This is a genomic window from Aliiroseovarius sp. S1123 (assembly GCF_023015885.1).
GTDB lineage: Bacteria > Pseudomonadota > Alphaproteobacteria > Rhodobacterales > Rhodobacteraceae > Aliiroseovarius.
In genome coordinates, this window is record NZ_JALKBE010000001.1 from 114,395 (window position 1) to 172,065 (window position 57,671).

Annotated in this window: 48 protein-coding genes and 2 tRNA genes (2 of these 50 running past the window's edge); 32 read left to right on the forward strand and 18 right to left on the reverse strand. The window is 57.9% G+C overall.

Annotated elements, in window-relative coordinates:
• The 5 genes from ppdK to glmM all read left to right on the forward strand — a co-directional run.
• A protein-coding gene (gene ppdK, locus MWU53_RS00515; RefSeq protein WP_247090490.1) for a pyruvate, phosphate dikinase crosses the window boundary here: on the forward strand, positions 1–1,074 show its 3' end. The gene continues 1,467 nt to the left of window position 1, outside the view; 1,074 of the gene's 2,541 nt are visible here — the last part of the coding sequence; its start codon lies off the left edge, out of view; its stop codon occupies positions 1,072–1,074.
• 73 nt (positions 1,075–1,147) lie between these two features.
• On the forward strand, positions 1,148–1,798 hold the full coding sequence (locus MWU53_RS00520) for a cell wall hydrolase (protein ID WP_247089228.1): 651 nt from the start codon (positions 1,148–1,150) through the stop codon (positions 1,796–1,798).
• A 91-nt stretch (positions 1,799–1,889) separates the two neighbouring features.
• Positions 1,890–2,789, forward strand: a complete 900-nt coding sequence (locus MWU53_RS00525) for a dihydroneopterin aldolase (RefSeq protein WP_247089230.1) — start codon at positions 1,890–1,892, stop codon at positions 2,787–2,789.
• On the forward strand, positions 2,786–3,790 hold the full coding sequence (gene folP / locus MWU53_RS00530) for a dihydropteroate synthase (RefSeq protein ID WP_247089232.1): 1,005 nt from the start codon (positions 2,786–2,788) through the stop codon (positions 3,788–3,790). The genes MWU53_RS00525 and folP overlap by 4 nt, the downstream gene beginning before the upstream one ends.
• 15 nt (positions 3,791–3,805) lie before the next feature.
• The gene (gene glmM, locus MWU53_RS00535; RefSeq protein ID WP_247089234.1) at positions 3,806–5,149 is read left to right on the forward strand and encodes a phosphoglucosamine mutase; all 1,344 of its coding nucleotides are present in this window, start codon (positions 3,806–3,808) and stop codon (positions 5,147–5,149) included.
• A gap of 9 nt (positions 5,150–5,158) precedes the next feature.
• Here the strand turns inward: glmM and MWU53_RS00540 are convergent, their stop codons facing one another.
• Both MWU53_RS00540 and MWU53_RS00545 read right to left on the reverse strand, forming a co-directional pair.
• The gene (locus MWU53_RS00540) at positions 5,159–5,701 is read right to left on the reverse strand and encodes a hypothetical protein (protein ID WP_247089236.1); all 543 of its coding nucleotides are present in this window, start codon (positions 5,699–5,701) and stop codon (positions 5,159–5,161) included.
• Between the two features lie 62 nt (positions 5,702–5,763).
• Positions 5,764–6,666, reverse strand: coding sequence for a DMT family transporter (locus MWU53_RS00545; protein ID WP_247089238.1), 903 nt, complete (start codon positions 6,664–6,666; stop codon positions 5,764–5,766).
• Positions 6,667–6,744: 78 nt separating this feature from the next.
• On the opposite strand from MWU53_RS00545, the gene MWU53_RS00550 reads away from it, so the two are divergent.
• Both MWU53_RS00550 and MWU53_RS00555 read left to right on the forward strand, forming a co-directional pair.
• Complete coding sequence (locus tag MWU53_RS00550) at positions 6,745–7,059, forward strand: metalloregulator ArsR/SmtB family transcription factor (RefSeq protein WP_247089240.1); 315 nt, start codon at positions 6,745–6,747, stop codon at positions 7,057–7,059.
• Positions 7,052–7,507: an SRPBCC family protein gene (locus MWU53_RS00555; RefSeq protein WP_247089242.1), complete on the forward strand. Its 456-nt coding sequence runs from the start codon at positions 7,052–7,054 to the stop codon at positions 7,505–7,507. Before MWU53_RS00550 ends, MWU53_RS00555 begins: the two co-directional genes overlap by 8 nt.
• Positions 7,508–7,560: 53 nt before the next feature.
• On the opposite strand, the gene ilvC is transcribed toward MWU53_RS00555, so the two are convergent.
• The gene (ilvC, locus tag MWU53_RS00560) at positions 7,561–8,583 is read right to left on the reverse strand and encodes a ketol-acid reductoisomerase (protein WP_247089244.1); all 1,023 of its coding nucleotides are present in this window, start codon (positions 8,581–8,583) and stop codon (positions 7,561–7,563) included.
• A 139-nt stretch (positions 8,584–8,722) separates the two neighbouring features.
• Here ilvC and MWU53_RS00565 point away from each other — a divergent pair, with 139 nt between their 5' ends.
• From MWU53_RS00565 to MWU53_RS00575, 3 genes are read left to right on the forward strand one after another with little or no spacing between them, the layout of a single operon-like run.
• Positions 8,723–9,178, forward strand: a complete 456-nt coding sequence (locus tag MWU53_RS00565) for an Lrp/AsnC family transcriptional regulator (RefSeq protein WP_247089246.1) — start codon at positions 8,723–8,725, stop codon at positions 9,176–9,178.
• The gene (locus MWU53_RS00570) at positions 9,175–9,630 is read left to right on the forward strand and encodes an Lrp/AsnC family transcriptional regulator (protein ID WP_247089254.1); all 456 of its coding nucleotides are present in this window, start codon (positions 9,175–9,177) and stop codon (positions 9,628–9,630) included. Before MWU53_RS00565 ends, MWU53_RS00570 begins: the two co-directional genes overlap by 4 nt.
• 59 nt (positions 9,631–9,689) lie before the next feature.
• On the forward strand, positions 9,690–10,817 hold the full coding sequence (locus MWU53_RS00575) for an aminotransferase class V-fold PLP-dependent enzyme (RefSeq protein ID WP_247089257.1): 1,128 nt from the start codon (positions 9,690–9,692) through the stop codon (positions 10,815–10,817).
• A 57-nt stretch (positions 10,818–10,874) separates the two neighbouring features.
• Here MWU53_RS00575 and MWU53_RS00580 read toward each other — a convergent pair whose 3' ends face one another.
• From MWU53_RS00580 to MWU53_RS00590, 3 genes are all read right to left on the reverse strand, one after another.
• Positions 10,875–11,075: a hypothetical protein gene (locus tag MWU53_RS00580; RefSeq protein WP_247089259.1), complete on the reverse strand. Its 201-nt coding sequence runs from the start codon at positions 11,073–11,075 to the stop codon at positions 10,875–10,877.
• Between the two features lie 97 nt (positions 11,076–11,172).
• Complete coding sequence (locus MWU53_RS00585) at positions 11,173–12,372, reverse strand: FAD-dependent monooxygenase (RefSeq protein ID WP_247089261.1); 1,200 nt, start codon at positions 12,370–12,372, stop codon at positions 11,173–11,175.
• Positions 12,373–12,386: 14 nt separating this feature from the next.
• On the reverse strand, positions 12,387–13,034 hold the full coding sequence (locus tag MWU53_RS00590) for a pyrimidine 5'-nucleotidase (RefSeq protein WP_247089263.1): 648 nt from the start codon (positions 13,032–13,034) through the stop codon (positions 12,387–12,389).
• Between the two features lie 149 nt (positions 13,035–13,183).
• Here MWU53_RS00590 and MWU53_RS00595 point away from each other — a divergent pair, with 149 nt between their 5' ends.
• Positions 13,184–13,828: a GntR family transcriptional regulator gene (locus MWU53_RS00595; RefSeq protein ID WP_247089265.1), complete on the forward strand. Its 645-nt coding sequence runs from the start codon at positions 13,184–13,186 to the stop codon at positions 13,826–13,828.
• Here MWU53_RS00595 and MWU53_RS00600 read toward each other — a convergent pair.
• The gene (locus MWU53_RS00600) at positions 13,800–15,797 is read right to left on the reverse strand and encodes a glycosyltransferase family 2 protein (protein ID WP_247089267.1); all 1,998 of its coding nucleotides are present in this window, start codon (positions 15,795–15,797) and stop codon (positions 13,800–13,802) included. The two genes, MWU53_RS00595 and MWU53_RS00600, sit on opposite strands and share 29 nt — an antisense overlap.
• 126 nt (positions 15,798–15,923) lie before the next feature.
• Complete coding sequence (carA, locus tag MWU53_RS00605; RefSeq protein ID WP_247089269.1) at positions 15,924–17,096, reverse strand: glutamine-hydrolyzing carbamoyl-phosphate synthase small subunit; 1,173 nt, start codon at positions 17,094–17,096, stop codon at positions 15,924–15,926.
• Between the two features lie 188 nt (positions 17,097–17,284).
• On the opposite strand from carA, the gene MWU53_RS00610 reads away from it, so the two are divergent.
• A complete protein-coding gene (locus MWU53_RS00610) occupies positions 17,285–17,743 on the forward strand; it encodes a GatB/YqeY domain-containing protein (protein WP_247089271.1) in 459 nt (152 codons plus the stop codon).
• Between the two features lie 50 nt (positions 17,744–17,793).
• On the opposite strand, the gene MWU53_RS00615 is transcribed toward MWU53_RS00610, so the two are convergent.
• Positions 17,794–18,297, reverse strand: coding sequence for a DUF2244 domain-containing protein (locus MWU53_RS00615; protein ID WP_247089273.1), 504 nt, complete (start codon positions 18,295–18,297; stop codon positions 17,794–17,796).
• A gap of 141 nt (positions 18,298–18,438) precedes the next feature.
• On the opposite strand from MWU53_RS00615, the gene MWU53_RS00620 reads away from it, so the two are divergent.
• Positions 18,439–18,789: a hypothetical protein gene (locus tag MWU53_RS00620; protein ID WP_247089275.1), complete on the forward strand. Its 351-nt coding sequence runs from the start codon at positions 18,439–18,441 to the stop codon at positions 18,787–18,789.
• 60 nt (positions 18,790–18,849) lie between these two features.
• Here MWU53_RS00620 and MWU53_RS00625 read toward each other — a convergent pair whose 3' ends face one another.
• From MWU53_RS00625 to lipB, 3 genes are all read right to left on the reverse strand, one after another.
• Entirely contained in the window at positions 18,850–20,523 is a 1,674-nt protein-coding gene (locus tag MWU53_RS00625; protein WP_247089277.1) for a cytochrome c oxidase subunit 1, read from the reverse strand.
• Between the two features lie 196 nt (positions 20,524–20,719).
• Positions 20,720–21,205, reverse strand: a complete 486-nt coding sequence (locus MWU53_RS00630) for a cytochrome C (protein ID WP_247089279.1) — start codon at positions 21,203–21,205, stop codon at positions 20,720–20,722.
• Positions 21,206–21,319: 114 nt separating this feature from the next.
• Positions 21,320–22,003: a lipoyl(octanoyl) transferase LipB gene (gene lipB / locus MWU53_RS00635; RefSeq protein WP_247089281.1), complete on the reverse strand. Its 684-nt coding sequence runs from the start codon at positions 22,001–22,003 to the stop codon at positions 21,320–21,322.
• A gap of 124 nt (positions 22,004–22,127) precedes the next feature.
• On the opposite strand from lipB, the gene MWU53_RS00640 reads away from it, so the two are divergent.
• From MWU53_RS00640 to MWU53_RS00655, 4 genes are all read left to right on the forward strand, one after another.
• Positions 22,128–22,214, forward strand: a tRNA-Leu gene (locus tag MWU53_RS00640).
• Between the two features lie 170 nt (positions 22,215–22,384).
• Positions 22,385–23,113: an ABC transporter ATP-binding protein gene (locus tag MWU53_RS00645; RefSeq protein WP_247089283.1), complete on the forward strand. Its 729-nt coding sequence runs from the start codon at positions 22,385–22,387 to the stop codon at positions 23,111–23,113.
• The gene (locus tag MWU53_RS00650; protein ID WP_247089285.1) at positions 23,110–25,473 is read left to right on the forward strand and encodes an ABC transporter permease; all 2,364 of its coding nucleotides are present in this window, start codon (positions 23,110–23,112) and stop codon (positions 25,471–25,473) included. The genes MWU53_RS00645 and MWU53_RS00650 overlap by 4 nt, the downstream gene beginning before the upstream one ends.
• A 5-nt stretch (positions 25,474–25,478) precedes the next feature.
• Entirely contained in the window at positions 25,479–26,702 is a 1,224-nt protein-coding gene (locus MWU53_RS00655) for an HlyD family efflux transporter periplasmic adaptor subunit (RefSeq protein WP_247089287.1), read from the forward strand.
• Positions 26,703–26,704: 2 nt separating this feature from the next.
• On the opposite strand, the gene MWU53_RS00660 is transcribed toward MWU53_RS00655, so the two are convergent.
• The gene (locus tag MWU53_RS00660) at positions 26,705–28,708 is read right to left on the reverse strand and encodes a hydantoinase/oxoprolinase family protein (RefSeq protein WP_247089289.1); all 2,004 of its coding nucleotides are present in this window, start codon (positions 28,706–28,708) and stop codon (positions 26,705–26,707) included.
• 317 nt (positions 28,709–29,025) lie between these two features.
• Here MWU53_RS00660 and MWU53_RS00665 point away from each other — a divergent pair, with 317 nt between their 5' ends.
• Positions 29,026–30,996 (forward strand): AAA family ATPase, encoded by a 1,971-nt coding sequence (locus MWU53_RS00665; RefSeq protein ID WP_247089291.1) that lies wholly within the window; start codon positions 29,026–29,028, stop codon positions 30,994–30,996.
• A 63-nt stretch (positions 30,997–31,059) separates the two neighbouring features.
• Complete coding sequence (locus tag MWU53_RS00670; protein WP_247089293.1) at positions 31,060–32,034, forward strand: hexose kinase; 975 nt, start codon at positions 31,060–31,062, stop codon at positions 32,032–32,034.
• Between the two features lie 25 nt (positions 32,035–32,059).
• Here the strand turns inward: MWU53_RS00670 and MWU53_RS00675 are convergent, their stop codons facing one another.
• Positions 32,060–34,027, reverse strand: a complete 1,968-nt coding sequence (locus MWU53_RS00675) for a DEAD/DEAH box helicase (RefSeq protein ID WP_247089295.1) — start codon at positions 34,025–34,027, stop codon at positions 32,060–32,062.
• A gap of 204 nt (positions 34,028–34,231) precedes the next feature.
• Positions 34,232–36,121 (reverse strand): cation:proton antiporter, encoded by a 1,890-nt coding sequence (locus MWU53_RS00680; protein WP_247089297.1) that lies wholly within the window; start codon positions 36,119–36,121, stop codon positions 34,232–34,234.
• 191 nt (positions 36,122–36,312) lie between these two features.
• Here MWU53_RS00680 and MWU53_RS00685 point away from each other — a divergent pair.
• The 13 genes from MWU53_RS00685 to MWU53_RS00745 all read left to right on the forward strand — a co-directional run bounded on the left by MWU53_RS00685 (position 36,313) and on the right by MWU53_RS00745 (position 49,900).
• A tRNA-Ser gene (locus MWU53_RS00685) sits at positions 36,313–36,402 on the forward strand.
• 151 nt (positions 36,403–36,553) lie between these two features.
• Positions 36,554–37,738 carry a site-specific integrase gene (locus MWU53_RS00690; RefSeq protein WP_247089299.1) on the forward strand — a complete coding sequence of 395 codons (1,185 nt, stop codon included), beginning with the start codon at positions 36,554–36,556 and terminating at the stop codon, positions 37,736–37,738.
• Entirely contained in the window at positions 37,722–38,594 is an 873-nt protein-coding gene (locus MWU53_RS00695; RefSeq protein WP_247089300.1) for a hypothetical protein, read from the forward strand. Before MWU53_RS00690 ends, MWU53_RS00695 begins: the two co-directional genes overlap by 17 nt.
• Before the next feature lie 116 nt (positions 38,595–38,710).
• Complete coding sequence (locus MWU53_RS00700; protein ID WP_247089301.1) at positions 38,711–38,920, forward strand: helix-turn-helix domain-containing protein; 210 nt, start codon at positions 38,711–38,713, stop codon at positions 38,918–38,920.
• Positions 38,920–39,339: a hypothetical protein gene (locus tag MWU53_RS00705; protein ID WP_247089302.1), complete on the forward strand. Its 420-nt coding sequence runs from the start codon at positions 38,920–38,922 to the stop codon at positions 39,337–39,339. The genes MWU53_RS00700 and MWU53_RS00705 overlap by 1 nt, the downstream gene beginning before the upstream one ends.
• 169 nt (positions 39,340–39,508) lie before the next feature.
• Positions 39,509–40,417, forward strand: a complete 909-nt coding sequence (locus MWU53_RS00710) for a site-specific integrase (RefSeq protein ID WP_247089303.1) — start codon at positions 39,509–39,511, stop codon at positions 40,415–40,417.
• Positions 40,418–40,626: 209 nt separating this feature from the next.
• Positions 40,627–42,183: a type I restriction-modification system subunit M gene (locus MWU53_RS00715; protein ID WP_247089305.1), complete on the forward strand. Its 1,557-nt coding sequence runs from the start codon at positions 40,627–40,629 to the stop codon at positions 42,181–42,183.
• Positions 42,180–43,349, forward strand: coding sequence for a restriction endonuclease subunit S (locus tag MWU53_RS00720; RefSeq protein ID WP_247089307.1), 1,170 nt, complete (start codon positions 42,180–42,182; stop codon positions 43,347–43,349). The genes MWU53_RS00715 and MWU53_RS00720 overlap by 4 nt, the downstream gene beginning before the upstream one ends.
• 6 nt (positions 43,350–43,355) lie before the next feature.
• Positions 43,356–44,042: an abortive infection family protein gene (locus MWU53_RS00725; RefSeq protein WP_247089309.1), complete on the forward strand. Its 687-nt coding sequence runs from the start codon at positions 43,356–43,358 to the stop codon at positions 44,040–44,042.
• Positions 44,039–46,909 carry a type I restriction endonuclease subunit R gene (locus tag MWU53_RS00730; RefSeq protein WP_247089311.1) on the forward strand — a complete coding sequence of 957 codons (2,871 nt, stop codon included), beginning with the start codon at positions 44,039–44,041 and terminating at the stop codon, positions 46,907–46,909. Before MWU53_RS00725 ends, MWU53_RS00730 begins: the two co-directional genes overlap by 4 nt.
• Before the next feature lie 534 nt (positions 46,910–47,443).
• Positions 47,444–47,680, forward strand: a complete 237-nt coding sequence (locus MWU53_RS00735; protein ID WP_247089312.1) for an AlpA family phage regulatory protein — start codon at positions 47,444–47,446, stop codon at positions 47,678–47,680.
• A gap of 117 nt (positions 47,681–47,797) precedes the next feature.
• Complete coding sequence (locus MWU53_RS00740) at positions 47,798–49,594, forward strand: DUF927 domain-containing protein (RefSeq protein ID WP_247089314.1); 1,797 nt, start codon at positions 47,798–47,800, stop codon at positions 49,592–49,594.
• A gap of 87 nt (positions 49,595–49,681) precedes the next feature.
• Positions 49,682–49,900 (forward strand): hypothetical protein, encoded by a 219-nt coding sequence (locus tag MWU53_RS00745; RefSeq protein WP_247089316.1) that lies wholly within the window; start codon positions 49,682–49,684, stop codon positions 49,898–49,900.
• Here the strand turns inward: MWU53_RS00745 and MWU53_RS00750 are convergent.
• From MWU53_RS00750 to MWU53_RS00765, 3 genes are all read right to left on the reverse strand, one after another.
• A complete protein-coding gene (locus MWU53_RS00750; protein ID WP_247089318.1) occupies positions 49,840–54,516 on the reverse strand; it encodes a DUF3320 domain-containing protein in 4,677 nt (1,558 codons plus the stop codon). The two genes, MWU53_RS00745 and MWU53_RS00750, sit on opposite strands and share 61 nt — an antisense overlap.
• 500 nt (positions 54,517–55,016) lie before the next feature.
• Entirely contained in the window at positions 55,017–56,195 is a 1,179-nt protein-coding gene (locus MWU53_RS00755) for a site-specific integrase (RefSeq protein ID WP_281501238.1), read from the reverse strand.
• A 314-nt stretch (positions 56,196–56,509) separates the two neighbouring features.
• On the reverse strand, positions 56,510–57,671 hold the final stretch of the coding sequence (locus MWU53_RS00765) for an aminotransferase class III-fold pyridoxal phosphate-dependent enzyme (protein WP_247089320.1). The gene runs 1,838 nt beyond the window's last position; only the last 1,162 of its 3,000 coding nucleotides appear in the window; its start codon lies off the right edge, out of view; the stop codon is at positions 56,510–56,512.

The window sequence follows — 57,671 nt, forward strand, 5'->3', positions numbered from 1 at the left end:
CAAACCCTGATGACATGGGCGGACGAACTGCGCGACATCGGGGTGCGCGCCAATGCCGATACGCCCCCAGATGCCCGTAACGCGCGGATGTTTGCCGCCGAAGGGATCGGGTTGTGCCGGACCGAACATATGTTCATCGACGATGACCGCCTTCTGGCCATGCGCGAGATGATCTTCGCCGATCACGCGGATGATCGTCGGGCGGCACTTGATCGCCTACTGCCGATGCAGCGCGCGGATTTCACCGAGCTGTTCGAGATCATGCAAGGCCAGCCGGTTTGCATCCGTCTGTTCGACCCGCCTCTGCACGAGTTCCTTCCGCATGGCCGCGAAGGCCTTCGTGAGCTGGCCGAGGCCTTGGACCTACCGCTGAAGGATGTCGAGCGCCGCGTTGCTGGACTGCGCGAATTCAACCCGATGCTGGGCATGCGCGGGGTGCGTCTTGGTGTCACGGTGCCCGAAATCTATGACATGCAGGCGCGTGCGATTTTTGAAGCGACCGTCGAGGCCTCGAAATCTGGGGCGCCCGTGGTGCCCGAGGTGATGATCCCGCTGGTCTCGGCCAAGCGCGAGGTCGAGATTGTGAAGGCGCGGGTCGACGCTGTCGCGGCCGCCGTGCGGATCGAACAGGGGGCTGACTTCACCTTTCGTCTGGGCGTGATGGTTGAAACGCCACGTGCCGCCCTGCGTGCAGGCGAAATTGCGCAGCACGCCGCGTTTATGTCCTTTGGTACCAATGACTTGACCCAGATGACCTATGGTCTGTCGCGCGATGATGCAGGGCGTTTTATGGGGCAATACGTGGCTCAGGGTGTGTACGAAGAAGACCCGTTCCACATGCTGGATGCTGATGGTGTCGGAGAGCTGTTGAAGATCGGTGCCGAGAGGGGACGGGCGGAAAACAGCGACCTGACCCTGTCGATCTGTGGCGAACATGGCGGTAACCCGGAAAGCATTCGCTTCTGTCGCGATGTGGGGTTTGACTATGTCTCGTGCTCGCCCTTTCGGGTGCCAGTGGCCCGTCTGGCGGCGGCCCATCTGGCGATCACATCTCCGAAACCTAATGTAACGTAGATCGCGCGGGACTAGACGTAAGGGCGACAAACACCTAGGTGTCCCGGCGAAATTGTCAGGGACGTGTTGTTTTATGCGTATCACTTGGAAATCGCAGCTTTTGGCTGTTATCGCCGTGGCGGCGGGTGCGCTGGCGCCCGCCTTGGCCTCGGATTCTGAACCGGTGTCGTCCCCCTTTGGGGCCGCCCTGATGCAAGAGCATTCGGGGCTTGGCGCAATGGGAAGCGCGAAGCTGAGCGCGATTTCGGTGCTGCCGATGATGCGAAAGTCCGGGTCAGATAGCTTTGAACGCTCGGTCGCGTGGTTGTCTGCGCAGCCTGTTCCGAAACAGGATGCCGAATGGACCTGCCTGACCGAAGCGCTGTATTTCGAGGCTCGTGGTGAAAGCATGTATGGCCAATTCGCTGTGGCCGAAGTGATCTTGAACCGCGTTGACCATCCGAGCTTCCCGAACACGATCTGTGGTGTCGTCAACCAAGGTACCGGCAGGAAATTCGCCTGCCAGTTCACCTATACTTGTGATGGCCGGGCCGAGCATATCACCGAGATTGCCATCCATGACCGTTTGGGCCGTATTGCGCGCGCGATGATCGACGGTGCGCCGCGTGACCTGACGCTGGGGGCGACGCACTACCACACCAAAGCTGTCGCTCCACGCTGGGCACGTGCCTTCCAGAAAACCGCGTCTATCGGTGTGCATCGATTCTATAAGATGCCCGGGTAAAGGCGCCTGATCGCGCTGATCCGTCGCTTTGGGCTGGCGTTTCGGGGCGGGTTCGGGGCATGGTCCTGCCAAGTTAAATTGGGGACATGCAATGACCGACGCCAGTCTGGCCTTTTCTGATTTGGAAGCACGCGCGCGCACCATGGCAGGCGATGCGCCGGCTGATCGTATCTCGGTGCGTGACCATGTGGTCGACGTGGAAATCGGCGCCTTTCAAGCCGAGCGTGGTGTAACCCAGCGGCTGAGTTTCAGTGTGGTGGTCGAGGTGGCCGATCACGGCGGTGCGGACACGGACGATGTGGATGACATCCTGTCCTATGATACGATCACCGAAGCGATCATGGCCGAGTTGGATGCCGAGCGTCTGAACCTGCTGGAAACTTTGGCCGAACGAATTGCGCAGCGTTTGCTGCTGGTGCCGCAGCCTCAGCGTGTTTTCGTACGGATCGAAAAGCTGGACCGTGGCCCCGGCAAGCTGGGAGTCGAGATCGTGCGCGATCGCACCAGCGGGGGCGCCGAGGTTGAAGCACAGGACGCGCCCGCACCGATCCTGGCCTTCCTGTCGTCGGAGGCTTTGAAGGCAGAGGCCCTGCCGACATTCCTTGATCAGTTCGAAGAAGATGGCGCGCCGACCATCCTGATCGTCGATGCCGACCTGCCGCAGGTGCAGGACAGCTGGGCCGCCCGCAACATCGTGCTGCTTCAAGCGGATCAAGCGGCGTGGCAGCTCGCATCTATTGATCCCCGAACGGTTCCGGTCGGCACACGGACCGAGCTGGATTGGGGTCTGAAAAACGGACAACTTAGCGTCTGGGCGCCGTCTAAAATGGTGCTGGACGCGGTGGATGCGCCGGTTGCCATTAGCCTTCCCGATCTGACCCTGTGGTTTGCCGAGCAGGTACAGGCCTGCCAGATCCTCTGGGTCGGTTGCGAGGCCCCTGACACGGCGGGCATTGCATCGCATTCTGTCATGTTAGAGGATCTGTCATGAGCCAGCGCATTCAGCCCATCGCCCGTACCGGACGTCCATTCTCGGGTCAATCTTTGTGCGGCAGCGATAGCCTGTGGTTCGATCAGGTCTTGGAACGCGAGCGCGGCGGCAAGGTGCGGACGGTCGATCTAGCCGACTTGGATAACGTAACGATTCAACGCCTCAGCGCCTCGCGCCCGACGCTCTGTGGTCTGACGCTGGATCAGCCGCGCCTGATGGGTATTCTGAATGTGACGCCTGACAGTTTCTCGGACGGGGGCGAGCTGGATACGATCGAGGCAGCCGTCACGCGCGCCCGCCAGATGGCCGGGGATACCGACATTCTGGACATCGGCGGGGAAAGCACCCGCCCCGGTGCGGAAGAGGTGGCCATTCAGGAAGAAATCCAGCGCACCGTGCCGGTGATCGAAGCGATCCGCGCGGCCGGTGTGACCACGCCGATCTCGATCGACACGCGCAAAGCCCGTGTGGCCGAGGCCGCGCTGGATGCTGGTGCGAATATCGTGAACGACGTGTCTGCCTTCACCTTCGATCCAGAGCTGGCAGACCTTGTGTCCGAACGCGACGTGCCCGTCTGCCTGATGCATTCGCAAGGCCGCCCCGAAGACATGCAGAACGATCCGCGCTATGACGACGTGCTGTTCGGCGTGATGGACTATCTGGAGGAGCGTATCAGCTTTGCCGAAGCCAAAGGCATCAAGCGTGAGCGGATTATCACCGATCCGGGCATCGGTTTCGGTAAGACTCTGGAACACAATGTGACTTTGCTGCGTAACCTGTCGCTGCTACATGATCTGGGTCTTCCAGTGCTGCTGGGTGTGTCGCGCAAGCGCTTCATCGGCACCATCGGACAGGCCGAGGTGGCCCGCGACAGGGTTGCCGGATCCGTGGCCGTTGCGATGCATGGCATCGCGCAGGGCATGCAGATTTTGCGGGTCCACGATACATTTGAAACACGGCAGGCGTTGCGCCTTCACGCAACCATGACCGAGAAAAAGTAAGAACAAGGCAGCAGTATGGTCGAAAAACTCTTCGGAACTGATGGGGTGCGTGGGCTGGCAAATTCCTGGCCCATGACAGCAGAGATGGCGTTGAAGCTTGGGGCGGCTGCGGGCCGTCACTTCCGCCGTGATCACTCCAACGGGCACCGGGTAGTCATCGGCAAGGACACGCGCCTGTCGGGATATATGCTGGAAAACGCGCTGACGGCGGGGCTGACCTCGACCGGGATGAATGTGCTTCTGCTGGGGCCGGTTCCGACACCTGCTGTGGGGCGGGCGACCCATTCGATGCGGGCGGATCTGGGCATCATGATCTCGGCCTCGCACAACCCGTTCCACGACAATGGCATCAAGTTTTTCGGCCCCGACGGTTTCAAGCTGTCAGACGAGGCCGAGGCCGAGATTGAGCGACTGGTGCACGACGGCGTCGACCCGGTTCAGCCGCAGAATATCGGCCGCGCCAAGCGGATCGAGGAAGCCCGCCAGCGCTATACCGAGTATCTGAAAACCACCTTTCCAAAGCATAAACGTCTAAACGGAATGAAGATCGTGATTGACTGCGCCAATGGCGCGGCCTATCGCGCCGCGCCCGATGCGTTGTGGGAACTTGGGGCTGACATTATTCCCGTGGGCGTCTCGCCCGACGGGACCAACATCAACAAGGGTTGCGGCTCGACCGACACCGCGCTGGCTGCGCGTACCGTCGTAGAGCATGGCGCGGATTTGGGCATCTGTCTGGATGGCGACGCGGATCGCATCATGATCATCGACGAGAAGGGCCAAGTGGCTGACGGTGACCAGCTTATGGCGCTGTTCGCGACGCACTGGGCGTCGGAAGGCCGCTTGAGCGGCGGCAAGCTGGTGGCGACGGTGATGTCGAACCTTGGGCTGGAACGCCACATGGCCGCGCAAGGGCTGGAGCTTCTACGCACCAAGGTGGGCGACCGCCACGTGGTCGAGGCGATGCGTGCTGGCGGCTACAATCTGGGTGGCGAACAGTCCGGCCATATCGTGATGACGGATTACGCGACCACCGGCGATGGTCTTCTGGCGGGCCTTCAGTTCTTGGCCTGCATGGTCGAAACCGGCAAGCCCGCGTCCGAACTGTGTCAGGTCTTCGAGACGGTGCCGCAGATGCTGAAAAACGTGCGCTACACCTTGGGGCAAACCCCGCTTGAGGTCGGCAGCGTGAAGGCAGCAATTGCCGATGCCGAAGGTAAACTGAACGGCAAGGGGCGGCTTCTGATCCGCAAATCTGGCACAGAACCCCTGATCCGCGTGATGGCGGAGTGTGAGGATGACGGCCTATTGGCTCAGGTCGTAGACGGCATTGTCGCCGAAGTCGAAGCCGTTATCTAAGACCGTTCCCTACGGCTCTTTGACCAGCGTCGGACGCAGGAAGACGATCAGCTCGGCCTGCGTGGTATAGGCGCGGCCAACCCGCGTTTTGAACAATGCACCAAGGCTTGGAACGTTCCTGAGTGCCAACTTTCTGGCGCGCTGTTTGATCTGCCACTCCAGATCATCATGTGTGACTGTGCATTTTTTCGGAAGCGGCGTGCTCGAGATTGGTCGCATCGCCAGCAGGTTCTGGTACAGAAAGACATCCCCCCACGGCACAGCTCCGGCCAAACGGTCGGGCAGCATTGTCCGCAGAGCGTTTAGCCCCAGCGCTCCGAGCAGAGCGGATGCGACGGGAAACTGGGGGTAACTTTTCCTCAGATTCCAGCCAAGTGGGCCCGCTGCCGTCATAGCAAGAAGCATGATGGGCAGTATCCGGCTACCGTTGCGAATAAGGTGAATGCGTGCTGCTTGAACACGGCGTTCACGGTCGCGTTGGCTGGCAAGTAGCAGGTTGGGCGTGCAAATAGCAGCTGCGCTTGCATGTGTAATAAGCGTTCTTCGTTCCATGATAATCCTCCCCTTTAGGCAGGGTATCACGATTGCCGAAATTCACGAAATCCACGGCGCGCTCAGCGACCCGTCAGCATCTTCCGCAGGCTGTACCATTGGCTGATCGCCAGCCCGGTCATGATCAGGGCAAGCGCCGCGAAGAAGCGCAGCGGAAGCGCCTCGGACAGGATCCACGCGCCGAAAACCATCGACCACGCCGGCACCTGATAGTTCACCAGCGTCATGAAGACCGAGCCCGCACTGAGGATGATCGCGACCCGCAGAAGCGTTGCCAGCGCGGTGGGCAAAAGCCCCAAGGCAACGATAGCCAGGCCAGAGCGCGTGCTCTCCCATTCGGGCCAGCCTTCAGTGGCCAGCATGATGGGAAACAGGATGACGGATCCGACCACGAGGGTCATGGCCGCCAGCACCACCGGATCAATCGGTGGGCAGCGGCGTGTCAGGATCGACGCCACGGAATAGCACAGCGCGGCCCCGATACAGGCCAATTGGGCCAGCGGTTCTGTGCCTTGTCCAAGCTGTGCCAGCCCCGGTCCGATCAGAACCAGCGCGCCGCAGAACCCCAACGTTACCCCGATGAACTTGCGAAAATTCAGCGGTTCATCCGAGAAAAAATGCGCCAGCGGCAACACCATCAAGGGGATCGCGGCCATCGATAGCCCGGCGAAAGCTGATGGTACATATTGCTGCCCCCAGCTGAGGAGCATGAAAGGCAGCGCGGTAGACAGAATGCCGATGATCGTGATCGACCACCACAACGCCGCGTCCCATTTCGGCAGGCTACGGCCCGTTGCGATGACCAGCCCCATCAGAGCGACCGCACCTAAAGTGGTGCGCGCAGTGGCGACGGTCACCGGGCCATAGCCCTCAAGCGCGATGGCGACGACCATGAAGGTGCCGCCCCAAATCAGGCCAAGGGCAATGACGCCTGCCCAGTCTCGGGTTGTTGGGTTGTCAGTCATAGCTTTGACATATCCCGCGGGGTTTACCGTGTCATCCGCAGAATTTGCCAAAAGGTAAGTAATAGCTTACGGTAAGTTATGACTTACCAAGAATCACTCTTCGCTCTTGCCGACCCAACACGTAGACAGGTGTTCGAGGCCGTGGCGCGCGCCCCCCGACCTGTCGGGGCACTGGCAAAAGTCCTACCGGTCAGCCGCCCGGCTGTTTCTCAGCATTTGAAGGTGCTGTCTGATGCGGGGTTGGTGGTGTGCCGGGTCGAAGGGACGCGAAGAATTTACGCGGTACGCCCCGAGGGGGTGGCGGACTTGCGCAACTGGCTTGACCAGTATTGGGACGTTGTTCTTGGGAATTTTGCCAACGAGATTGCAGAGGGGAGCGCCCAAGATGACTGATCCAATCGTGAAAACCATTTCCGTCGATTGCACGCCAGACCACGCTTTCGACGTGTTTGTGAACCGCATTTCTCGGTGGTGGCCGCTGGATACCCATGCCGTATCCGTGGCGCAGGGCAAACCCGCGCTGTCGGTGGTGGTCGAACCCAAGCTTGGGGGTGCGATATATGAGGTGATGCATGACGGTACACGCTCGGACTGGGGCGAGGTGCTGGTGTTCGAGCCGGGCGCGCGCTTGGCCATAACGTGGCATCCGGGCGGCGGTGCAGACAAAGCAACGCGCGTTGACGTAGAATTCACGGCCGTGAGGAATGGCCAGACACAAGTCACGCTGACCCATTCGCAGTGGGAGGTCTGGGGCGCCGACGCGCAGGAAAAACGAGATAGCTACAACAGCGGATGGGACGTGGTGTTGGGCATGCGTTTTGCGTCGGTCGCACAAACCTGATCAACGAAAAAGGGCGGCCACTTGGGCCGCCCTTGTGCTGACATATGTCAGACTTAGTTCTTTTCTTGGTCAACCAGCTTGCCAGCCGAGATCCAAGGCATCATGTCGCGCAGTTTCTTACCGACAACCTCGATCTGGTGCTCGTCGTTGTGGCGACGCGACGCTTTGATGGTCGGCTGACCAACGGCGTTTTCCAGCATGAAGTCACGCACGAATTTACCGGTCTGGATGTCTTCCAGCGATTCTTTCATGGCTTTCTTGGTGGCTTCGTAGGGCAGGATGCGCGGGCCGGTGACGTACTGGCCGTATTCTGCGGTGTTCGAGATCGAGTAGTCCATGTTGGCGATACCGCCTTCATAGATCAGGTCAACGATCAGCTTGGTCTCGTGCAGACACTCGAAGTAAGCCATTTCCGGCGCGTAGCCAGCTTCAACCAGGGTCTCAAAACCGCAACGGATCAGCTCGACGATACCGCCGCACAGAACAGCCTGCTCGCCGAACAGATCGGTTTCGCACTCTTCACGGAAGTTGGTTTCGATGATGCCCGAGCGGCCGCCACCGATGGCCGAGCAGTAGGACAGACCGATTTCCAGCGCTTTGCCGGTTGCGTCGGTGTCAACAGCGACCAGACAGGGAACGCCGCCGCCTTTGACGTATTCGCCGCGCACGGTGTGACCCGGGCCTTTCGGGGCCATCATGATCACGTCAACGCCTTCTTTCGGCTCGATCAGGCCGAAGTGAACGTTCAGGCCGTGGGCGAATGCGATGGCTGCGCCCGGCTTGATGTTGTCGTGAACATATTTCTTGTAGGTTTCAGCCTGCAGTTCGTCGGGCATGGTGAACATGATGACGTCACACCAAGCAGCTGCTTCGGCGATGCCCATGACTTCCAGACCTTCAGCCTGTGCTTTCTTGGCCGATGCCGAGCCTTCACGCAGGGCAACAACAAGGTTCTTGGCGCCCGAGTCGCGCAGGTTTAGCGCGTGAGCGTGGCCTTGCGAGCCGTAGCCCAGGATGGCAACTTTTTTGTCTTTGATCAGGTTAATGTCGCAATCGCGATCGTAGTAAACGCGCATATCGGGTGCTCCGTTGCATGGGTTGTTCTTTCAGGCCGCATCATAGGCATGGATGTGCGGCATTCGAGATGAATAACCGGTATTTTGCGGATGAAATTGGCGCTAACCATTCGCCAAATGATATGATAATAGAAAAATCATGTTAGACGATCTCGATAGACGCATTCTGCGACAAATGCAGGCGGACCCGACTCTCGGCGGGTCCGAGTTGGCAGACCGGGTGGGTTTGTCCGCGGCACGGCTGTCGCGTCGGATTGAACGCCTGCGCGATCAGAAGATCCTGCGAGGTCCGCGTGCGGTGATCAATTGGCGTGCCTTAGGGTACGAGGTCGAGGTCAGCCTGCGCGTGACGCTCGACAAGACACAGCCCCGCGCATTTGATGATTTTATCGACGCTGCGCGTGACATCCGGGAAGTGATCGAGATCCAGACCTTTGTGGGACGCGTCGATGTGCGTCTGTCCGTCATCGCCCGCGACATGCCGCATTATCAAGGCATCTATCGTGACCAGATCCTGTCATTGCCCCATATCGCGGATATCGAAGCGTTGATGCATGTGGCGCGGATCAAATCGGATGAAAGCCTGCCGCTATGACCGAGTTTGACGAGATTGATCTGGCCCTGCTGCGCCTTCTGGCAGAGGACGCCACCCAATCCGCCGGTGCCTTAGGGCGCGAAGTCGGGTTAAGCCAGCCCGCTGCATGGCGTCGTATCAAGAGGCTGACGGATCTTGGCGTGATCGCGGGACGGCGTCTGGATCTGGATCGCGAGGCGTTAGGCTTCGGTGTGACCGTGTTTCTGGGCGTGAAGCTCGCCACAAAGGGCCGCATCAGCTTGGATGATTTCGAGCGCGCGGTGTCTGCCATTCCCGAAGTGCAAACGGTCGAACATGTGCTGGGACTGTATGACTACCGCCTGCGCGTTGTGGCGCGCGACATTTCTGACTTCGAACGCGTGTTGCGCCGCCGGATCATGACCATGCCGGGTGTGGGCGACGTCGAGGCCAACGTGCTGTTGTCCGAAGAACGGCGCCCTGGGCCGATTTGACCTCTTCCCTGTTGGTGCAATCTGGGTCACGCTGATCCGGCACAGAGAAGGAGATCCCAATGTCCGCACTTCTGCCCGACATCGACCCCGATGGAATGCTTGAATTCTCGGTCGTGTTCACCGACCGGTCCCTAAACCATATGTCCAAAGCCTTTCAGGGCGTGATGACGGACATCTCAGCCACGTTGAAAGAAGTCTACAACGCTGACGCCGTGGCCCTTGTTCCCGGTGGTGGCACCTATGGGATGGAGGCGGTCGCGCGTCAGTTTGCGACCGGCAAGCGGGTGATGGTCATTCGCAACGGGTTTTTTTCGTTCCGTTGGAGCCAGATTTTCGAGATGGGTGGGATACCGTCCGCGGAAACCGTGATGAAAGCGCGCCGCGTGGGCAATGCACCGGATGCGCCCTTCGCGCCCGCCCCGATTGATGAAGTTGTGGCGAAGATCCGGGAAGAGAAGCCGGATGTCGTGTTCGCCCCGCATGTCGAAACCGCGTCAGGGATGATCTTGCCCGATGATTACATCACAGCCGTAGCCAATGCCGTGCATGGCGTGGGCGGGATCTTCGTCTTGGACTGCATCGCCTCGGGCTGTGCTTGGGTCGATATGAAAGCCACCGGTGTGGATGTGTTGATCTCGGCCCCGCAAAAGGGGTGGTCGGCGCAACCGTCTGCCGGGATCGTCATGATGAACGACACCGCGCGGGATATGGCGAAAGCTGCGACTTCGACCTCGTTCGCGGTGGATCTGGGTAAGTGGCTGTCGATCATGGAGGCCTATGAAGGCGGCGGGCATGCCTATCACGCGACCATGCCCACCGATGCGCTGCGCGCATTCCGTGACACCATGTTGGAAACCAAGGACTACGGGTTCGAAAAGCTGCGCGATGCCCAGTGGGAACAAGGCCGCCGTGTGCGCGCTTTGCTGGCTGAGAACGGCATCAAATCCGTGGCCGCCGAAGGGTTCGAAGCGCCTGGAGTGGTCGTGTCTTATACCGCAAATCCCGACATCAAGGCCGGCAAGGCCTTCGCAGCCGAGGGTGTGCAGATCGCGGCGGGTGTGCCGTTGATGGTCGATGAGGGCGACGACTATTCGTCTTTCCGCTTGGGTCTTTTCGGGCTCGACAAGCTTTATGATGTCGATGCCAGCGTGGCCCGGCTTGAGGATGTGCTGAAGAAAGTTCTTTAAAGTCAGAACGGCGCGCATGATTTGCGCGCCGTTTTTTGTGCGCCAAGACTGACGTGACTACCCTTTTCCGCCTGCCATGGTAAGCAGCAAAAGATAGATCACGGGGACGGTCGACAGGGCGACAAGCCCCACGCCCATGATGCCTTTCAGAAGAAAGCCAGCGGCAAGGGCTGCAATAACTGCGCCGATGATCATGAAGGCGATTTTCTCGGCGCGGGCGTCTTTGGCTTGCTGTTCCGGGGTCAGTTCGGTTGCCATGGTAAGTCTCCTGTTCACGTTGCGGGACGGGTATCCTGCATGTGTTCAGGAAGCGGAATGCGACAATCCTGTCATGTGACGGCCTGCCGCAGTTGGGTCAGTTCGGACCAAGCCCCGCACGCATGACACGCTTGCGCATGGGGGCCACGTCATGCACCGCTTTCAGGCCCAGAAGCCTCACGGTTTGCATCACGCCATCCCCTGACCGTGTGACGCGGTTGAACAGGTCGATGGCACGGGCGCGGCGCGCAATGTCAGGCGCGCGGGCCGCGTCATAGGCTTTCATCATCGCAGGATCCCCAAGGGCGCTTGGGTTGGCTTCGGCCAGTTCAAGCAATGCGATCACGTCATTGAGCGACGTGTTCAGCCCTTGAGCGCCGATCGGGGGCAGGGCGTGGGCGGCCTCGGCCACGACGGCGACGCGGCCCGAGACCAGCTGATCCGCCGTCTGCGTGATGATCGGCCAGACCGAGCGATTGCCCTGAAGATGCATCCGCCCCAGCAACCCGGTCGAGCGCTGGAACATCACGTCTTCGAATTCGGGCACGTCCATGTTCATCAACTCGACCGCGCGCGGGCCTTGGTTCATCCACACGATGGCCGAGGCGTGTTTCCCGTCGATGTCGGGCAGCGGCACGATGGTGAACGGTCCGCCCTCGTTATAGATCTCGGTCGAGACATTGCCGTGCGGCAGGTCGTGCGTGACCGTGAAGGCCAGCGATTTCTGCCCATAGCGTGTGGTCGAAACGGTGATCCCCGCGGCCTCGCGCAGGGGCGAGAACTTGCCATCCGCCGCGATCCCCATCCGTGCGCGGACGCGGTCTCCGTTGGTCAGGGTGACGATGATTTCGCCGGTGCGTTGGACTATCGAGCGAAAGCCCGTGCCGTAAAGCGGCGTGATCAGCGGTTGGTCTTGAAGGTAGGTCCAGATTTCACGCCGGACCACCCAGTTCATCAGGTTCCAGCCAAAGGGCTCGTCCCCCATGTCGTCCGAGCGAAACACGCGCCGATCCCGCACTTCGGGTGGCCAGCCGGTCGTATCGATCACGGCCAGTTGGTCCAGAGGCTTGGCGTGGTCTTCCAGGTGCGGCCAAAGGCCTACGCGATCAAACAGCTGCCGTGCGGGGCGCAGAAATGCGGTCGACCGCAGGTCGGATTTTTCCTCGTTCGCCGTGGTGACGGGCACGAAGGGGTCGGCCATGACCACGCTGAACCCGGCAGCGGCGAAGGCGGCTGCGGACACCTGACCGGCGATCCCGCCGCCTGAGATGAAAATGTCAGCATGATGTTCGGTCATGACGTGTCCTTTGGTTATTTCACCAGCCGCTCCAGAAACGCGGTCAGGTCGTCGGTATGATGGTGAATGTGTTCAGCAGGCTCGGGTTCGGGCGCGACATGGACGGTTTTCATGCCCAACTCGTGCGGCACGGCCAGATTGCGGGGGTCGTCTTCGAACATGGCGGCGACTTCGGGCTTTACGCCGTCACGCGCAAAGACGGCATCAAAAGCGGCGCGGTCAGGCTTGGGATGGAAATCGGCATGCTCAACCCCATAAATCGCATCAAACAGCCCAGACAGCCCCCGCGCGGCCAGAACCTGTTCGGCATAGGGGGCCGAGCCGTTGGTGTAGACGATCTTGCGCCCCGGCAGGTTGGTGATGTGGCTGGCAAGGTCATGGTCAGGCTCAAGCGCATCAAAAGAGATGTCATGCACGTCGTGCAGATAGGGGCCGGGATCCACCCCATGTTCGCGCATCAATCCGGCAAGCGTGGTGCCGTGCTCGCGCCAGTATTTCTGGCGCAAGCGATCTGCCTCGGCCCGGTCAACACCAAGCTCTTCCATCACCCAGTTGGTCATGCGCACTTCGATCTGATCAAACAGCCGTACCCGCGGCGGGTACAGCGTGTTGTCCAAGTCAAAAACCCAGTGACTGACGTGAGAGAACAGATCGGCGACCATGGAGGGAAAATAGACCGCCGCTGGGGCAGGTTAAAGGTCTTATTCGACGAAAACGGACTCTGCGACGTCGCGACGCGTGCTTGGTGTTTGCCTTGTTCATGGCAGCATGTTTATCTGTGCGGATCAATAAAGGCCGGAAGGACAGAATGGTGGCTGAGGGTAAACAGGGACAACGCGACGCATATGAGATGATCCTCGATGCGATTGATACAGGCACCTACAAGCCCGGCGACCGGCTGGTTGAAAACGAGTTGGCCGAACGTTTTGGCGTATCCCGCACTCCTATCCGCGAGGCGCTTCAGCGGCTGGAAACGCAGTCTCTTTTGACCCGCGATGGGCGCAGCCTGATCGTGGCGTCACTGGATCATAGCCAATTGGCCGAACTCTATGTGGTGCGTGCAGAACTGGAAGGGCTGGCCGCGTCGCTGGCGGCCCAACACGCGGCCCCCGAAGAAATCCGCGTGCTGCGCGAGATGGTCGAGGAAGACCGACAGTTGCTGGACAACCCGTCTGCTTTGGCCCGCGCCAATCGTCGTTTCCACAAGCAGCTTCATCTGGCTTCGCACAACCGCTATTTGGTGCAGCAGCTGGATCTGGTCCACCGCTCGATGGCGCTTTTGGCCACCACGTCGTTGGCGGCCGAAGGGCGTAGCGAGGATGCGATTTCCGAGCATGACGCGATTGTCTCGGCCATTGAGGCCCGTAATCAGGATGCTGCCCGCGCGGCGCTGAGAAATCACATCTCGCGGGCGTTTGAAACGCGGATCAAGTTGGATTCGGCGCTGGGGGATTAAGAGGCTCCTGGTCCATCGCTAGCGGCTGATCAAACTTCCCGTGCTGGGTTTTGTCCCAGTAGAACGGTTTTGTCATGATCTCGAAAAACCCTTTCATCGCGGCGAGTGAGGCTAGCGGATAATAGAAATGTAGCGTGGGCACCCAATATCTGAGCCAGCGATGTTTAGGATTGCTGACCGCCTGCACGCCCACGGTGATCGTCAGAAGCTCGGCTGCCATAAACACTGTGCCCAGCACGACCAACAGGTTATGCGGCGCTACGCCTCGCAGGGGGTGGGGCAGACCCAGCGGGAAGGCCCAGAAGGTCCACAGGATCGGGGCCAGCAGGAACTGTGACAGCGCCCCCAGAAACAGGATCTGGAAGCCTGTAAACTTCCACCAGCCCAACTCGCGGCGCAACTGGCGCGGGTTGCGCATGTGGACGCCATAGGTCATCGCATAGCCCTTGATCCAGCGTGAACGCTGCTTGATCCACGGCCAGACACGGCAATTGGCTTCTTCCTCGGTCACCGTATCGATCAGCTCGGTCCGGTATCCACGACGGGCCAGACGGATGCCAAGATCCGCGTCTTCGGTCACGTTGTGGGCGTCCCAGCCGCCAAGCTTTTCCAGCGCGCTGCGCCGGAAGAACAGGGTAGTGCCGCCCAACGGAATGGCAAAGCCCATGCGTTCGACACCCGGCAGGACAAGCCCCCACCACGTTGCGTATTCCACGGTGAAGCAGCGGCTCAGCCAATTGGTGCGGGCATTGTAGAAATCCAGTTTACCCTGCAGGCAGGCGACCTCGGGTCCGCGTTCCGAGAACCGGCGCACAACCTTGTGGATCTGATCTGGTGCGGGGGCGTCCTCGGCATCGTAGACGCCGATGATCGAGCCCTTGCAGAAATCCAGCGCGAAGTTCATCGCGCGGGGTTTGGTTTTTACCACGCCGCGCGGCACCACGATTTGGCGCATCCAGCGGGGCAGATCTGAGCGGGCGAGCGTTTGCTGGGTCAGAGTGTCGTCTTCTTCGACCACCAGACAGATATCCAGCAGCTCGCGCGGATAGGATAGGCGTTCCAGCCGCTTCACCAATCGCCCCGCGATCTCGCGTTCTTTGTAGAGCGGGACAAGAATGGACACCGTGGGCAGTTTCAGAAAACCTTGCGAAGAGTGCGTGAAGACAGGAGCCTTGTCGTCGCGTTTCGCGCGCCAGAACTGCCATGCGGCGATGGCTTTCAGGGACGAATTCAGGATCAGCGTCAGCACGGCCCAACCGACCAGCACGGCGAAACCCGCAAAGCTTGAGACCACGAAGACCGCGCTGATGGCCAGCACCAAGGACAACCCGAAGCGCATCACGGCGGTTTGGCTCCAAGTCCGGCAGCTGTCTTCTGCGGCGACGCGGCTTTCCGCGCGCTGGGCAAGGTTGCGGTGGCGCAGGTCGACAAGGGCCGCGTGGATGTCTTCCTCGGGCGCGATGGCCAGATAGCATTTGCCCCACGAAGTTGGGAAGCTCTTGGAGAGGTGTTCGAACTGGTCGGGGCGCGCGCAGATAACAATGGTGGCTCCACCTGCGCGTTTCCACGGGACGATGCCGTTCCGGATGCAGAACTCGGCCCCGATCCGGTCGATCAGGCGCACGTCGGGGCGGTGTGCCTTCAGGTCCGCAATCTCGCATTTATATTGAAGCGCCAAGGCGGAATAGAGGTCTGATCGGCTGATCCAGCCATTGGCCAAAAGGATGTCACCAAAACGCGCATCCTCGCGCGCCATCAGGGCCACGGCTAGGGACAGATTTTCGGGGGACAGCGCGCCCATTTCGACCAGCACCTGCCCCAAGGGCTTGCGGCGCGCGGGCGCGGGGATAGGCTGCGCGGGGGCGACCCGTCGGGGCGCGTGCGATCCGAATGCGCGGTGTTCTTCGATCCCTGCCTGAACCGAAGCCGCATCATTCGTGTGGATGATACGTAGATCTGGAGATGGCATTTTTTGCTCGTTGTTCTGTCAGACCAGACGAGCTTGGGTGCAGAATGGTTAATGGCGGGTTAACCAACCCGCCATCACCTATGATAAGTGCAATTTAACCACGCCACAGAGGCGTGCCGCCGTGGATCAGGCGCGCGCGTCCATCGCGTCCGAGAACCGCTCGAACAGATAGTAGCTGTCCATCGGACCCGGGCTTGCTTCGGGGTGGTACTGCACCGAGAAGACCGGGCGGGTTTCCATGCGGATCCCGCAGTTCGAGCCGTCAAACAGCGATACGTGGGTTTCCAGAACACCTTCGGGCAGGCTGGCCGCGTCCACGGCGAACCCGTGGTTCATCGAGGTGATCTCGACCTTGCCGGTGTCGTTGTCTTTGACCGGGTGGTTTGCACCGTGGTGGCCGTGGTTCATCTTGATCGTGCGGGCGCCAAGGGCCAGCGCCAGCATCTGGTGACCAAGGCAGATCCCGAAGACGGGCAGATCCGTGGTGTCCAGAATGGTCTTGATCATCGGCACAGCGTATTCGCCGGTGGCCGCCGGGTCGCCGGGGCCGTTCGACAGGAACACACCGTCGGGATTGTGGGCCAGAACCTCTTCTGCGGTCGCGGTGGCGGGCAGCACGGTGACGTCACAGCCAGCCGAGGCGAGGCAGCGCAGGATGTTGCGCTTGGCACCGAAGTCCAGCGCGACGACCTTGTGGCGCGGCTTGTCCTGCTTGGGATAGCCATCCGGCCAAGCCCAACGCATCTCGTCCCATTTGTAGCTTTCGGCGCAGGTGACGTCCTTTGCCAGATCCAGCCCTTCAAGGCCCGAGAACCCGCGGGCTTCGGCGATCAGAGTTTCGATGTCGAAGTTGCCATCCGGGTCATGGGCAATCGCCACATGTGGCGCGCCCTGATGACGGATCGCGCGTGTCAGGCGGCGCGTGTCTACACCCCCGATGCCGATGCGGCCGGTCTTGGCAAGCCAATCCACCAGACGTTCGGTCGACCGCCAGTTCGATGGCTCGGTCGGATCCCACTTAACGACCATCCCGGCAGCAACCGGGTTCGTGGTCTCGTCATCTTCTGGGTTCACACCCACATTGCCCACATGGGGGAAGGTGAATGTCACGACCTGTCCGGCATAGGACGGGTCGGTCATGATCTCTTGATATCCGGTCATTGCGGTGTTGAAGCACAGCTCGGCGGTGGTGATACCGGTGGCTCCGAACCCCTGACCGTAGAAGATTGTGCCGTCAGCAAGGACAAGACAGGCGGTGGGTTTGGCATTTTCCTGAGAAAGGGCGGTGGCAGCGGACATTGGGCGACTCCCGATCGACAAATTGGCGCGAACCTAGTGTCGCGGTCGGGGCGGGTCAAGGCCGCATTGTGCCGAAAAGGCACGGCTGTTAATTTTTGCGCTGTTAGCGCCTGACAGATTGGTTGATTGCCCTGCGGCTTTTGGGTAAAACCCCATCTTTGTGAATGCCACAGAATATGGATGGACCCATGGACATGCGCAGCCGGGTGAATGACGCCCTGAAGACGGCTATGAAAAACAAGGATGCAGCGCGGTTGACGACGCTGCGGCTGATCAATGCCGCGATCAAGGATCAGGATATCGCCCTGCGGGGAAAAAGCGAGGACACTCAGGTCTCAGATGCTGATGTATTGGCGATTCTGGGCAAGATGGTCAAACAGCGACAGGAAAGCGCGCGCGCCTATGAAGAGGGCGGACGTCTGGAGCTGGCCGAGAAGGAACTTGAAGAGATCACGGTGATCGAAGATTTCCTACCCAGGCAGCTGTCGGAAGACGAGGCCGAGGCCGCTGTTGCCGCTGCCATTGCCGAAGTCGGCGCAGACAGCATTCGCGATATGGGCAAGGTCATGGGCGCTTTGAAAGCCAAGTTCACTGGTCAGATGGACTTTGGCAAGGTTGGCCCGATGGTGAAGGCCAAGCTGGGCTGACCCCTTCAAAAACGAAATATATAGAATGCGGGGCCATGGCCTCGCATTTTTTATTGGTGCGATTTTAACTGCATCAGCTTTTGCGACAGCTCTTCATGCAGAAGGGGGCGTTCGTCTTCAGACAGGAACGCGCCCAGCTCAACCTCGCGGCCGTTGCCTTTCAGGGTCACATAGTCCGGGATCGGGCCGCCCGATTTGTGTAGTTGGATCGACACCCAATACGGGTTCGCCTCCCATTCCTGCAGATCGCCGCGCGGGCCGTGGCGGGTCAGGGTCATGTGGTCAGGCCAGATGCAGAGCTCTTCCAGAATTTCACCGTCCTTATAGCTTTTCTCGATGAAGAACCACAGCGCGCCCAAGGCGGCCAGCCCAAAGGGTAAGAGCCCCCATAGGGCCAGTGTTCCCACCACCCCCAGCAGGGGCAGCAGCATCAGGCCAAACCCCATCCCCATGATCCAGACAAAGCCGCGCCGGGACAGGGACCGGTAAGGCCACAGGTGCAGCTCGGCTTTGGGGGCGTTTGGCCCATCTGGTTGGACCCACTCATAGGGCATTGGAAATCCTTGTCTCTCGGCAGGATGAATTTTCGCAAATCATGGGCGGGCTTGGCAAGAGGGCCTGGGCGTGCTCGCTGCCATGTGATTGGTGTTTTCGACGCGATAGGCGCAGTCTTGAGGCAATGACAGGAGGGTGCGATGCGCGCATATATCTTGGGGCTGATTCTGATGGCGGGGCCCGTGTGGGCCCATGACGCTGTGATTGATGGGGCAACGGCGCAAAGCGGCACTTCGGGCTGGTCCTTTAGTGTGACCCTGACCCATGCCGAGACGGGCTGGGATGACTATGCCGATGGCTGGCGGGTCGAGTCTGATGCGGGCGAGGTGCTGGGCACCCGCGTGCTGGCGCATCCACACGTGAACGAACAGCCCTTTACCCGCAGCCTGTCCGGTGTTGTCGTACCCGATGGCGTGCCCACTGTTTGGATCCGTGCCCGCACGAGTGTCGATGGGTGGGGGCAGGAACGGTTCCAGTTGGATCTGCCCTGAACCTCATCCACAACAAAAAAGGCCCGGAAGATCCGGGCCTTTTCTTTATTCGATGTCACCTTAGTGCGAGTGGCCTTTATCCCACTCTTCCTGCTTGGGCAGGATTTCAAAGGTGTGCTCCGGCGGCGGGCTGGGCAGGGTCCATTCCAGCGTATCCGCGTATTCGTTCCAGTAGTTGTTCTCGGTCACGCGCTTACCGCGGGTCAGCGTGTAAAACACGATGCCGATGAAGAACACGAACGAAGCAAACGCGATGAATGCGCCATACGAGCTGATCTTGTTCCAGTACGCGAAGGCTTCCGGGTAGTCGATGTATCGACGGGGCATGCCTTGGCGGCCCAGGAAGTGCTGCGGGAAGAAGGTCAAGTTCACGCCGACGAAGAAGGTCCAGAAGTGGATCTTACCTGCAAGCTCAGGGTACTGGCGACCGGACATTTTGCCGATCCAGAAGTAGATACCTGCAAAGATACACATCACCGCACCAATCGACATAACGTAGTGGAAGTGAGCAACCACATAGTAGGTGTCGTGATACAGACGGTCGACGCCAGCCTGCGACAGAACCACGCCGGTAACACCACCGACGGTGAACAGGAACAGGAAGCCGAAGGCGAACAGCATCGGAGTTGTGAACTCGATCGAGCCACCCCAGAGCGTCGCGATCCACGAGAAGATCTTAACGCCTGTTGGCACCGCGATAACCATGGTTGCCAGCATGAAGTAGCTTTGCTGCTGCAGCGACATACCAACCGTGTACATGTGGTGTGCCCATACGACGAAGCCAATGACGCCAATGGCGATGATCGCCCAAACCATCGGCAGATAGCCGAAGATCGGTTTGCGGGCGAAAGTGCCAATAACGTGGCTGATCAGACCGAAGCCTGGCAGGATCACGATGTACACTTCCGGGTGTCCGAAGAACCACAGGATGTGCTGATACAGAACCGGGTCGCCGCCGCCCGACGGGTCAAAGAATGTCCCACCGAAGTTACGGTCGATCAGCAGCATGGTGATGGCGCCTGCCAGAACTGGCAGCGACAGAAGGATCAGCCATGCGGTCACGAAGATCGACCAAGCGAACAGAGGTACTTTGAACAGGGTCATGCCAGGGGCACGCATGTTCAGGAACGTGGTGATGATGTTGATCGCACCCAGGATCGACGACGCACCCGAAACGTGAACGGCGAAGATCGCCAGATCCATCGAGTATCCGCCTTCGGTCGTGGACAGCGGCGGGTACAGAACCCAACCAACGCCCGAGCCAAGCTGGTCGTTACCACCCGGGGCCAAGAGCGAGGCAACGCCAAGTGCAACACCCGTGGCATACAGCCAGAACGACAGGTTGTTCATGCGTGGGAAGGCCATGTCCGGTGCACCGATGTGCAGCGGCATGAAGTAGTTGCCGAACCCACCAAACAGCGCCGGAATGACCACGAAGAACATCATCAGGACGCCGTGATACGTGATCATCACGTTCCACAGGTGGCCATTTGGTGTACATTCTGCAGTTGCGTCTGCGATGAAACGAGCACCCTCAAGGCACATGTATTGAACACCGGGTTCCATCAGCTCCATGCGCATGAAAACGGTGAATGCGACCGAGATGAAACCCGTCAGACCGGCAAGGAACAGGTACAGAATACCGATGTCCTTGTGGTTGGTCGACATGAACCACCGGGTAAAGAAACCACGATCGTCGTGGTGGTCGTGGTCGTGGATGGCTGCGTCCGCCATGTATCCCTCCCTTTGGGGTTAAACGAGGACAGGGCTGGGAAAATCCCTGCCCGGCTTTTTAACGTGTTTAATATGCTGGGAGGGTCAGGGGCAACGCTGCATTACAGCGAATTGCCAAAAAAAATGCGTCCTGAACCGGGATTTTTGGTTCAGGACGCACCGTTAGCGCAATAACGCGACCAGTTGGTCGGGTTTCTTAGTTGGTAGCGGTCGATTCGGCTTCGGCAGCTTCACCTTCAGCGGCTTCGCCTTCGGCAGCTTCGGCCGGCATCTCGGCCGAGAAGGTGGCCAGGAAGGCGATGATGTTTTCAGGCTTGCCCCATTTGAAGGTCATCTTCGATTTGGCTGCGCTGTCACCGGTGGCTTCCTTCAGGAAGCCTTTGGGGTCTTTGATATATGCGGCCAGGTTGTCAGCGTCCCAAACCAGACCGGCGGTGCCTGCGTCCATGATCGAGTTGCCGTATTTGAAGCCTTCAACGGCACCAGCAGCACGGCCAACGACGCCGTAAAGGTTTGGACCGGTCTTGCCGCCTTTGAAGATCACTTCGCCGGCGTCATCAACAATGGCGTGGCAGGATTTGCACTTTTTGAAGTCTTTTTCGCCTGCTGCAGCATCGCCTTCGGCAAACGCGGTGCCGGACAGAGCGATGATCATTGCTGCGGATGAGAGAATCGTTTTCATAGTAGTCCTCTTGCTTGATCACATGCGCCAGATGACGCGAATTCCGGGGGAACCTGCGTTAATTTGGTGCCAAATGGAAGTGGTACCTATGTCGCAGGCGCCAAAAGACGCAAATTAGCGCTGATTGGTGCCAAACACGTCGTCAAAGATACGGCGCAGGGCCACATCCAGATCATCCATGGTGACGGGAAGCCCCAGATCGACAAGGCTGGTCACGCCATGTTCCGAGATCCCACACGGCACAATGCCCGAGAAATGCTCGAGATCCGGTTCCACGTTGATCGATATGCCGTGGAAACTGATCCATTTGCGCAGGCGCACGCCAATCGCGGCAATCTTGTCTTCAGGCGGCTGCCCCAAGGCGGTTAGCGGTTTGTCATCGCGTGCGACCCAAACGCCGACGCGGCCCTCGCGCCGTTCGCCTGTCACGTTGAATTCGGCAAGGGTTTTGATGACCCACTCTTCCAGTGCGGCCACAAAGGCCCGCACATCACGCCCGCGCTTGCCTACGTCGAGCATCACATAGGCCACACGCTGGCCGGGGCCATGATAGGTATACTGCCCCCCACGCTTGCTCTCAAAGACGGGGAAACGGTCCGGTGCGACCAGATCCTTCGGATTGGCCGAGGTGCCTGCCGTGTAAAGAGGCGGGTGCTCCAACAGCCAGATCAGCTCTCCCGCTTCGCCGCGGGCCATCGCATCGGCATGGGCTTCCATACGGGCGACGGCGGTCTCGTAATCCACCAGATCGGTGGCGACTTCCCACGTGACGGGGGGCATATCCAAAGCGTTGTCCATGACCGTCATTTGGCACCTGAAAGGCCACTTGTCAAAAAGCATACGGAAATTCTTTTCCCCCGTCGGTTTTGGTCTTCACAATAACCCACCCCTTCGCTATGAAGCGCGTCACCTAGCCTGACATGCGGTCGTGGCGGAATTGGTAGACGCGCAGCGTTGAGGTCGCTGTGAGGTAACACTCGTGCGGGTTCGAGTCCCGCCGACCGCACCATCCCCCAAAAAATCCAAGTGATAGATGCCTGATCGGCGTGCCGATCTATCGGGTGGTTTCAACTTGCGCGCTTGAGGCCCCGAAGCAAGAGGGCTCGCGTGTTCATCCAGCGTGCAAAATTGTTGACCTCGATCAATATTCGGCGGCTTCGGCTCATGCTATCGTAGGTCATGGCACGCGCGCATGAAACAGAAGCAAATCACGCTTTCAAGGTTCAGAACCTGACCAAGACCTATGGTGAAGGTCATTCTGCAGTTCACGCGCTAAGAGGTGCTGATCTCGAGATCGGAGACGGCGAGATTGTTGTCCTGCTTGGCCCATCCGGAAGCGGGAAGTCCACGCTTTTGAATATCCTCGGAGGATTGGATCGCGCGTCGTCCGGGACGGTCCAGTTTCGCGATCAAAATCTTACGAATATGGATGACCGTGCGCTGACCAATTATCGGCGGCGCCATGTGGGATTTGTCTTTCAGTTCTATAACTTGATGCCCAGCCTGACCGCGCGCGAGAATGTCGAGCTTGTGACGGAAATCTCCGAGAACCCAATCACTGCGGAACGGGCGCTAGAGCTTGTTGGGCTAACCAAGCGCATAGACCATTTCCCGGCACAACTGTCCGGAGGCGAGCAACAGCGGGTTGCCATCGCCCGCGCGGTGGCCAAGCAGCCGGATGTGCTGTTTTGTGACGAGCCCACAGGGGCGCTGGACAGCGCAACGGGTCGCGCCGTTCTGAGGGTGATTCAGGATGTAAACGAGGTGCTGGGCACGACCGTATTGCTGATCACCCACGCTGCCGCGATGGCTGCGATGGCGGACCGGGTCATTCACTTTGCGGACGGGCAAATCAAAAAGGTCGAGCTGAACAAGAATCGTGTCTCTGCCGAGGAGATCCACTGGTGACCCCGCTGCATGCCAAGCTTATGCGCGATCTGTGGCGGATCAAGGCGCAGGCCGCTGCGATCATGGTGGTGATTGCGATTGGCGTTGCGTTGCAGATCATGATGTCGGGGTTCGTGTCTTCGCTAACCCTGACCCGAGACGCCTATTACGAACGCCACCAACTTGCCGACGTGTTCGCGTCAGTTGTGCGGGCACCTAATTATGTTGAAAGCCGCTTGGCAGACATTCCCGGCATCCGAACGGTCGAGACGCGGCTGAACAGCAGGGCATCCGCCAAAGTGGATACCCGCGAGTTTTCGATTTCCATGCAGGTCCTGTCGTTGCCGTTGCACGGGCGGCGACATCTGAACGAAGTGCGCCTGACACAGGGGCGTTTGCCCTATGCCCAACGGCCCGATGAAATCCTGCTGCTGGAAAGCTTTGCGACCGCTCACAGCATCGTGCCCGGAACACGTCTTGAAGTAACGCTGAACGGGGTGCGTCGCTGGTATAACGTAGTTGGCACGGCGCAATCGCCCGAGTTCATCTATTTCGCAGCCCCCGGAGAGTTCATTCCTGATGACGCGCGGTTTGGCGTGATCTGGATGGGCAGACCCGCGCTTGCAGCCGCGCTGGACCTTGAAGGCGCCTTTAACGAAGCTTTGGTGTCGCTTTTGCGCGGGGCGAATAAAGACGCAGTGCTGGATCAGATTGATCAGGTGCTAGATCCGTTTGGGGCGCCCGGATCCTATGGTCTTGAAGACTTCCCGTCGGACCGATTCCTAAGCGAAGAGATCTCGGGGCTCGAGGTCACGTCCAGCACCGTGCCACCGGTTTTCATGCTGGTGGCCGCCTTCCTTCTGTACATCGTTACCAGCCGAATGATCACCGCAGAGCGGGAAGAGATCGGTCTGGTTCGGGCCTTTGGTTACTCGAAGCGGGAAGTTGCAAGCCACTATTTGGAGCTGGCGCTGTTCATCGCAGTGACCGGCGCGGCGCTGGGCTGTCTGCTAGGGGTATTGCTGGGGCGAGCAATGGTCCCGGTCTACACGACCTATTACAAACTGCCCTTCCTGTTGTTCCGGCTTGAGTTTGCGTCCTTCGCGTCAGGCATGCTGCTCAGTATCGCCGTCGCCACTTTGGGCGGGGTGTGGGCCCTGCGCGGGATCTTCCGACTGACCCCGTCCGAGGCCATGCGCCCGCCAACGCCCCCCGACTTCTCGCATTCGATTTCCTTCAAGAAAGGGGTGTTTGCGCGGCTGGATCAACCCACCCGCATGGTTTTGCGTCGGCTGATGCGCCAGCCTTGGCGGATGCTGGGCGCGGTGATCGGGATCGCTTCGGGGATGGCGCTTAGCCTGGCGATGCTGATCATCTATGACGGGTTTGACGTCGCTATTGATCGAACTTTCAACGTGGTGGATCGATCTGACGCGACGGTCAGCTTCGTTCGAAATGTGCCCTTGCGGACGATCTATGATTTGAAACGGATGGAGGGGATCTCGCGTGCCGAGCCCGTCCGCTTTGTGCCTGTGGTGTTCCGAAATGGTCTACGGACCTACAAGGGCAGCATTACGGGACTGTCCCCGGCCCCCGTACTGCACCGGGCCTTGGATAAAGACCTGCGGCCGATTGCTCTGCCTGAGCGGGGCATAGTTCTGTCCACACCGCTTGCGGATGAGTTGGACGTCCAAGTCGGCGACACTCTGATGCTGGAAATCCGAGAGGGGCGACAGCAGACCGTCATGACCCAAGTGGCTGGGATCGCTGAAAGCCTGCTGGGCGCACCCGCCTATATGGATCTGGCAGCGCTGGGCCAACAAATCGGCGAACCGGATCGGTTCTCGGCGGCGTATATCTCGATGCGGGATGGGTGGCAGTCGAAGGTCTATGCTGACCTCAAGGACATGCCCGCCGTCGCAGGGATCAGCCTGCGCAGCGAGGCCGAGGAAGCCTTTCAACGGGTCATGGACGAAGGGGCGGGGTCTGCGCGCTTCGTTATGGGCGTCATGGCCTTCGCCATTACCTTCGGGATTGTCTACAACGTGGCCCGCGTGGCGCAGGACGAAAGCGCACGCGATCTGGCCAGCCTGAGGGTCTTGGGGTTCAGACACTCGGAAGCGGCGTTTGTGTTGCTGGGCGAGTTGGCGGTCGTGGTGCTTTTGGCCTTACCGCTTGGTCTTTGGATGGGAACAGGACTTTCGCATCTGATTGCGCAGGGCTTCTCGACCGATCTTTACCAAGTGCCGGTTGTTTTTGCGCCGAAAGCCTATGGCAGCTCGATCTCGGTTGTTGTCTTTGCTGCCGGATTTTCCGGATGGCTTGTGCAGCGCAAAATACGGTCTTCAGACATCACTCTAGCCCTTAAAACAAGGGAGTAATGGGCATGCAAAAAAAAGCGAAACTCTCTCGAAATGTACTGATCTTTGCGGTCGTCGCTTTTGTCGGCGCTGCAATCATTGCACTTCTCATGCCAAAACCAATCCCTGTGGACTTCGGCACCGTGCTGCGGGGCCCGATGGAGGTCACGATTGTAGAAGAGGGGCGCACAAGCGTTCGAGAAACCTATATTGTCTCGACGCCCGTTGCCGGCAGGTTGCTGCGCGTACAGGTTCATACCGGTGATGCGGTCGTAAGCGGAGAAACTGTGGTCGCGCGGATGCTTCCCATCAACCCGGCTGTCTTGGACAGTCGCACACGCGAACAAGCCGTGGCTGCGGTCGGGGCGGCAACCGCCGCTGTGCAACTGGCCCGCGCAAATCTGGACGCGGCCCTTGCCAATGAGGAATTGGCGAACTCGGAAGTCGAGCGATCCCGCGCGCTCTATAACAGCGGCATCGCAAGCAAAGCCACGCTGGACCGCGCAGAAAGCGCGTGGCGGGCCAGCCGGGCCAGCCGCGCCACGGCAGAGGCCTCGATCGCGATGCGCGAAGCAGAGCTGGCAAATGCGCAGGCCATTCTTGTGGGACAAGATGACCTTGGCTTTACAGGCACCGACAGCAGCGCGCTGGAAATCCCGCTTCTGTCACCGATTGACGGTCGTATCCTGCAGGTCTTCCAAGAAAGCGAAACGGTGCTGCCTGCTGGTGCACCCATTATGGAAATCGGCGATATCACTGCGGATCTGGAAGTCATCGTCAACCTGATCTCGTCAGATGCGGTTCGGGTCTCGGTCGGGGATATGGTGATCCTGCGCGATTGGGGGCAGGACAATGAACTGAGCGGCGTTGTCACACGGGTTGATCCGTTCGGGGTCACCAAAGCGTCGGCGCTGGGGATCGAGGAACAGCGTGTGCGGGTCGAGATCGAAATCCAAAGCCCGCCGAAAGATCGCGCGGGGCTGGGGCATGGCTATCGGCTAGAGGCTGCCATTGTCGTGTGGCAGGCCGAGGATGTTTTGTCGGTGCCGACCAGCGCGCTGTTCCGCACCAATGGGGATTGGTCGGTGTTCAAAGTGACTGACGGCGTGGCCGCGCTGACCCGTGTCGACATCGCCAACAGCAACGGGGTGTTCACCGAAGTAAGTAACGGGCTGGCCGAAGGCGACACCGTGATCCTGTACCCTTCCGCGTTGGTCGAGGACGGCAGCAAGGTCGAAAGCAGGCAATAGGTCTATCCCACCGCAACCCGCGGTCGACCGCTTGCCTCGACCATAATGGTGCCTTCGACAAACACGTTCTGCCCCTCGATCTGGGCGGAGCGGACGTCGCGTTCGGTGACAAAGTGGATATCCGTTGCACCCGCGGTTCTTGCCGCATCCCGCGAAACTTCGCGTAGGTGCTTTTCCAATGCCGTCATGGCCAGTTCGGCGTCCTGATAATCCTCGGGTCCAGTTTCCAGATGCACGCGGAATTTCCCCTCGGCGGGCGAGGTCACGGTACCCGAGCGGCGGAAGGTCACACGGCCGACAACGGCCCCCACGGCATTGGCGACGCCCGCATGTTCGGGCAGCCGCATCTTGCAGTGCAACCGCTCGCCAACAGCAGGGTAATAGCTTGGCGCGGATGCCCCCAGACCCACGACTTCGACGTTCAACGCGGCATCCAGTGCCAGCAAACCACGGTGATTGGTAAGCGCGCGCTGAGTTAGCACGTGACGCGCCAAAGTTTGGGGCGGCAGTCCGAAATCCTCGGCTTCTTCGGCAAAGGCGGTCTCCAACAGGGTCAGCGCGGTCTGTTCGGTCATCTGGTCGATGATCTTCTGCGCCATCTCCTCTGGCGACGATGCCAACCGCGCGCCGTTGCCGCTGCGTTTGCGGGAAAACAGCTCGAGCCCTTTCAACGCAGCCTCGGTGTCCCATGCATCCAGCCGGCCCAGCACGTGGCTGGCATCGGACGGCGTTACGCCCGAGACCTGAACGATGCCGCGATCAATCAGCCGGGTCAGCGCGCTGGTTTCCAGACGGGATTGCAGAAGCTTGTTCAGGGGCAGGACAGCGTCGCCAAGGCGTGCCAGCAGGGTTTCTGCCCGCGCGTCGATCCCGTCGGTCGGGACGTTCGGCACACGGCGCGCGAAGCGGGCATCATGTTCCCCCGGAGCCGTCGTGCGCAATTGTTCGTCTAGTGCGGCGTGGACCGCCTCGGGCGCTTCCGCTGCTATCAACGACACGGGAAGCACACGGCGCGGGCCCAAGGTGACGCCGCCCGTCAGGCCTTCACTGACGGGATGGACCTGACTATCACCGCCCAGCCCGTGGGTGCGCATGGCGACGGCCTCAACCATGGTTCGGAAACCTCCGACTTGGGCGCCAGCGGGATCGATCATCGGCTTGCCATCGCGGATCACGGCGATGTCTGTTGTGGTGCCCCCAATGTCCGAGACCAGCGCATTGTCCACATTGGTCAGCCAGCGCGCGCCTACGATCGAGGCGGCGGGACCGCTGAGGATGGTTTCAATTGGACGTTCGCGGGCTTGCTCGGCGCTCATCAACGCGCCGTCGCCCCGGACGACCATCATGGGCGCGTCGATGCCGATGTCGCGCAGAGCGTCCTGAGCGCGGCCAATCAGTCGGTCGATCATCCCGATCAAACGCGCATTCAGAACCGCCGTCACGGCGCGCTTTGGGCCGTTCAGCTTGGATGACAGCTGGTGAGAGCAGGTCACGGGCGCGCCGGTAACCTCGGTAATGATCCGCGCGACTTCAAGCTCATGCGCGGGGTTGCGGGTGGCGAATTGCGCGGCAACCGCATAGCCCGAGATGCCGTGATGCGTCGTCAGAAACGCCCTGAGCGCGTCAAGATCCAATGCGGCAGCCTCTCCGCCTGCATGGTTGTGCCCGCCGGGGATCACCAGCGCGGGATCGCCTTTCAGGGCGTCATGCAAACCATGCTTGCCAAGGTCACTTTCGCGAAAGCCAATATAGATCAGCGCGACGCGCCCGCCTTGTCCCTCGACCAAAGCGTTCGTCGCGAGGGTTGTGGACAGCGACGCCATCGCAACATCAGCAGGCGCAACAGCGGCCTTTTCCAGCACGGCCTGGATGGCTTTTCCCACGCCAATCGCCAGATCCGTGCGGGTGGTCAGCGATTTTGCGCTGGCGATGACTTCTGCCTCGTCCCGGATCAATACCGCATCGGTATAGGTTCCGCCCGTATCGACACCCAAAGACAATACCATTCCTGCGCCCTCACTCTAGTCGCCCCAACCCGGCATTGTCGGGGACATCGCTGGGCTTACAGAGCCTTAACCCACGACCGTTGCAAGCGAAAGAGCGGCACATACTTGACGTTTTCAGCATATGGTTTCCACTTTTTGTAAGCATTTTGCGGTTATGCATCGTGGGTAGTGCGGACATTTTGTCAGCTTGAAGACCTTTAAAGATGGCGCATTCTTCTTACGAGCGGGTTGGGATGTTGAGCAGGAGTTGGAATGTGCGGTTCGGTGATCGCACTCTGAAACTCTCGCGGCAGCCAGATCACAAAAGAGGGTGGAACATGACAACATTTGGGGCTGACACCACGCAGGCGCTGGTCAAACATCACGAGCTTCCGTCTTGGTTTGAAGAGTTCATCTCGGCCGTCACTTATGCCGACCACATCATTCTGTCTGGCAACATCCGTGACCTTTATCCATCCTTCACAGGAAGGGGTGAGCCGTTCACAGATTTTGACGAGACGCTGTGGGATCTGCTGCGTTCTCAGGGCTTTGGGGCGCTTCTGCACCTTGACCCAGTATCAGGTCTGACGATCCACCGGGCCAAGACCGAGGCAGAAGCAGCATCCCTGAGAGAGACAGAACTGTTTCAGAAGAGACAAGATGCAACGACGCGCGATATTCGGGAAATACATGCCGCAGTAGCGGATTTTAAGGCATTTCCGATCGCGCTGTTGCTTGACTATGCTTCGCATCTCCGCACCCATGATGAAGTCGCGTATGACGATTGCATGGTGGCCATCGACCGTAAGTCGCGCGAGTGTAGGCAGGCCAGCGCAGGAGAGCGGCTCAATCCCACCATTTGGATCGCAGATCATCTGGCAGATCTACCTGACTGGTTTGTGCTGCAAAATGCGTCGGTTCGCGAAATTCAGCTCGAACGTCCAAACCTCGAAGACCGCTATTATTACGGCCGGTACCTCGCCGAAATAGAGGGCTGGATTGACGCAGATCTGACGCCTGAACAGGACAGGCTGCTACAGCAGTTTTCCTTCGAGTGCGACGGAGGCCCACTTCGGGCGATGCAATGCATCGGAAAGGTGGCCAAGGAAGAAGGGTTCAACCTGTCCCACATCTCGGACGCGGTCAGGGTGTTTAGAACGGGTGCCAGAAGAAATCCCTGGGCCTCGCCGGTGTTGCGCGAACGGATGAAACGCGCACACGAGATATTGGAAAACCGCATCAAAGGGCAACCGCACGCGTTGGAACGGACGCTGGATATTCTGGCGCGCTCTGTTCTTGGGCTGTCGGGCGCACAGTCAGGATCGATGCACACGCGCCCCCGCGGCGCGCTTTTCCTTGTTGGTCCCACGGGTGTTGGCAAAACCGAACTGGCCAAGGCGATTACCGAACTTCTGTTTGGCGACGAAACGGCCTGCCACCGATTTGATATGTCCGAGTTCATGGAGGAAAGCTCGGTCGCAAGGTTGATCGGCGCGCCGCCCGGACATCATGATCACGAAAAGGGCGGGCAGCTGATCAATGCCGCGAACCGGCGCCCCTTCAGTGTCTTCTTGTTCGACGAGGTCGAGAAAGCCCACCCGCGTGTTCTGGATCTTTTTCTTCAGATCCTTGATGAGGGACGCCTTGCCGATGCGCGCGGGGCCACTGCCTATTTTTCCGAGGCACTGATTATTTTCACCTCAAACATCGGCATCGTACAGGGATCGCGTGCGACCAATATGGGCATGAATGTCCTGCCGTCGGATTCCTATTCTAAGCTGTCTGCGAAGATCTCAAGAGCGGTCGAAGAGCACTTTAGAAACGACTTGAAACGCCCCGAGCTTTTGAACCGTATCGGCCAGAACGTCGTAGCATTCGATTTTCTGAAACCCGCCGGGATGGCCGCCATTTTCGATGCGATCCTGGACAGGGTTCTTAAAACGGTCGCGCAAGAACACGGCGTGGGAATCACGTTAAGCGACCTTGCCTATTCCAAACTGAAACAGGTGTGCACGCAGGATTATTTCTATGGTGGTCGTGGCATTGCCAACAGGATCGAGGCGCATTTCATCAACCCGTTGGCCCGCCAGTTCTTTCTAACCGGAATTGAAACCAGTGTGCAGATTGTCGATGTCCATATCGCCGAGGACAAGACGACACTGCAGACCGAGAGGGACGCATCCTCTGCGGTTGCCAACAACACCCGGCTTTTTCCGCCTCAAAGTTCACGCTTTCGATTGAGCCGATCACGACTTAGACGACCGGCAGAGCTTCATATTGATCAGCACAGAAAGAATGATGCCGAATAAGCTTGCTGTTCTTGCGGGTGCTCGGGGCGGAATTGAGGTAAACTACTCATCGCGCCCAAACTGATGCTGGTGAATGCGAATATGCCTGTTCCTTGTAAGATCCTGACCATCACGCTCAAGCCCGCGGTTGATTATGCAACCTCGACGGAACATGTCTCTGCGGGGAGAAAGCTTTATTGTAGTGCGCCACGCATTGATCCCGGGGGGGGCGGCGTGAATGTTGCCCGGGCGATCCAAAAGCTGGGCGGCCACGCCACGGCATTTGTCGCCGCAGGCGGGTCCATGGGGGAACTTCTGTTAGAGTTGCTTGCGAATGAGAACGTGCCGGTTGTCGCGTGCCGTATCGCCGGAGAAACCGGCTATAGTCTGGCCGTCACCGATGAGGAAACGCAAAAGCAGTATCGATTTTCGCTGCCGGGTCCGCTGATGGATGCTGATGAAGGCCAGATGCTGCTCGGGCAGATCGCGCGTGTGGTGCCGGTGAACGGGGTTGTGGTTCTGAGCGGCGGGATGGCGGCGGGCCTTGCAGATGATTTTACGCAAGAGGTGCAGAAGGTAATCCAACGTCACAACACGCGTCTTATCGTCGACACGTCCAAGGCCCCGCTTCAGCGCATGATCGATAATCCGCACGCCGCCGTGGATGTATTGCGGCTGGATAGAAGCGAGATCGAGACGGCGTTCGGCACATCGTTGCAGTCAATCGCCGATAATCTGTATTTTTCTGAAGAGCTTGTTCGCCGCGGTGTCGCAAAAACTGTTGTGGCAGGACACGGCTCAGAAGGCTCGTGCATGGTGGCTGGGGATAAGAAGTTCTTCTGTCACGCGCCCAAAGTTCCAGAGCGCAGTAAAGTCGGCGCAGGTGATGCGTTGGTCGGCTCTTTCACATTATCGCTTTCTCGTGGCGATCCACCCGAGAAAGCGTTGCAATGGGGGGTGGCGGCCGCTGCTGCGACCGTCAGCACCGAAGGAACGGCGCTGTGTGATCGTACCGCGACCGAAGCCCTGTTAACGCGCTGCCGGCTGGAAAGTTTCTAGGACCGTCCAGCCCGATCAGCCTGAATCACTTCCGACGTTTCGGAGCTTCATTGCCACTGCGCTTCTCTGCGGCGCGGGCGCGGTTTTTCTTGCTGCTCGCCTTGCCCTTGGGCGGCGGGGGGCCTTTGGGGCCGTCCGTGCGTGATTTAGGCTTTCCACGGTCGGGCGCGCCAGACTCCTTCTTCGGTTTGCCCTTGTATTTGGTCTCGGACGAACGCCGGGGTGCCGCGGCGGCATGCGCGCCATCGTCGGTGTCCCGTTTCTTCGGACCCTTGCTGTACGGCTTGCGATCTTCTGGTTTTGGCTTGCGGCGCTTGGGTGCGGGATCGTCATTCCAATCAACCGGGGGCGTGTTGCCCTTGCGGTGACGCGGTTTTCCCGAGAAATCACGATCACGCTTTGGCCGCTTGAACTCTGGCACATCAGGTGCGCCCTCAAGCCGTACGATTTCTTTCGTTTTCTCGATCCGCATGTTTGGACCGATGGCAGATACGAACCCGTCGACAGCTTGCTCGCGAATTTCGATATACGACTGGTCGTCCGCAATACGAATGGCGCCGATATCGTCCTTGGTGATGTCGCCTGCCTTGCAGATCATCGGCAGCAGGAAACGCGGCGAGGCGTTCTGATTGCGTCCTTCTGATACCGAGAACCAGACGCTGGGGCCAAACGGCGCCTTGGGCGTCCGTTTCTGATCCGTGACCTCTTGCAACTCTTCGGGGGCCGAGTGGCGCGTTTTGTACTGTCGCAAATAGGCCGCAGCCAGCTGCTCGGGCGAGAATTTTTCAACAAGCTGCGCTACGGCGGTCTGTTCGCTGTCGGCGATTTCAACCGTCCAGTCCTCCGAGGCCACCATACGCTCTTCGTCACGGCCATTCACTGCGTCGGCCGACGGGGCAGGGCCCCATTCCGCATTCAGCTTGGCAAATTTCAAAATACGTTCGGCCTTTTTGCGCGACGCCGGCACGACGACCAACGCACTGACACCCTTGCGGCCAGCCCGACCGGTCCGGCCCGAGCGGTGCAGAAGCGTTTCGTGGCTGCTGGGCAGTTCGGCATGAACCACGAGGTCCAGATTGGGAAGGTCAATGCCGCGTGCGGCCACATCGGTGGCCACGCAGACGCGAGCGCGCCCGTCGCGCATCGCCTGAAGCGCGTTGGAGCGTTCGCTTTGGGTCAGTTCACCCGACAGCGCCACAACCGAGAAACCCCGGTTCGACAAGCGTGCAGTCAAGCGCGACACCATCGCGCGGGTATTGCAGAACACAATGGAATTCGGCGCTTCGTAATAGCGCAACACGTTGATGATCGCGTTCTCGCCGTCTCGGCCAGCGACCGTCATGGCGCGGTATTCGATATCGCTGTGCTGTTTCTTCTCGCCTACGGTCGACACGCGTTCCGCGTCGCGCTGATAGCTTTTGGCCAGCTTGGTAATGGCGTTGGGAACCGTGGCAGAGAACAACAGCGTCTGACGTTCAGACGGTGTTTCTTCCAGAATGAACTCGAGATCCTCGCGGAAGCCCAGATCCAGCATCTCGTCCGCTTCGTCCAGAACAACCGCACGGATCTGGGTCAGGTCGATCGAGCCGCGCATGATGTGGTCGCGCAAACGTCCCGGTGTAGCGACAACCACATGTGCGCCACGCGCCAAGGCACGGCGTTCGTCGCGCATATCCATGCCACCTACGCAGGATGCCAGATAGGCACCCGCATCTGCATACAGCCAACCCAGTTCGCGCTTCACCTGCATCGCCAGTTCACGTGTCGGGGCGATGACCAAAGCAAGCGGCGCACCCGCCGAGCCGAATGTGTCGTCTTCCCCAAGCAAGGTTGGCGCGATGGCCAGCCCGAACCCAATCGTCTTGCCCGATCCGGTTTGGGCCGACACCAGCAGGTCACGCCCGTCCAAATCCGGATTGGTGACCGCCTGTTGAACGGGGGTCAAAGTATCATAGCCCTTGCGGGCAAGCGCATCTGCGATGGTTTTTTTCACGAGTAAGGTTCTTTGTATGTCCTGGCTGGCGCAAACCGGATGCCTGTGCCTTGTCCTAGGTTAAGGGTGCCCTCTATCGGGTGACGAGGAGTTTGTATAGGTGTAGCGGGCTTATGTTACAGGAACAGGCGCTGCAATACGACCAAACAGCTGTGTCGCCGTCATTCCCCAAGGAAATAACCCCGAAAAGGCGTCTTGGCCGGACTACTCGGCAGGTTGGTCAGACTTGACGTCTTGCATCCGCCCGCGAAGCTGCTCTTGCCATTCCTCCATCATCTCGTCGACGCGCGCCATGTAGGCCTCGTTTTCCAACGGAGGGATGCTGATGTCGTAAAGCCCGGCCAAATCCAGCATCGCCTCGCGGTCGGCGGCCTCGAACTCTTCCAGCAACTTCTCAGCTTGTGTGCGGGTATGCCCAAGCGCTTCGAAGGCCGAGCGGCTGGCCCTGATCGAGCTGTCATAGGTTTCGCGGATGATGTCACGGCAGCCGACAGACCACAGGTCATAGACGTGGTTGCGGTCGATGGCGCGGGCGACCAGATGCACATGCGGGTGATGTTCGACCATGTAGCGGACCAGCTGGGTGATCGCCTCTTTGTCATCAATGGCGATGACCAGAACCTTGGCTTCATCAATGCCTGCTGCATGCAGAAGGTCGGGGCGAGTGGCGTCTCCGAAATGGACGCTGATGTGGAAGCGGCGCAGCATTTCCAGCTGCTCGGACGAGTAATCCAGCACGGTCGTGTCATAGCCCGCCCCCCGCAGCGCGCGGTTCACAATTCCGCCGAACCGACCGTGGCCTGCGATGATGATGGGGGCCTCGCCCTCGATCTCGTCCGCCTCGCGCTCTTCTTGCGCGCTGTATTTCGGCGCGATGACGCGGTCATAGAGAATGAACAGGGCAGGGGTCAGCAGCATCGACAGCGCAACGACCAGTAGCAGAAGGTCTGCGATGTCCTGCGGGATCACCGAATTTGCGACGGTGAAGGACAGAAGCACGAAGCCAAACTCGCCCGCTTGCGCCAGACCAAGGCCAAACAGCCACTTGTCGCCGCCTTGCAGGTTGAAGGCCCGCCCCAGCACCAAAAGGATCGCGGATTTCAGCAGGATCAGTCCAAGAGTCAGCCCGACGATCAGGCCGAGATTGCTGCCCAGCAGGCCAAAGTTGATCCCGGCACCTACGGTGATGAAGAACACGCCCAGGAAGATGCCCTTGAACGGGTCGATGTCGCTTTCCAGCTCGTGCCGGTATTCGCTGCCCGCCATGACGACGCCTGCTAGGAAGGTTCCCAGCGCAGGAGAGAGGCCCACCAGCGTCATCAAAAGGGCAATGCCCAACACCATCATCAACGCGGTCGTCACGAAAAGCTCGCGTAGCCGCGCTTTGGCTACGAAACGAAAGATCGGGGTGGTCAGATAGGTGCCAATGAAGATGACACCGGCTATCGCGCCCAGCGTGACCAGCGCAGTCTGCCAGCCGCTCAGCCCGTCAACGAGGCTCAGGTTCAGCCCGCCGCCATGGCTGTCATCGTGGCCACCGCTGTGATCGGCACCGTGTGACAGTGCGTCGGCCAGCTCGGGCATCGCCAGCAGTGGGATCAGCGCCAGCATGGGAATCACCGCGATATCCTGCATCAACAGGACCGAGAAGCTCGCTTGCCCCCCGTCCGAGCGCAGAAGCCCCTTTTCCCGTAGGGTCTGGTTCACGATCGCGGTCGAGGACAGCGCCAACACCAGCCCGATCGCCAATCCGACCGTCATTGGCAGCCCGAAGGCCAGACACACCGCCAACACCGCACCTGTCGTGATCCCGACCTGAAGCCCGCCCAGAACGAAAATGCGGCTACGCATCTCCCACAGGGATTTGGGGTTCATCTCAAGCCCGACGATGAACAGCATCATCACCACGCCGAACTCGGCAAAATGTTGAAGCGCAATAACGTCCGCGCCCGCCCAATGCAGGATCGGACTGATCGCGATGCCCGCCACCAAATAGCCCAGCACGGATCCCAGCCCGAAGCGCGACGCGATGGGAACCGCAATCACTCCGGCCAGAAACAAAGTGAATGTGATCAGCATGAATTCAGCGGTCATGGCGCCCTCGCAATCGGTAACTTGGTTAATATATGCCCTGTTCGCGGTGGGCGGTGCCTTTAGAAAAGCCTTCCAGGCCTAGTAGGTCAAGCAAGGGGCGCCAGGGCGGGCGCAGTGGTCGAACGGAAAACCGATCGAAAAAGCGTTTTTGACCCTTGCCCCTGCGCGGCGACAAAGCTAAACGGGTCGACGGAGACGTGGCCGAGTGGTCGAAGGCGCTCCCCTGCTAAGGGAGTAGGCGGGAAACCGTCTCGAGGGTTCGAATCCCTTCGTCTCCGCCACCATGCCATTACTTTTAGTTTGAGTGGGTCGCCTTGGGCGGCCCTTTTTCTTTGTTTTGCTGGTCGAAAGGCGCTCTAGCGATTGTCTTGAGTTTTCTTCGGTTTCGTCTATATTCGTTCCTTGAGTGGTATGAAATGTGGTACTTAATAGATGGCCCTATCAGGCAAACTGACAAAGAAGCTGGTCGAGAACCTAGGCGCTGGGCGTCATGGTGATGGGAACGGGTTGTATCTGGTGGTTGATCCGTCTGGGGCGCGACGCTGGATCGTGCGCGTTGTTGTCAAAGGGGCAAAGAACAAGAAGGGCACACCATTGCGCACTGATTTCGGGTTGGGCGGTGCAGATATTGTCACAATCAACCAAGCGCGTGAAAGGGCGTTGGAATATCGCCGGATGGCCAAGCAAGGCCTCAACCCGCGTTTCAATGCCCAACGGGAAATCCCGACGTTCGAAGAATTTGCACAGCAGGTCCATATTGAGCGGATGCCGACTTGGAAGAACGCCAAGCATGGCCAGCAATGGATCAACACCTTGCGCGACTATGCCTTTCCCAAGATCGGGCGAATGCCGCTGGATAGCATTGATCAGCCCGAAGTGATGATGTGCCTGTCGCCCATCTGGACGGAAAAGCACGAAACTGCCAAACGGCTCGCCCAACGGATCAAGACGATTCTGGACGTGGCGAAGTCAAAGGGCTTCCGGTCTGGTGAGAATCCTGTGGCTGGGATTAAGGATGCGGGTGCGCTGCCCAAGGTGAAGGCCAAGCCCAAACACCACAAGGCAATGCGCTGGCAGGACGTGCCTGCCTTCTACGCGGACTTGAAGGGACGGAGCGCAATGTCTGCCAATGCACTGCGCTTCACCTGCCTGACCGGATCGCGGACCAGCGAAGTCTTAGGGATGCGTTGGGAAGAGATCGACTTTGACGCGCGGCTGTGGACCTGCCCCGACGAGCGGATGAAGACGGGGGAAGATCACCGCGTTCCCCTGACGGACGAAATGCTGGCAATTATCGAGCCACTCAAGGGACTGAAATCCGACTTCGTGTTCGAGGGCCAGAAACGCCACAAACCGCTTTCCAATATGTCCATGCTGATGCTGTTGCGCCGGATGAATGTTGAGGGGATCACGGTACACGGGTTCCGGTCCACTTTCCGCGATTGGGCGTCCGAAGTGACAAGCGCCCCACGCGAGATTGCCGAAATGAGCTTGTCGCACAGGGTCGGGTCAAACGTCGAGCGCGCCTATGCGCGGTCGGATTTATTGGACAAGCGCCGGAGCCTTATGGACCGTTGGTCGGGTTTTGTATGCGGTAATGGTGAAAATATTGATTGAGCGGTCTACAGTCCTTGAGATTATTGACTACAAGAGTTTCCCTCAACCACTTGGCGTTGGTGCCGTTGGCATGGTTTTTGGGAAAGTATCGAACGGTTTGACAGTCAATTTCTTCTCTGAATTGATCTATCCATTCCATCTTGATGCAGATGGCAAGCCATCCATCAGTTCCCAATTTGCTCTAAACGCCATTCGATATAGTGCGACATCAGAAGTTCTTGTCGCGGTCCAATACTTGCAAGGTCACGGCTGGTTTGAGAGCGACGTCGAGTTCTTCATATCTGGCGAAGACCCATTCGATGAGCTTCAGGCGAGAGGATGGAAAAGTGAGAGAGGTTCCAGTGACGATTGGGGTGTTGCTGAGCGGGTCGATATGGCGTTCTATTTGGAAGACGTCGTCGGAGAGCTAGAGCTGAATGGCAACGAGTTCTCAAAAGAGTGGTACTATGCAAAGATCTCTCACCTCTATTTTAGCGATGTGGAAGTGCCCGATGTTGCCATGACGATGGGGGTTTTGCTCGCTCAACTTTGGTGGAGGGCAGACGTCGGAGATGTCGCAGAGCGGGGGCAGGCAAACTCTGCGGCGCTGCAAAAGGCCAACTCTGCTAGGAAAAAGCATTCCAAGGCCCAATCGGAGGGCAAAAACAAAGTAATTTCTGAGTATTGGTTTGAAGCCCGGGCGGAGCTAGGAAACGAAGTAATGCGGCGCGATAGCAATGCTGCTCAGGCAATCTATGCGATAGCAATGCGAAAGCGACCCAAACAACTCTTGATCAAAGCAACTGGCGAAGTGATCGGCGTTGAAGCGATACGAAAGCGAGTTTCTGCGCTTAGGAAGCTAGAAAAAATCGGATAGATTGGCGATTTTTCCCAATTTGGGAAGAACCGCCGATGGCTCTCAGTCAATTGGGTGCGGCGAACGAAAATGCCCATTACTAAACAACAGCAAGAAGTTGTTGGGAGAAATGGAGCATGGCAGACCTATTCGAGCAAAACCGAAACTACGTTCTTGGCGACGAAGAACTCAACCTCATAGGCGACCGCGAGAAGCTGGCGCAATGGCGGCACAAGGGCGTCGGGCCAGCGTTCTACAAACTCGGTCGCAAGATCATCTATCGCGGAGCAGATTTGAACGCGTGGGCCGATGCCCAGCGCGTCGATCCGAGTGAAGGGCGCACCTAGTGTCGCGGCGTTTCAAGACGCGTCGTATCAAAGCCAACAAAGCCTATAGAATTGATGAACTGGCGGATACCGCTGACGTTGTGCCTGCGACTGTCCGACAATGGCTCAAGGCCGGTATGGAGCGGCTCGATGGCAACCGCCCGACATTCATCATGGGATTTCAGGCGCTCGCCTTTCTGGATGCGCGCAAGGCTAAGGCAAGCCGCCCGCTGGGGTTAGGAGAGTTCTATTGCTTCCGCTGCAAAGCCCAAAGAAACGCGCTGGGCGCAATGGCGGACTATGTGCCCACGAGTACCACCGGCGGTCGTCTAAAGGCATTGTGTTCCGTCTGTGAGTGCCAATGCAATCGCAATGTCAGTGCCCGTGACATGCCAGCCATTCGCAAAGTTCTCGACGTGGTGAGCAGGGACAGTTGGTGACCCTAAAGGAACCCCTCGACCCCCTCTTAAACCCATACTTCGGAAAGGACGCTGAGTCATGCGGAAATACAATGCAGAAAACGAGCGATTGAAGCGGCGATATGAGCAGTATCTGCGCGAAGCCAAGGGGCAGGACGACAAGTCCATTGACAAGATGCGCGCGGCTTTGGTGAAATTTGAAGAGAGCACCAAGTACAAAGCGTTCAAGGCGTTCCGAGTCGATCAGGCGCGTCAATTCAAGGATGCCTTGAGCCGCGCTAGGACCGTCCAAGGTAAGCCGCTGGCCCTGACAACGATTGATGCAACGCTGCGATTGGTAAAAGGGTTCTTTCATTGGCTGGCGGGCCAGCAAGGTTTCAAAAAGGTGGTGACCTATTCCGAGGTCGAATACTTCAACAACAACCGCAACGATGCCCGTGCGGCCCACGCCCAGTGCACCGTTCAATATCCGTCAACAAAAGCCACGCATCATGCATTTCAAGGAATGGCAGATCGAACCGAGCTGGAACGGCGCAACAAAGCTATGTTTGCGTTTCTGGTGCTTACAGGGGCGCGGATCGGGGCCGTGTCTTCATTGCGCCTCAAACATATCAATCTCGTGGACGGATTCGTCTTTCAGGATGGACGAGATGTTCGCACGAAAGCTGGCAAGACTTTCACCACATGGTTCTTCCCAATGCACCCCGACTATCTGGCATGTTTCACCAAATGGGTGAATTTCCTGCGCGATGAAAAGATGTTCGGTCCCGAAGACGCTCTTTTCCCTCGCCCAGAACGGAGGTTGGTGAACGGCAAGTTCGTCTTCGATACCGTCTCACGCGAAATCTATGCCAACGGCTCCATCGTCAATAAGGTGTTCAAGGCGGCCTTCGCACAAGTCCAGATGCACCCCTACGGCGCGCACAGCATCCGCAAGACCCTTGTGCAAGAGATGAACGACCGCGACCTGACACTTGCCGAACAAAAGGCATGGTCGCAGAACTTGGGGCACGAGAATTTTGTGACGACGGTTTCAAGTTACTTGCCCGTCTCAGATCAACAACAAGGCGCGTTGATCAAGCGGCTTGAAGTGGCTTGAGGCGCCTCCCCCCCGCTTCATCTTTGCGTGGACATAACCCAGAGGCCCTCAACAAAGGACCGTGCGTGATAACCTGGATCTAAACATGGGGTGAGGGTGTGGTGCAGATTTTCGTGCCGACGCAGGTTGTGAGCGTATCGGGCCACCATGCGCCCTTCCAAATGCTGCGCAAATCCTTCATCAATTGACAAAAAGTTGGGAAGACCGAAATGACGGAAGAACAAAAAAAGAAACTGGAACAAAAGCTTTGGGATATTGCAAACACCCTGCGCGGCAAAATGAATGCGGATGAATTTCGGGACTACATTCTTGGGTTCATCTTCTACAAGTACTTGTCTGAGCGGCTCTATATTTACGCCAACTCGATCCTGACAGCGGACGGGATCGACTTTGCCGAAGTTCAGGAAACCACCGAGGACGGTAAGGCAATCCTAGATGCCGTCGCGGAAGCCGCGATTGATGAGCTTGGCTATTTCCTCAAACCTTCGGAACTCTTTGGCGCTATCGCCAAGCGAGGCAGCAAGCCGGGCAACTTCATCATCGAGGACCTTGCCCGTATTCTCAACAACATCGAACGCTCGACCATGGGCACGGAGTCCGAGGATGACTTTGACGATCTGTTCTCGGACATGGACCTTACGAGTAACAAACTGGGCCGCACCGAAGAGGCCAAGAATACCCTGATCGCCAAGGTCCTGACCCACCTTGATGAAATTGACTTTGAGCTGGAAAAGGCCGACAGCGACGTTCTGGGTGATGCCTATGAATACCTGATCGGGCAATTTGCCAGCGGCGCGGGCAAGAAGGCGGGGGAGTTCTACACGCCGCAAGAGGTCAGCACCATTCTGGCGCGCATCGTCACCACCGGCAAAACGCGGATCAAGAATGTCTATGACCCCACCTGCGGTTCTGGCTCGCTTCTGTTGCGCGTCGCCAAAGAGGTCGAGGTGGGCGATTACAACGGGCAGGAAATGAACCGCACCACCTATAACCTCGCGCGGATGAACATGATCTTGCACGGGGTGCATTACCGCAACTTTGACCTCAAACAGGAAGACACGCTCGAGCACCCGCAACACGTCGATAAACGGTTTGAGGCCGTTGTGGCCAACCCGCCGTTTTCGGCCAAATGGTCCGCCAATCCGCTGTTGCTGAATGATGATCGCTATAGCCAGTATGGCCGTCTTGCCCCTTCCTCCAAGGCCGACTTTGCCTTTGTCCAACACATGCTGCACCAGCTGCATGAAAACGGCACCATGGCGGTGATCCTGCCCCACGGCGTGCTGTTTCGCGGCGCGGCCGAGGGGCATATCCGCGAGTATATCATCAAGGAACGCAACTGGCTGGACGCGGTGATCGGCCTGCCTGCGAATATCTTTTACGGCACGTCGATCCCCACCTGTATTCTGGTGTTCAAGAAATGCCGCGAACACCCCGAGGATATCCTGTTCGTCGATGCCTCCACCTGTTTTGAAAAGGCCAAGAACCAGAACACCCTGCGCCCAGAGGATATCGCCAAGATCGTCGACACCTATCAGGGCAGGGTGGTCGAGGATAAATTCTCACACCGCGCCAAACTGTCTGAGGTGGCCGAGAACGATTATAACCTCAACATCCCGCGCTATGTGGACACCTTTGAAGAGGAAGAGCCGATTGATCTGGCCGAAGTCGCGCGAGAGCTGAAAGCAGGTGCCGCAGGCATGGCCGATCTGGATGCGCAGATCAAAGGGTTTTGCGATGAGCTTGGCATCGAGGCGCCGCTATGAGTGTCACGGATACAGCGGGTGGGGCGAAGCGCGTTCCAGCGCTGAGGTTTCATGAGTTTGAAGGGGAGTGGGCTAGTATCAAAGCCGGCGATGCTTTCCGCAATAGCAGAGCAAAAGGGGAAGCAGGGTTGTCACTCTACTCTGTTACCATGGACCGCGGTCTTGTACCTCGCGACACTCTCGAAAAACACATGCACGGCAATGCAGCGGATGAGACAAACCTGAGAGCTCAAAAGGGTGACATCGTCTATAATATGATGCGGATGTGGCAGGGCGCTGCGGGCATCTCTGAGTTGGAGTGTATGGTTAGTCCTGCGTATGTGGTGTTGACGCCTAAGGAAGAGACCTCTTCTGATTTCTTCAATTATCGCATTGAAAACGCTCGGATGTTATATTTTCTTTGGGCGTACTCTCATGGTCTCACAAGTGACCGCTTGCGTCTCTATTATGCCGATTTCGCAAGAATACCGATGCGACAACCCTCACTCCCTGAACAAAAGAAAATCGCGGCGTTTTTGGGGGTGGTGGATGCGAAAATCGCGGGGTTGAAAGCGCGGCAAGAGGGGCTGGAGCGCTATAAACGCGGGTTGATGCAAGCCCTCTTCAGCCAACGCCTCCGCTTCACCAAACCAGACGGCACCGCCTTTCCCGATTGGGAAGAGAAACGGTTGGGGGAGGTTGCGGCTATATTGAAAGGCAAACAACTCAACCGTGATGATATGCTGGAAGAGGCGTCTGTTCCTGTGATCAATGGCGGTATTACGCCCTCTGGTTTTACAGATGAGGCTAATACCGACGGGGACAAGATCACCATAAGTGAAGGTGGCAATTCTTGTGGGTTTGTCGGGTTTCAAGAACACCCTTTTTGGTGCGGCGGGCATTGTTACTCTGTAGAGCCTAAAGGAGAGGAAATATTAAATTCGTTTTTGTTCCAGGCTCTAAAGTGTTCTCAAGACTCAATCATGCGCCTACGGGTGGGATCTGGGCTGCCAAATATTCAGAAAGGTGATCTGTCAAAGCTGCCAATTTGCTTTCCAAGTTTTGACGAACAACAAAGGGTCGCTGACGCCCTCCAAGCCATGGACGCGAAAATCGCGGCTGTGGCGGGGCAGGTGGCGAAGATGGAAGAGTTTAAAAAAGGTCTGCTGCAGCAGATGTTTGTGTGATTTACGATGCAAAGATTGAAATCAATTATTGAAGAAAACAAAGCCGCATTTCCTGCTTTTGAATACTACATCCCAATTATCGAGAAAGCTGAACGTTTTGAGGCTTCGCGCCCAGACACGGCGATTGATTGCTGCAATGCGTTGTTTCAGGGCATCTCCAAGTCAATCATCTTGGCTCTTGATAACCATGCGACCAGCGAAGAGCTAGATGCAAGAAATGAAGGTAAGACAAACAAGTTAGTTAAGCGTGCCTGCGAATGCCTGAAACAGAATAACGATATCTACGAAGATGATTTCGTGAGAAAAGCGTCTGCAATGGCCGATGGAATTTCGTTCTTGCGAAATGCTCGTGGTGACATAAGCCATGGACGTGCAGTGCCAAAACGACTTCAGTCTCACCAGAACCTCGCGGTTTCATGTAACGAAGTGTCAGGAAGTTTGCTGAGCTACATGCTGTCGAGCTTTTTTGCGATGAAGCTTGATGCTTCGGAAGAAGATATACAACCTGAGCCAAGTTTGGAGATTGATATTGAGTACGACCAAAATCCAGACTTCAACGATTATCTTGATGAACTGCACCCTTTGCCGGGAAAGATGCTTTACAGCGAGGCTTTGTTCCAGACCTACCTCGAAGAGTACCAAATTCAGCTCGATGACTATCGCGACATGATTGAAGAGGGTGAGGACGCATGAGGTATCAATCCGAAGCGCAATTGGAAGACGGGCTTGTCAAACGTCTGATCGGGCTCGGCTATGCGCCAGTGACGCTCCCGGATATGGCGGCGATGCGGGAAAATCTGCGGGTGCAGCTGGGCAAACACAATGGCGTGACGCTCTCGGATAGTGAATTTGCCAAGGTGATCAACCATCTCGACAAGGGCAATGTGTTTGACAAGGCCAAGACATTGCGCGGGCGGATGCAGCTGACCCGTGATGACGGCACGCCGCTTTATCTGCGGTTTATGAACACGCAGGAATGGTGCCAGAACGAATATCAGGTCACGACGCAGGTCACCGTGACGGGGCATCACAAAACACGGTTTGACGTGACGCTGTTGGTCAACGGCTTGCCCTTGGTTCAGATCGAGCTGAAACGGCGCGGGATGGAGCTTAAAGAAGCGTTCAACCAGATCAACCGCTATCAGCGCCACAGCTATTGGGCCGAAAGTGGTTTGTTCCAATACGTGCAGTTGTTTGTGATCAGTAATGGGGTGAACACCAAATACTACGCCAACAACCGCAATCAGGATTTCAAACAGACGTTTTTCTGGGCGGAGGAGGACAACGAGCTGGTCACACAGCTGGATGCCTTTGCAGATGCATTCCTCGAAAAATGTCACGTCAGCAAGATGATCAGCAAATACATCGTGCTGCACGAAAGCGATAAAATCTTGATGGTGCTGCGCCCATATCAATACTACGCGGTCGAGGCGATTGACGCGCGGGTGAAGGCAGGGCGCAAGAACGGTTATATCTGGCACACGACGGGGTCGGGCAAGACGCTGACCAGTTTCAAGGCCGCGCAAGTGCTGATCGAGAACCCCAAGGTGGATAAGGTCGTGTTTGTCGTGGATCGCGCCGATCTGGATTACCAGACGACCAAAGAGTTCAATCACTTCTCGGATGGATCTGTGGATGGCACCGACAATACCAAGGCGTTGGTGGGGCAGCTGGGCGGTGAAACTAAGCTAATCGTAACGACGATCCAAAAGCTGAACACGGCGATCAGTCGGGATCGCTATGATAGCGCGCTGGGCGACGTGAAGGATCAGCGTGTGGTGTTCATCTTTGACGAATGCCACCGCTCTCAGTTCGGTGAAACGCACAAGCGGATCGTTGAGTCTTTCAGCAAGGCGCAGATGTTCGGGTTTACGGGCACGCCGATCTTTGCGGACAACGCGGTGGGTAAGCGTACGACCAAAGATTTGTTTGCCGAAAGCCTACACAAGTACGTCATCACCGATGCGATTGCAGATGAAAACGTGCTGCGGTTTTCGGTCGAGTATTGGGGAAAGTTGAAGCGCAAGGATGGGAGCCTGATCGACGAAGAGGTCCCAGCTATCAACGTGCGCGAGTTCTATGACAGCCCCGACCGGATCGAAGGTGTGGTTGACTGGATCATCCAGAACCACGACCGCAAAACGCACAACAAGCAATTCAGCGCGATGTTGTGTGTGAGTTCCGTGGATGCGTTGATCGCATACTATGAAACATTTAAACGCAAGAAAGACGCAGGCGAGCACCACCTGCGGGTTGCCACGATCTTTACCTATGGCCCGAACGAAGCAGACCCCGATGCGGACGGGTTGATTGGCGACCCTGATTTGAACGTGGCTGATCTGCCTGTCGATGTTCACAAACGCGACCGCTTGGAGTCTTTCGTCGCGGACTACAACGCGATGTATCAAACCAAGGAAACGGTAAAGGACAGTGCGGGGTTCTACACCTACTACAATCACCTAAGCAAACGCCTGAAAGACCGTGACCGCAAAGATGCGTTGGACAAGGATCGGTTGGACATCTTGCTGGTGGTCAACATGTTCCTGACTGGATTTGACGCCAAGAAGCTGAACACGCTCTACGTGGATAAGAACCTGAAATACCACGGGTTGATCCAAGCGTTCTCGCGGACCAATCGGATTTTGGGGCAGGTGAAATCGCAGGGTAACATCGTCTGTTTCCGAAATCTCAAGCCCAAGACAGACGAAGCAATCACGCTGTTCTCTAACAAGGACGCAATCGAAACCATATTAATGGCCCCCTATGGTGAGCACGTCGGCCAGTTCAATGCGGCTGTAGATGTGTTGAGAGATATCGCGGCAGATCCAGATAGCGTAAACGATTTGAAGTCTGAGGAGGATCAACTTGCTTTTGTGCAAGCATTCCGTGACCTGATCCGACTGCGAAATGTGCTAACCAGCTTTACGGAATTTGACCCCGCTGATCTCGCCTTAGGCCTTCAAGAGTTTGAGGACTACAAGAGCAAGTATCTGGACATTCATGATAAAACCAAAGCCGACAAAGCAGACGACGCAGCATCCATCATCGACGAAGTGGATTTCGAGCTTGAATTGATCCAGCGGGACGAAATCAACGTCGCTTATATCTTGGCGCTATTGGCAGAGGCCTATGAGGATCAAGGCAGCCTCGATCCGAAAATTCGAGACGCGTCGCAGGCCAAGAAGAAAATGGTTCAGGATTTGCTGGGGTCGGAGCGGCATTTGCGCAGCAAGCGTGAATTGATCGAGAAATTCATCGAAGAGCACATGGGCGCAATGGCGCCGGGTCAATCCGTCACCGACGCTTTTAGCGGCTTTTGGGACAAGGAAAAGTCGAAAGCCATTGCTGAGATTTGTGTGACGGAAAAACTTGATCCTGAGGCGTTTAAGGGGATGATCGAGAAATATCACTTTTCGGGTAAGAAGCCTCTGCAAGGGGAAATTGTGAGCGCGCTGGAAGTGAAGCCAAAGATTTTGGAGCGCAAGAGCATTGTCGAGCGGATCAGGGCAAGGCTGCTAAAGTTGGTTGCGACCTTTGATGAGGGCTTGGGCGGGCTGTAGCGTTGTAAGTGAGTGCTAACCACTTGGAGCAGTTTTGAGAAGCCGAGGTGGTACTTTTTGTGGTATGAATTTCAATCTGTTATTTTTAGTTGCAATATTTCATATGTTTAAGGCATTAGTTTTACGGACTTCGTCTCCGCCACCAGCTCATTTAAGCTATTGATTTTAAATGATGATGAGTGGCGTGGTGATTTCTTTCCACCATCCTTACCACCATAGATCAATTCTATTGAATGCAACGAAAAGCGACGAAATGCTGTTTCGGAGATCACTAGATTAAGGTGGTTCTCATTATGCTGGGCTTTTCAGCTCTTCCGACGATCGTTCGTCTCGGTTGCGAGGTCGGGCGTCATCCGATCACGAACTATGGAAAACACCGAATTCGCTCAGAATTCTCTCGAATTCTCAGGAAATTCGCCAAAATTTATGCTATAAGCCAACTACACATCAACGTGCACCTGAATAGCTCTGCCGGACGAGAAGAACTCTCTGCGGCAGGCTCTATTCGTATGTCTAAATAGGAGATCATCGACAGTGACTGCCCCCGCAAATACCCTCTACCTTTCTGTTGACCAGGTTGCGCATCGTTTCGGCGTATCCAAGGACTCGATTTGGCGTTGGAAGCGCAAGGGGGACTTCCCGGCCCCGGTCAAATTGGGCGGGACAACTACACGGTGGCGTCTTGCAGATATCGAAGAGTGGGAAGGCCAGCTCGCCTGTGGTCTTGTCGCCTTCCTCGAGTTTCAGCCGGACGCCTTGATGGCAGGCTGACTGCTTCCCCGTATTCAAATTGATTCAGCGTTCCTGCTTCGGGGGAGCGCAATGCCCCTCGGCGGTGCGGAACTCTTCGCTCCGGTCGCTATTCCTATGCTTACAAATGAGACTGAAATGACTGATCAGACCATCACCACCCGTCCCGGCTCCGACATCAAAAACGTCGTGTCCTTTCCCGTGAATGCCAGTTCGTTAGCAAGTGCTGCGCCGCGCGCAATTATGGAGCCGATTCCTGACGGCATGCCCAGTGACTATTCGTTGAATGCCGACGGCATCTACCAGCTGCGGCTAGGCGAGGACGACGACCTTGTGTCGGTGCGGATCTGCTCGCCTCTGATCGTGAAAGGAATGTGCCGCTGGCCAAAAGGCGGCGGCTGGGGGCGTGTCGTGGCGGTTGAGGATCCGGATGGGAATTGGAATGAGGTGATCCTTGAGGCTCGGGACGTCTCGAAGAAAACCGCCGCAGCACTGAATCCCTTGTTCGATCGTGGGTTGGAGCTGGCGCCGATTGAGAAGGCAGCGCAGAGAGTGGCGGAACTGGTCGCGACCTGGAGGCCACAGGCGCGGTATCTGCGCTCGGATCGGCTTGGATGGGCCGACAAGAGCTTCAGCGCCTTCACACTGGGAGATGGTCGTGTGCTCGGCGAGGGGCTGGTGGTAACTGATGCGGTCTCGGATGATGTCGCCGCCGCGATGCATACAAGGGGTAGCATGGAGAGCTGGCGTAAGGCTGTGGCAGAGCCCTGCGTCGGCAACCCTCTGATGATCCTCGCTCTGTCACATGCGTTCACCGGGCCGCTCCTGTCGGTCCTGGGACGCGATGGCGGAGGGTTTCATCTGCGCGGCGTCTCGTCGCGTGGCAAGTCCACTCTGTTGGGTGTTGCGGCCTCGGTCTGGGGAGCGCCCTCCTACATGCAGAGCTGGCGCGGGACGGACAACGGAATCGAAGGGATCGCTGCAGCTTGCAACGACAGCCTGCTGGTGCTCGACGAGCTCCACCAGGTAGACCCGAGCGTAGCCGGGGAGATCGTCTACATGCTGGCGAATGGCCGCGGGAAGATGCGTTCGAGCTCGAACGGTAGAACCCAGCGCACGCTGCGCTGGACGGTTCCTGTGCTGTCCAGCGGTGAACTCTCCCTGGAGGAACACATGGCGAGCGGCGGCCGCACCATGTATGCCGGGCAGGACATCCGGCTGATCGACCTTGCCGCTGATGTCCGCCTTCATGGAGCCTTCGACTGTCTGCATGGGGAATCTGATGGCCGGGCGTTCGCTGAGCGGATCAAGCAGGCCGGGCAGGAGAACTACGGCGTGGCCGGACCGGCATTTGTCGAGAGGCTCATGAAGAACCCGGACAAGCTGGAAGGCTTCAGCAGCGTTGTGAGTGGCTACTGTCGCATGTGGAATCAGAACGTAGATCTTCCGCCCGATGGCCAGGTCCAGCGCGTAATGGTTCGTTTCGCTCTTGCTGCGGTCGCTGGTGAGACGGCGACGAGATTTGGGCTCACCGGCTGGCCTCGCGGCGCGGCGCAGTCGGCTGCGTTCGAGCTGTTCCGGAGCTGGCTCGATGCACGCGATGGGGCCACCCGTGCTGAGATCAACGTGGCGGTTGAGCGGACCCAATCCTATGTATTGAAGAACCTCGAGCGCTTTGCGGTGGTCGACACTGGAAACGGTGATCCTATTGACGGCTGGCGGGATGAGGGCTGGTTCTACATCACTCCTGAGTGCTGGCGTCGGATACATCAGAGCGACGATGCGGTCGAAATCGCGCGCATCCACAAAGCCGCTGGTCATCTCAAGACCCAGAAGGGCGATGGGTTACAGTTCAAGCTGGGTCGCGCGGTTCCGGGAAGGCCGAACGTCTACGCGGTTCGTGCTTCCGCACTCGTTGGTGTTGTCCCCAACTGACGGAGATGCCGGGGGCAGATGCGCAGCTTTTTTGGTTGCGCACCTGATATGACTTGGACCGCTCGGACCGGATAGACCGCTGTTGACATGGGTGCCCACCCGGATTTGCACTGGTCCGAGTGGTCCGAGTGGTCCGAGTGGTCCGAGTGGTCCGAGTGGTCCGAGTGGTCCGAGTGGTCCGAGTGGTCCGAGTGGTCCGAGTGGTCCGAGTGGTCCGAGTGGTCCGAGCTAAAGTCTTACTCAGGTCAAACCACAGATCGCAGGACGTCTTCGACCTTCGAGCGAAGGTCTGGCCCGACCCTTTGATACCCAAACACCCGACACACGGCCTTGACCTGTTCGTCAAGTTCGAGCTGCCCACACTCCGCCGCCACCAACCTCCCGGCTGCTAGAATTTCGACAGGAGGAAGAGCCTTGGCCTTGATCAAGGTGCCCGACTCAGCCGCACGGTCGCGGACTGCAGGATCTGCTTTCTGGTCGTTCGTCATCCAGAAGTCGTCTTCGATTGTAAGTGACGGTTCGCCGTTTTTTCTTGAGTATTGAAGAGCCTCGCGGACAGCTTCTAGAATACGATTGCCTACGCGCTGCTTGCCAAATGCATTCGCGACGCGCCTTGCGACCTCCTCTAGGTGCACAGGACCTTCTACTTCGACGACGCGGCGAACCAATTGCGCCATTTGCTGCGACTTCACCTCATGCGGCTCCAGTGTAGTTGTAACTGAAAGCTCGGCCCTTTCGTATAGAGGCACTTTGATTTCCAAAGCATCCAGCTGGATCTCGGGAAGGGTAACATCGGGTTTCTCTTCGGCGACGGGCCGCTCGGTGTTCGAACCTTTGATCGGAACAGATATCGCAGCTCGCTCACGAGCACTAACTAGGGCCGACTCCAGCCGTGCAATTTCCTGCTCTCGCCGATGGAACCAGTCCGTGCTCCAAATTCTGTGAAAGGTCCAGCCGAGTCCTTCGAGCACATCTTGTCGCAATCTATCCCTTTCTCGAGCCCAAAGGGCAGAGTGATAAGTGGCCCCATCGCATTCAACTGCCAAAAGGTATTGTCCAGGGCGATCCGGGTTTCGCACTGCCATGTCGATCCGGAAACCAGCACTTCCAACCTGCAGGTCACAGGAGTATCCCAAACGGGTGATAACGCTAGCCACGTCCTCCTCGAACGGGCTATCGGCCCCGAGTCCGGTTACCTCGGGCTGTTCCATCTGGCCACTTTTCGCGTATTCAAGGAAGCGCTTCAGCACCCGCGGTCCTTCCTTGGTCGTCCGATTGGTGTCGATGTCTCCCGGTTGAAACGATGCAAAAACTTCGCAGCGCACCCTAGCCCGGCTAAAAAGCACGTTAAGTCGACGCTCACCGCCATCGCCGTTGACCGGACCAAAGTTCATGCTCGCCAAACGCCCGTTCGGCTCGTGAGGTCCATAGCCGACGGAAATCAGGATCACGTCACGTTCGTCGCCTTGCACGTTCTCGATGTTCTTGACAAAAACATCCTCGGCCTGGCCTTCGCGCAAGAATGCGTCGAGCACATTGTCCGAGCGGCGCGCGTGTTCCAGAATTTCCGTAATCATGTCGGCCTGGCGCTTGGAAAAGGTCACGATACCAAGCGATAAGGTCGGCCATTTCCTAGCGTGTTCAGCTGCCGCGTTCACTACAGCTTGCGCTTCGATTTTGTTCGTTCCGGCTCGTCCATGACCCTTGGATGCGCTGCTATATGCGCCTGGCACATAGGTAAACTGCAACCCGTAGTCTTCATCCAACTCCAGAGGTGAGGGAGGTAGCACCAGATTGCTTTCGTAGAATTCCGCATTTGATACACGGATCAGGCTGGGATCGCGTGACCGATAGTGCCATTCCAGCATCCGCGATCTCAACCCCCGGGCCTCGCAAAGTGTAAGGATGCTCTCCATGTCGGCAGCCGAGGCTGCAATCGGTGCATCTTCTTCGTCCTCTTCATCGGGGCTGTTTGCCAGTCGATCGAAGAACGATGTTGGTGGAAGCTGCTTCTGATCCCCAACGACCACGATTTGCTTGGCGCGTGCCACCACACCAAAGGCATCTTCAGGCTTGATCTGGCTGGCCTCGTCAATCACGAGCAGGTCGAACTTGACTGCACCAGGCGGCAAGAACTGAGCGACTGACAAGGGGCTCATCAGAAACACCGGCTTGATGCGCTGCACCATACCACCGGCATTCTTCATCAACCACCTTATTGGCTTATGGCCTCTCTTGCGGGCGATTTCGCCACGAATGGTGGCCATCTCGCCCATGCTGCCCTTGGGCATCTGCGCGTAGTGGCGCGAGAGAACTTGATCGCGCATCTCATCAAACCGGCTTTTGTCGAGTGCCCGAAACGTTGTCACCAGTTCGTGCCTGTCGACATGGGCCAGCTCATCCAGTTCACGTCGCATCTTCCGCGCCTCGTTCCAGGCGGCTTCCGCGCAGGCGTATCTAAATTCCGTGACGGCACGAGTAGGGTCGAGCTCACCGGACAGAACCGCTTCGACCACGGTTGTCCCACCCGCTTCGATTGCGCGCCTTCTTTGATGCACCAACTCCGACCATTCCGGATAGCGTTGCAATCCAGCACTCATGGTGCGTGACTTTTCTGCGAATGCGTCAAGCGGAACCTCTACGAGGCCTGGCCCGGCGTCAAAGATATCCAGCTCAAGATCGAACCGGTCGACGACTGCCTTTGCTGCGATTTCCGCGGCGCTGATCCCAGTCTCGAGCTGCGCCGCCAAATCGAGTGGATGACCGTCTCTACTCAGTGCCGCCTTCCAGGCCTCGACCGAGGTCAGGTCAATCTCTGCAATCGATTGCCTCAACCAAGCGAAATGCATTCGTAGCATGGAGAAGTCTGTGCGCTCACCGCGCCAGTGCTCTCCAAGCCTGTCCTTCAGATAGCCCTCTTCGTCCGAGAGTGCGCGGCGTAGTTTCTGAACCGCTGCCACGCGATCGACCAAAGCTCGTCGTTCTGCAGCCTTACCCGGTAGCGGAGCGTTCAGAACACTGGAAAGCTCAGTCGAGGCGCGTCTGTATGTGCCTCCAAGCCTGGCGAAGAAAGAGGATTCGCCGCGCAGCATAGCAGAGCGCATAGTCGATGAGTCGATATGCCAGGCTGCATCGGTGAACTGCGTGCTTTCTTCCTGCGCCATTTCGGCCCAATCACAGCCCGCTTGCAAGGCTTCCTCGAAACGCGCTTCGTTGAGTTGAGGTAGCAGAACGGCAACCGTGTCCGACAGCCCCTTTGGTGCGTCGCTCACTTGTCGAAGGGCGTTAACCATGCGTGACATTTCCGACAAGCAGTCTGGAATGTCTCGCTCAAGAAACGCCGCAGCCTTGGCTGCTAGGCCGTCAACAAGTGATGCGATTGCGTTGTTGGCGCTATCCAGTTCGGGCTTGGCGCGTTCCAGATCCAAGGGTTGCAGGTTAGCGGCTGAAACTCCATGAAACGGATGCTGTTCGGGCACGCCTACGATCTTTCGCGCTTCGGCAAAGCGTTCAAGCGCATCGGAGCAACTGTCCCGATCCGACTTAGTTAATGTGCCTAGGTCGCTCAGTGGCAATCTCGGAGGTGGCTCTTGTTGACCGATGAACCAAGCAATTTGAGACATCGCTTCGAAGGGGCTAAAACGCCCGGGGCCTAGTGGCTCGTGCAAAGCGTGGGCGATCCCGTTCAGCCTATCTCTTGAGGCTCTCAATGTATCGGCAGAATGCGCGGCCGAAGTCGCTTCCATGCTGGCAGCCAAAGTGCGTCCCAGCTCTTGGGAGAGTGCTTTCTTGTTTGCGCTACGTGAATGCAGTTCTACGCAGATGTCACGAAGTCCGGTCTTCACCAACCTTTCATACACAACTGTCAATGCGGCCATCTTCTCGGCAACGAACAACACCGTCTTTCCATCGTGCACCGCTGCTGCGATCAGGTTGGTGATGGTTTGCGATTTCCCTGTGCCTGGCGGACCCTGAACCACGAGGCTATTGTTATGGCGAACCTCTTCGATCACCTTAGTTTGAGAGGCATCTGCATCAACGACCTGGATAATATCCGCTGGATCAAGCAAAGCGTCCAACTTGTCGTCTGGCCCAAAAAGCGACGTGCTCTCGTCAAACCCGTCCTCCAGTAGTCCTCCGATCAGATTTCCGTCCATCAGCTCGCCATCGGGCCAGTTTTCCGCGGCAAGATCGCGATGCATGAGCAACTTAGCAAAGGAGAAGAACCCGAGCTGCATGCCGTCCCGATCAATGCCCCAGTCCGGCTGCTCGTCGATTATATTTTCCACTAAAGCGAAATAGTCCGATGGTCGCCAGTCCTCGCGTTCGGGCACTTCCGGAAGAATTAAGCCAAAATCCTGCCGAAGCCGCGATGCAAGCGGTAGGTTGGTCGAGATTTCATCGCCCCGGTATCGAATGTCATACGTCGACGTGCGCTCGTTTCTAACCAGCTCGACCGGCAATAAGATCAAGGGCGCTTCCCGGTCGATGGACGAAGCCTTATCTTCCCGCCATTTCAAGAATCCCATGGCCAGATACAGAATGTTTAGGCCCGTCTCCTGCTCGGCGACACGCGCGTCGGTCGCTAGGCGCAACAGGCGTTTCTGCATTGCCTTGGGGCCCAGCGGAGTTTCAAGTAAACTGTCGGTCAGGCGGTCTTCAGAAACGTCCTCAGCGCTCAAGTCTTCGAGCGCAAAAAGTGTATCTTCCTCATCCTCGCCCTTGTCGCGTCCCATGGCCTTGAAGCGCATCCTGCGCCCATCATCATGCAACTGCCGGAAAATTTCGTCGCTGAGTTCGTTAATGATGTTCAGCGTATTTGAGCGCTGGTTTTTTCGATTGACGTGGACCAGCCGATTGCGCGTTCCGGTATCCAAAAGCTTCTTTCTTGCTTCGTCCAAAACCCGGTCGATTGTTCCCATTGCTTCGTTCCAAAATTACCAATCAATTCAATCCCTAGTGGATGTGTTGATCATATCCCACCTCTCATATCAAGCAAGAGTTGATCTGACGTGTTGTTGTCGTGGCTTTCAGGGGAATTTCCCAATTTTGGAGAAGCCAGTGCTGAGGTGCGACAATGCGTGCAGGGTTTGTGCAATGAACGACACAAACCATACCAGGCAGGTCATGCAAATGAGGTGGAAACGGAGGGATGTTCGGCAGCGCGATCAGTGGCTGGAGAATGTCGAGATGTGCTGGATCGTCCAGAGGAGGTTGGGGATGCGCCAGACCGCAAGCCCTCTTCGGTCACCCTGGATGGCTACGCTCCTCTGTTCTCGCTCACGGCGATACGGCTTCTTGCATCGCAAAACCCTGATGAGGAATGGCTCGACGTTCCAGTGCGAGCCGTTGTGCATGATCGTGGGAAGAGTGAAGTCCTAGAAAAAACACAAGGGCATGAAGGGGATGCATTCTGGCGCCGCTAAGCGCGCTCAACTGCACTGCCTACATTGTGGGCCAATGCCATCTCCGCCATGTCACGAGGGTAGTTCGTGCGCTCGGCAGCCCAGTCCCGAAAGCTTGATCGAAGGCCGTGAGGCACCGCTGGTCGGCGTGAGCGGGTATCAAGAAAGCCCGGTCTTCCCTCTTTCTCCTCGGCTGCCTGGATGCGCCGCATAACGGCTGAGATCGTCATGTCGGACATCTGACCATTCTTTGAGGAGGCGAAGACATAAGGGCAGTCCATCAGGCGCGGCTGGTTGGCAAGCAGGTCTACCGCGGCGGTGGAAAGGGGCACACGATGCTCGCGCCTGGCCTTCATTCTCTCCCCGGGAATTGTCCAGATGCCATTGGCCAGGTCGATCTCATCCCAAAGCGCGCCTCGCACTTCGCCTGATCTAGACGCGGTCAGTGTTAGGAACTCCAGCGCACGGGCTGCGATACCCTCCCTAGTCCGAAGCACGCGGAACCAATCCGCGATCTCGTCCAGTGCGACGGCCGGATACCTGTTCTCTTTCTGCACCTTGTTGGGGGAGGGTAGGATCTGTTGCAGGTTGCCCTTCCACCGCGCCGGGTTCTCGCCCTCACGCAGCTCCATTACCTTGGACCAGTCTAGGACCGCCTCGATGCGCTGGCGCACGCGCGAGGCGGTCTCGTTCTTCGTGCTCCAGATCGGGCGCAGGACGGCCAGGATGTCCTCGACCGTGATGGACGCGACTGCCTTGTCGCCGATCACCGGGAAGGCGTAGGTGGTCAGCGTCGAGCGCCATTGTTTGATGTGCTTGGCGTTCTTTAGCTCGCCTTGCACCTTCTCCTCGTAGTAGCGTTCGAAAGCATCCTCGAAGGTGGTGCGCTGTCTCTGCTCGACAGCGAGCGCGGCACGCTCGACCCGGCGCTCCTCAACCGGGTCAATGCCAGCACTGATCTCACGTTTCATTTCCAGCGCTCGTTCGCGCGCTTCCGCGAGAGATACCTCTGGATAAGGTCCGAGGCCGATATGTCTGCGGTTGCGTCCAACCGTGACCCGGAATATCCATGATCTGGCCCCGGTATCAGTAATGTTCAGGCTCAGTCCGGCGGGGGCGCCACCGACCGCGTGGCGGCCCGGCTCTGATAGTCTCTTTACTTGGAGCGCTTTCAGCTCTTTGGCCTGTTTTGGCATTTCTTGCCACCATCCTTGCCACCAAAAATTGTTCTATTGATTGCAATGATTTGAAGTGAGGTGCAAGGTTAAATTGACATAATGTCATGTATTGCAAAGATAAAATGCTCCTAGTTTCCAGTTGATGCCATCTTGTGCAATGTGCTCGCGGCGGACTTCGTCTCCGCCACCTTTTCGCATCAAAGGATGCGTGGAAAGGGCTCAATTTTCCGAAATTTGGGTTTAGAAGCTGGCCGGGTACGCTCGGCGGCGCGTATTTCGCTAGCTTTGGCCTAGTGGAAAAGGGCGACCAGTTTGGCCGCCCATTGTGTATCTCATCCCTGCGACGCTTCGGCTAGGACCTTATCCAGAACGCTCAGGATCATGTCCACGTCCTCGGCCTCGATCGTCAGGGGCGGGCGAATTTTCAGGATGTTGTCTTTCGGACCTTCGCTGCCGATCAGGATCCGGTGATCGCGCATCCGGTTCTTGATGAACTGGCAGATTTCGGTTGCTTCCGAGCCATCCAGGTGGATCAGTTCCAGCCCCAGAAACAGCCCCATTCCGCGCACATCGCCGACGCAGTCGTATTTGGCTTCAAGCGCGCGCAGCCCGTCGATCAGGCGTGCACCCATCTGCTTTGCGTTCTCTTGCAGGCCTTCGTCATCGACGATGTCCAAGACCTCTTTCCCGATGCGACAGGACAGGGTCGAGCCGCCGAAGGTCGAGAAGAACTCGATCCCGTTGTCGAAACTCTGGGCGATTTCCTTGGTGGTGACCAGCACGCCCAAGGGGTGCCCGTTGCCGATGGGTTTGCCCATGACGACGATGTCGGGCAGGGCGCCTTGGTGTTCGAACCCGAAATAGTAATCTCCTAGGCGGCCCAACCCGGTTTGTACTTCGTCCGCGATGCAGACACCGCCGACTGCGCGGATTTTCTCATAGACCGCAGGCAGATAGCCCTTGGGGGGAATGATCTGGCCACCGACCGAGGGGAAGGTCTCGGCGATGAAACCGGCCACGCCTTGTCCGCGTTCGGTAAGTGCCGCGATGGCCGGATCGACCAGATCGGCGTATTTCTGGGCGCGGTCGGGATCGTCGCGTTTGAACGTCCCGCGATAGTCATCGGCGACATCGACCAGCTCGACCCAATCGGCTTTGCCAATTCCGCCCGGCTTGTTGAACTTATAGGCCGAGATCGCGACTGCCGCGTTGGTGTTGCCGTGATAGCCGTGATCCGGTGTCACGATGCCTTTGGCGCCGGTATGGGCGCGGGCAAGGCGCAGGGCCAGCTCGTTCGCCTCGGTGCCTGAGTTCACGAAGAAGCAGACTTCGAAATGCTCGGGCAGTTTGGACAGAACTTTATCGGCAAAAGCCGTCTGCGCCGGGTGCAGATAGCGCGTGTTCGAGTTCATGCGCTTCAGCTGATCCGCTGCCACGGCCTGAATGCGCGGGTGTGCGTGGCCTACATGCGGGACGTTATTATAGGCGTCCAGA

What these genes read in the sequence shown, in the direction of transcription:
- MWU53_RS00630 (WP_247089279.1), bottom strand. Translation starts at nt 21,205, where the DNA reads ATGAAAACGATTCTCTCATCCGCAGCAATGATCATCGCTCTGTCCGGC.
- ilvC (WP_247089244.1), bottom strand. Translation starts at nt 8,583, where the DNA reads ATGCGCGTTTACTACGATCGCGATTGCGACATTAACCTGATCAAAGAC.
- glmM (WP_247089234.1), top strand. Translation starts at nt 3,806, where the DNA reads ATGGTCGAAAAACTCTTCGGAACTGATGGGGTGCGTGGGCTGGCAAAT.
- MWU53_RS00715 (WP_247089305.1), top strand. Translation starts at nt 40,627, where the DNA reads ATGACGGAAGAACAAAAAAAGAAACTGGAACAAAAGCTTTGGGATATT.
- MWU53_RS00720 (WP_247089307.1), top strand. Translation starts at nt 42,180, where the DNA reads ATGAGTGTCACGGATACAGCGGGTGGGGCGAAGCGCGTTCCAGCGCTG.
- MWU53_RS00665 (WP_247089291.1), top strand. Translation starts at nt 29,026, where the DNA reads ATGACAACATTTGGGGCTGACACCACGCAGGCGCTGGTCAAACATCAC.
- MWU53_RS00700 (WP_247089301.1), top strand. Translation starts at nt 38,711, where the DNA reads ATGGCAGACCTATTCGAGCAAAACCGAAACTACGTTCTTGGCGACGAA.
- folP (WP_247089232.1), top strand. Translation starts at nt 2,786, where the DNA reads ATGAGCCAGCGCATTCAGCCCATCGCCCGTACCGGACGTCCATTCTCG.
- MWU53_RS00670 (WP_247089293.1), top strand. Translation starts at nt 31,060, where the DNA reads ATGCTGGTGAATGCGAATATGCCTGTTCCTTGTAAGATCCTGACCATC.
- MWU53_RS00725 (WP_247089309.1), top strand. Translation starts at nt 43,356, where the DNA reads ATGCAAAGATTGAAATCAATTATTGAAGAAAACAAAGCCGCATTTCCT.
- MWU53_RS00745 (WP_247089316.1), top strand. Translation starts at nt 49,682, where the DNA reads ATGGGTGCCCACCCGGATTTGCACTGGTCCGAGTGGTCCGAGTGGTCC.
- MWU53_RS00525 (WP_247089230.1), top strand. Translation starts at nt 1,890, where the DNA reads ATGACCGACGCCAGTCTGGCCTTTTCTGATTTGGAAGCACGCGCGCGC.
- MWU53_RS00590 (WP_247089263.1), bottom strand. Translation starts at nt 13,034, where the DNA reads ATGGTCGCCGATCTGTTCTCTCACGTCAGTCACTGGGTTTTTGACTTG.
- MWU53_RS00660 (WP_247089289.1), bottom strand. Translation starts at nt 28,708, where the DNA reads ATGGTATTGTCTTTGGGTGTCGATACGGGCGGAACCTATACCGATGCG.
- MWU53_RS00750 (WP_247089318.1), bottom strand. Translation starts at nt 54,516, where the DNA reads ATGGGAACAATCGACCGGGTTTTGGACGAAGCAAGAAAGAAGCTTTTG.
- MWU53_RS00600 (WP_247089267.1), bottom strand. Translation starts at nt 15,797, where the DNA reads ATGCCATCTCCAGATCTACGTATCATCCACACGAATGATGCGGCTTCG.
- carA (WP_247089269.1), bottom strand. Translation starts at nt 17,096, where the DNA reads ATGTCCGCTGCCACCGCCCTTTCTCAGGAAAATGCCAAACCCACCGCC.
- MWU53_RS00545 (WP_247089238.1), bottom strand. Translation starts at nt 6,666, where the DNA reads ATGACTGACAACCCAACAACCCGAGACTGGGCAGGCGTCATTGCCCTT.
- MWU53_RS00680 (WP_247089297.1), bottom strand. Translation starts at nt 36,121, where the DNA reads ATGACCGCTGAATTCATGCTGATCACATTCACTTTGTTTCTGGCCGGA.
- MWU53_RS00645 (WP_247089283.1), top strand. Translation starts at nt 22,385, where the DNA reads ATGGCACGCGCGCATGAAACAGAAGCAAATCACGCTTTCAAGGTTCAG.
- MWU53_RS00575 (WP_247089257.1), top strand. Translation starts at nt 9,690, where the DNA reads ATGTCCGCACTTCTGCCCGACATCGACCCCGATGGAATGCTTGAATTC.
- MWU53_RS00755 (WP_281501238.1), bottom strand. Translation starts at nt 56,195, where the DNA reads ATGCCAAAACAGGCCAAAGAGCTGAAAGCGCTCCAAGTAAAGAGACTA.
- MWU53_RS00565 (WP_247089246.1), top strand. Translation starts at nt 8,723, where the DNA reads ATGTTAGACGATCTCGATAGACGCATTCTGCGACAAATGCAGGCGGAC.
- MWU53_RS00620 (WP_247089275.1), top strand. Translation starts at nt 18,439, where the DNA reads ATGCGCGCATATATCTTGGGGCTGATTCTGATGGCGGGGCCCGTGTGG.
- MWU53_RS00555 (WP_247089242.1), top strand. Translation starts at nt 7,052, where the DNA reads ATGACTGATCCAATCGTGAAAACCATTTCCGTCGATTGCACGCCAGAC.
- MWU53_RS00610 (WP_247089271.1), top strand. Translation starts at nt 17,285, where the DNA reads ATGGACATGCGCAGCCGGGTGAATGACGCCCTGAAGACGGCTATGAAA.
- MWU53_RS00740 (WP_247089314.1), top strand. Translation starts at nt 47,798, where the DNA reads ATGACTGATCAGACCATCACCACCCGTCCCGGCTCCGACATCAAAAAC.
- MWU53_RS00655 (WP_247089287.1), top strand. Translation starts at nt 25,479, where the DNA reads ATGCAAAAAAAAGCGAAACTCTCTCGAAATGTACTGATCTTTGCGGTC.
- lipB (WP_247089281.1), bottom strand. Translation starts at nt 22,003, where the DNA reads ATGGACAACGCTTTGGATATGCCCCCCGTCACGTGGGAAGTCGCCACC.
- MWU53_RS00570 (WP_247089254.1), top strand. Translation starts at nt 9,175, where the DNA reads ATGACCGAGTTTGACGAGATTGATCTGGCCCTGCTGCGCCTTCTGGCA.
- MWU53_RS00625 (WP_247089277.1), bottom strand. Translation starts at nt 20,523, where the DNA reads ATGGCGGACGCAGCCATCCACGACCACGACCACCACGACGATCGTGGT.
- MWU53_RS00615 (WP_247089273.1), bottom strand. Translation starts at nt 18,297, where the DNA reads ATGCCCTATGAGTGGGTCCAACCAGATGGGCCAAACGCCCCCAAAGCC.
- MWU53_RS00730 (WP_247089311.1), top strand. Translation starts at nt 44,039, where the DNA reads ATGAGGTATCAATCCGAAGCGCAATTGGAAGACGGGCTTGTCAAACGT.
- MWU53_RS00550 (WP_247089240.1), top strand. Translation starts at nt 6,745, where the DNA reads ATGACTTACCAAGAATCACTCTTCGCTCTTGCCGACCCAACACGTAGA.
- MWU53_RS00540 (WP_247089236.1), bottom strand. Translation starts at nt 5,701, where the DNA reads ATGGAACGAAGAACGCTTATTACACATGCAAGCGCAGCTGCTATTTGC.
- MWU53_RS00580 (WP_247089259.1), bottom strand. Translation starts at nt 11,075, where the DNA reads ATGGCAACCGAACTGACCCCGGAACAGCAAGCCAAAGACGCCCGCGCC.
- MWU53_RS00585 (WP_247089261.1), bottom strand. Translation starts at nt 12,372, where the DNA reads ATGACCGAACATCATGCTGACATTTTCATCTCAGGCGGCGGGATCGCC.
- MWU53_RS00520 (WP_247089228.1), top strand. Translation starts at nt 1,148, where the DNA reads ATGCGTATCACTTGGAAATCGCAGCTTTTGGCTGTTATCGCCGTGGCG.
- MWU53_RS00690 (WP_247089299.1), top strand. Translation starts at nt 36,554, where the DNA reads ATGGCCCTATCAGGCAAACTGACAAAGAAGCTGGTCGAGAACCTAGGC.